This window comes from Winogradskyella sp. PC D3.3, from assembly GCF_054366245.1.
Window position 1 is genome coordinate 2,442,501 of record NZ_CM135962.1, and the last position, 57,671, is coordinate 2,500,171.

The 57,671-nt window shown below is 33.1% G+C and carries 54 protein-coding genes and 2 rRNA genes (2 of these 56 cut by a window edge); 27 read left to right on the forward strand and 29 right to left on the reverse strand.

Translation table 11 applies throughout. The features are described from left to right. Both ACXGSQ_RS10725 and rrf read left to right on the forward strand, forming a co-directional pair. Positions 1-1,679, forward strand: a 23S ribosomal RNA gene (locus ACXGSQ_RS10725) (it extends 1,146 nt beyond the left edge of the window). 139 nt (positions 1,680-1,818) lie between these two features. Then, positions 1,819-1,928: ribosomal RNA gene (rrf, locus tag ACXGSQ_RS10730) — 5S ribosomal RNA — on the forward strand. Positions 1,929-2,313: 385 nt separating this feature from the next. Here the strand turns inward: rrf and ACXGSQ_RS10735 are convergent. From ACXGSQ_RS10735 to ACXGSQ_RS10790, 12 genes are all read right to left on the reverse strand, one after another. Next, positions 2,314-2,553, reverse strand: a complete 240-nt coding sequence (locus ACXGSQ_RS10735; protein WP_458626180.1) for a DUF6095 family protein — start codon at positions 2,551-2,553, stop codon at positions 2,314-2,316. Continuing rightward, entirely contained in the window at positions 2,537-3,352 is an 816-nt protein-coding gene (gene murQ, locus ACXGSQ_RS10740) for an N-acetylmuramic acid 6-phosphate etherase (RefSeq protein ID WP_458626181.1), read from the reverse strand. The genes ACXGSQ_RS10735 and murQ overlap by 17 nt, the downstream gene beginning before the upstream one ends. 208 nt (positions 3,353-3,560) lie before the next feature. Further along, a complete protein-coding gene (locus ACXGSQ_RS10745; protein ID WP_458626182.1) occupies positions 3,561-4,376 on the reverse strand; it encodes a DUF4249 domain-containing protein in 816 nt (271 codons plus the stop codon). 3 nt (positions 4,377-4,379) lie between these two features. Next, a complete protein-coding gene (locus ACXGSQ_RS10750) occupies positions 4,380-6,755 on the reverse strand; it encodes a TonB-dependent receptor (protein ID WP_458626183.1) in 2,376 nt (791 codons plus the stop codon). 148 nt (positions 6,756-6,903) lie between these two features. Further along, complete coding sequence (locus tag ACXGSQ_RS10755; protein WP_458626184.1) at positions 6,904-9,126, reverse strand: NADP-dependent isocitrate dehydrogenase; 2,223 nt, start codon at positions 9,124-9,126, stop codon at positions 6,904-6,906. A 145-nt stretch (positions 9,127-9,271) separates the two neighbouring features. Continuing rightward, positions 9,272-9,847, reverse strand: coding sequence for a pentapeptide repeat-containing protein (locus ACXGSQ_RS10760; protein ID WP_458626185.1), 576 nt, complete (start codon positions 9,845-9,847; stop codon positions 9,272-9,274). Between the two features lie 793 nt (positions 9,848-10,640). Further along, entirely contained in the window at positions 10,641-10,988 is a 348-nt protein-coding gene (gene rplS / locus ACXGSQ_RS10765; RefSeq protein WP_458626186.1) for a 50S ribosomal protein L19, read from the reverse strand. 162 nt (positions 10,989-11,150) lie between these two features. Then, positions 11,151-11,465: a hypothetical protein gene (locus ACXGSQ_RS10770; RefSeq protein ID WP_458626187.1), complete on the reverse strand. Its 315-nt coding sequence runs from the start codon at positions 11,463-11,465 to the stop codon at positions 11,151-11,153. Positions 11,466-11,476: 11 nt separating this feature from the next. Beyond that, on the reverse strand, positions 11,477-12,154 hold the full coding sequence (trmD, locus tag ACXGSQ_RS10775) for a tRNA (guanosine(37)-N1)-methyltransferase TrmD (RefSeq protein ID WP_458626188.1): 678 nt from the start codon (positions 12,152-12,154) through the stop codon (positions 11,477-11,479). A 200-nt stretch (positions 12,155-12,354) separates the two neighbouring features. Continuing rightward, the gene (locus ACXGSQ_RS10780) at positions 12,355-12,963 is read right to left on the reverse strand and encodes a tRNA (guanine-N1)-methyltransferase (protein WP_458626189.1); all 609 of its coding nucleotides are present in this window, start codon (positions 12,961-12,963) and stop codon (positions 12,355-12,357) included. A 263-nt stretch (positions 12,964-13,226) separates the two neighbouring features. Continuing rightward, positions 13,227-14,675 carry a glyceraldehyde-3-phosphate dehydrogenase gene (locus ACXGSQ_RS10785; protein WP_458626190.1) on the reverse strand — a complete coding sequence of 483 codons (1,449 nt, stop codon included), beginning with the start codon at positions 14,673-14,675 and terminating at the stop codon, positions 13,227-13,229. 139 nt (positions 14,676-14,814) lie between these two features. Further along, entirely contained in the window at positions 14,815-16,227 is a 1,413-nt protein-coding gene (locus tag ACXGSQ_RS10790; RefSeq protein ID WP_458626191.1) for a trypsin-like peptidase domain-containing protein, read from the reverse strand. Positions 16,228-16,398: 171 nt separating this feature from the next. Here ACXGSQ_RS10790 and dapF point away from each other — a divergent pair, with 171 nt between their 5' ends. The 5 genes from dapF to ACXGSQ_RS10815 all read left to right on the forward strand — a co-directional run bounded on the left by dapF (position 16,399) and on the right by ACXGSQ_RS10815 (position 20,426). Continuing rightward, positions 16,399-17,178, forward strand: a complete 780-nt coding sequence (gene dapF / locus ACXGSQ_RS10795) for a diaminopimelate epimerase (protein ID WP_458629349.1) — start codon at positions 16,399-16,401, stop codon at positions 17,176-17,178. Next, the gene (locus tag ACXGSQ_RS10800; protein WP_458626192.1) at positions 17,172-17,696 is read left to right on the forward strand and encodes a GNAT family N-acetyltransferase; all 525 of its coding nucleotides are present in this window, start codon (positions 17,172-17,174) and stop codon (positions 17,694-17,696) included. The genes dapF and ACXGSQ_RS10800 overlap by 7 nt, the downstream gene beginning before the upstream one ends. A gap of 2 nt (positions 17,697-17,698) precedes the next feature. Then, a complete protein-coding gene (mltG, locus tag ACXGSQ_RS10805; protein ID WP_458626193.1) occupies positions 17,699-18,742 on the forward strand; it encodes an endolytic transglycosylase MltG in 1,044 nt (347 codons plus the stop codon). A gap of 3 nt (positions 18,743-18,745) precedes the next feature. After that, the gene (locus ACXGSQ_RS10810; RefSeq protein ID WP_458626194.1) at positions 18,746-19,651 is read left to right on the forward strand and encodes a DUF2279 domain-containing protein; all 906 of its coding nucleotides are present in this window, start codon (positions 18,746-18,748) and stop codon (positions 19,649-19,651) included. A gap of 118 nt (positions 19,652-19,769) precedes the next feature. Beyond that, positions 19,770-20,426, forward strand: a complete 657-nt coding sequence (locus ACXGSQ_RS10815) for a peptidoglycan-binding protein LysM (protein WP_458626195.1) — start codon at positions 19,770-19,772, stop codon at positions 20,424-20,426. A 6-nt stretch (positions 20,427-20,432) separates the two neighbouring features. On the opposite strand, the gene ACXGSQ_RS10820 is transcribed toward ACXGSQ_RS10815, so the two are convergent. The 4 genes from ACXGSQ_RS10820 to dnaA all read right to left on the reverse strand — a co-directional run bounded on the left by ACXGSQ_RS10820 (position 20,433) and on the right by dnaA (position 24,525). Then, the gene (locus ACXGSQ_RS10820) at positions 20,433-21,149 is read right to left on the reverse strand and encodes an SAM-dependent methyltransferase (RefSeq protein ID WP_458626196.1); all 717 of its coding nucleotides are present in this window, start codon (positions 21,147-21,149) and stop codon (positions 20,433-20,435) included. Next, complete coding sequence (locus ACXGSQ_RS10825; protein WP_458626197.1) at positions 21,149-22,564, reverse strand: PQQ-dependent sugar dehydrogenase; 1,416 nt, start codon at positions 22,562-22,564, stop codon at positions 21,149-21,151. The genes ACXGSQ_RS10820 and ACXGSQ_RS10825 overlap by 1 nt, the downstream gene beginning before the upstream one ends. Positions 22,565-22,629: 65 nt before the next feature. Next, the gene (locus ACXGSQ_RS10830) at positions 22,630-23,085 is read right to left on the reverse strand and encodes a low molecular weight protein-tyrosine-phosphatase (RefSeq protein WP_458626198.1); all 456 of its coding nucleotides are present in this window, start codon (positions 23,083-23,085) and stop codon (positions 22,630-22,632) included. Positions 23,086-23,097: 12 nt separating this feature from the next. After that, on the reverse strand, positions 23,098-24,525 hold the full coding sequence (gene dnaA, locus ACXGSQ_RS10835) for a chromosomal replication initiator protein DnaA (protein WP_115812007.1): 1,428 nt from the start codon (positions 24,523-24,525) through the stop codon (positions 23,098-23,100). Positions 24,526-24,726: 201 nt separating this feature from the next. On the opposite strand from dnaA, the gene ACXGSQ_RS10840 reads away from it, so the two are divergent. Beyond that, positions 24,727-25,134 carry an acyl-CoA thioesterase gene (locus ACXGSQ_RS10840; protein ID WP_458626199.1) on the forward strand — a complete coding sequence of 136 codons (408 nt, stop codon included), beginning with the start codon at positions 24,727-24,729 and terminating at the stop codon, positions 25,132-25,134. On the opposite strand, the gene ACXGSQ_RS10845 is transcribed toward ACXGSQ_RS10840, so the two are convergent. From ACXGSQ_RS10845 to ACXGSQ_RS10865, 5 genes are read right to left on the reverse strand one after another with little or no spacing between them, the layout of a single operon-like run. Continuing rightward, a complete protein-coding gene (locus tag ACXGSQ_RS10845) occupies positions 25,129-25,734 on the reverse strand; it encodes an IMPACT family protein (protein ID WP_458626200.1) in 606 nt (201 codons plus the stop codon). The two genes, ACXGSQ_RS10840 and ACXGSQ_RS10845, sit on opposite strands and share 6 nt — an antisense overlap. Beyond that, positions 25,734-26,585, reverse strand: coding sequence for an EamA family transporter (locus ACXGSQ_RS10850; protein WP_458626201.1), 852 nt, complete (start codon positions 26,583-26,585; stop codon positions 25,734-25,736). Before ACXGSQ_RS10850 ends, ACXGSQ_RS10845 begins: the two co-directional genes overlap by 1 nt. Then, positions 26,582-27,193, reverse strand: coding sequence for an HAD-IA family hydrolase (locus ACXGSQ_RS10855; RefSeq protein ID WP_458626202.1), 612 nt, complete (start codon positions 27,191-27,193; stop codon positions 26,582-26,584). The genes ACXGSQ_RS10850 and ACXGSQ_RS10855 overlap by 4 nt, the downstream gene beginning before the upstream one ends. Positions 27,194-27,229: 36 nt before the next feature. After that, positions 27,230-28,240: a bifunctional diaminohydroxyphosphoribosylaminopyrimidine deaminase/5-amino-6-(5-phosphoribosylamino)uracil reductase RibD gene (gene ribD / locus ACXGSQ_RS10860; RefSeq protein ID WP_458626203.1), complete on the reverse strand. Its 1,011-nt coding sequence runs from the start codon at positions 28,238-28,240 to the stop codon at positions 27,230-27,232. After that, a complete protein-coding gene (locus tag ACXGSQ_RS10865) occupies positions 28,241-28,699 on the reverse strand; it encodes an LEA type 2 family protein (protein WP_458626204.1) in 459 nt (152 codons plus the stop codon). It abuts the gene before it with no gap. 49 nt (positions 28,700-28,748) lie between these two features. On the opposite strand from ACXGSQ_RS10865, the gene ACXGSQ_RS10870 reads away from it, so the two are divergent. The 5 genes from ACXGSQ_RS10870 (at position 28,749) to ACXGSQ_RS10890 (ending at position 33,629) form a co-directional block, all read left to right on the forward strand. Then, a complete protein-coding gene (locus ACXGSQ_RS10870) occupies positions 28,749-29,240 on the forward strand; it encodes a GNAT family N-acetyltransferase (RefSeq protein ID WP_458626205.1) in 492 nt (163 codons plus the stop codon). 3 nt (positions 29,241-29,243) lie between these two features. After that, complete coding sequence (gene prmC / locus ACXGSQ_RS10875; RefSeq protein ID WP_458626206.1) at positions 29,244-30,116, forward strand: peptide chain release factor N(5)-glutamine methyltransferase; 873 nt, start codon at positions 29,244-29,246, stop codon at positions 30,114-30,116. A 1-nt stretch (position 30,117) separates the two neighbouring features. Continuing rightward, positions 30,118-30,789: a hypothetical protein gene (locus tag ACXGSQ_RS10880; RefSeq protein ID WP_458626207.1), complete on the forward strand. Its 672-nt coding sequence runs from the start codon at positions 30,118-30,120 to the stop codon at positions 30,787-30,789. A gap of 2 nt (positions 30,790-30,791) precedes the next feature. Further along, a complete protein-coding gene (gene ligA, locus ACXGSQ_RS10885; RefSeq protein WP_458626208.1) occupies positions 30,792-32,786 on the forward strand; it encodes an NAD-dependent DNA ligase LigA in 1,995 nt (664 codons plus the stop codon). 102 nt (positions 32,787-32,888) lie between these two features. Beyond that, positions 32,889-33,629 (forward strand): hypothetical protein, encoded by a 741-nt coding sequence (locus ACXGSQ_RS10890; RefSeq protein ID WP_458626209.1) that lies wholly within the window; start codon positions 32,889-32,891, stop codon positions 33,627-33,629. 30 nt (positions 33,630-33,659) lie between these two features. Here the strand turns inward: ACXGSQ_RS10890 and ACXGSQ_RS10895 are convergent, their stop codons facing one another. After that, entirely contained in the window at positions 33,660-34,574 is a 915-nt protein-coding gene (locus ACXGSQ_RS10895) for a bifunctional metallophosphatase/5'-nucleotidase (RefSeq protein WP_458626210.1), read from the reverse strand. Between the two features lie 3 nt (positions 34,575-34,577). Then, complete coding sequence (locus ACXGSQ_RS10900; RefSeq protein ID WP_458626211.1) at positions 34,578-35,303, reverse strand: 5'-nucleotidase C-terminal domain-containing protein; 726 nt, start codon at positions 35,301-35,303, stop codon at positions 34,578-34,580. A 104-nt stretch (positions 35,304-35,407) separates the two neighbouring features. On the opposite strand from ACXGSQ_RS10900, the gene ACXGSQ_RS10905 reads away from it, so the two are divergent. From ACXGSQ_RS10905 to ACXGSQ_RS10970, 14 genes are all read left to right on the forward strand, one after another. Then, on the forward strand, positions 35,408-35,926 hold the full coding sequence (locus ACXGSQ_RS10905; protein WP_458626212.1) for a DUF6913 domain-containing protein: 519 nt from the start codon (positions 35,408-35,410) through the stop codon (positions 35,924-35,926). Beyond that, positions 35,926-36,810, forward strand: a complete 885-nt coding sequence (gene dapA, locus ACXGSQ_RS10910; protein ID WP_458626213.1) for a 4-hydroxy-tetrahydrodipicolinate synthase — start codon at positions 35,926-35,928, stop codon at positions 36,808-36,810. The genes ACXGSQ_RS10905 and dapA overlap by 1 nt, the downstream gene beginning before the upstream one ends. A gap of 108 nt (positions 36,811-36,918) precedes the next feature. After that, positions 36,919-37,719: an outer membrane protein assembly factor BamD gene (locus ACXGSQ_RS10915; protein WP_458626214.1), complete on the forward strand. Its 801-nt coding sequence runs from the start codon at positions 36,919-36,921 to the stop codon at positions 37,717-37,719. 11 nt (positions 37,720-37,730) lie between these two features. Next, positions 37,731-38,057: a DNA-directed RNA polymerase subunit omega gene (locus ACXGSQ_RS10920; protein WP_458626215.1), complete on the forward strand. Its 327-nt coding sequence runs from the start codon at positions 37,731-37,733 to the stop codon at positions 38,055-38,057. 14 nt (positions 38,058-38,071) lie between these two features. Continuing rightward, positions 38,072-39,283, forward strand: a complete 1,212-nt coding sequence (gene coaBC / locus ACXGSQ_RS10925; RefSeq protein WP_458626216.1) for a bifunctional phosphopantothenoylcysteine decarboxylase/phosphopantothenate--cysteine ligase CoaBC — start codon at positions 38,072-38,074, stop codon at positions 39,281-39,283. Next, positions 39,276-40,163, forward strand: a complete 888-nt coding sequence (gene porD / locus ACXGSQ_RS10930; RefSeq protein WP_458626217.1) for a type IX secretion system protein PorD — start codon at positions 39,276-39,278, stop codon at positions 40,161-40,163. The genes coaBC and porD overlap by 8 nt, the downstream gene beginning before the upstream one ends. Positions 40,164-40,294: 131 nt before the next feature. Then, positions 40,295-41,947 carry a DNA repair protein RecN gene (recN, locus tag ACXGSQ_RS10935; protein ID WP_458626218.1) on the forward strand — a complete coding sequence of 551 codons (1,653 nt, stop codon included), beginning with the start codon at positions 40,295-40,297 and terminating at the stop codon, positions 41,945-41,947. A 78-nt stretch (positions 41,948-42,025) separates the two neighbouring features. Further along, a complete protein-coding gene (locus ACXGSQ_RS10940) occupies positions 42,026-42,844 on the forward strand; it encodes an enoyl-ACP reductase FabI (RefSeq protein WP_458626219.1) in 819 nt (272 codons plus the stop codon). 214 nt (positions 42,845-43,058) lie between these two features. Beyond that, a complete protein-coding gene (locus ACXGSQ_RS10945) occupies positions 43,059-45,680 on the forward strand; it encodes a T9SS type A sorting domain-containing protein (protein ID WP_458626220.1) in 2,622 nt (873 codons plus the stop codon). A gap of 173 nt (positions 45,681-45,853) precedes the next feature. After that, positions 45,854-46,855: a glycosyltransferase family 2 protein gene (locus ACXGSQ_RS10950; protein WP_458626221.1), complete on the forward strand. Its 1,002-nt coding sequence runs from the start codon at positions 45,854-45,856 to the stop codon at positions 46,853-46,855. 23 nt (positions 46,856-46,878) lie between these two features. After that, positions 46,879-47,823, forward strand: a complete 945-nt coding sequence (locus ACXGSQ_RS10955; protein WP_458626222.1) for a YbbR-like domain-containing protein — start codon at positions 46,879-46,881, stop codon at positions 47,821-47,823. A gap of 1 nt (position 47,824) precedes the next feature. Beyond that, positions 47,825-48,412 carry a dephospho-CoA kinase gene (gene coaE, locus ACXGSQ_RS10960; RefSeq protein ID WP_458626223.1) on the forward strand — a complete coding sequence of 196 codons (588 nt, stop codon included), beginning with the start codon at positions 47,825-47,827 and terminating at the stop codon, positions 48,410-48,412. A 72-nt stretch (positions 48,413-48,484) separates the two neighbouring features. Continuing rightward, positions 48,485-50,053, forward strand: coding sequence for a sensor histidine kinase (locus tag ACXGSQ_RS10965; protein ID WP_458626224.1), 1,569 nt, complete (start codon positions 48,485-48,487; stop codon positions 50,051-50,053). Positions 50,054-50,062: 9 nt separating this feature from the next. Then, positions 50,063-50,770, forward strand: a complete 708-nt coding sequence (locus tag ACXGSQ_RS10970) for a response regulator transcription factor (protein WP_458626225.1) — start codon at positions 50,063-50,065, stop codon at positions 50,768-50,770. Positions 50,771-50,870: 100 nt separating this feature from the next. On the opposite strand, the gene miaA is transcribed toward ACXGSQ_RS10970, so the two are convergent. From miaA to ACXGSQ_RS11000, 6 genes are all read right to left on the reverse strand, one after another. After that, positions 50,871-51,788 carry a tRNA (adenosine(37)-N6)-dimethylallyltransferase MiaA gene (miaA, locus tag ACXGSQ_RS10975; protein WP_458626226.1) on the reverse strand — a complete coding sequence of 306 codons (918 nt, stop codon included), beginning with the start codon at positions 51,786-51,788 and terminating at the stop codon, positions 50,871-50,873. A gap of 15 nt (positions 51,789-51,803) precedes the next feature. After that, complete coding sequence (locus ACXGSQ_RS10980) at positions 51,804-52,700, reverse strand: ion transporter (RefSeq protein WP_458626227.1); 897 nt, start codon at positions 52,698-52,700, stop codon at positions 51,804-51,806. Between the two features lie 24 nt (positions 52,701-52,724). Next, positions 52,725-54,665, reverse strand: a complete 1,941-nt coding sequence (locus ACXGSQ_RS10985) for a DUF3857 domain-containing protein (protein WP_458626228.1) — start codon at positions 54,663-54,665, stop codon at positions 52,725-52,727. A 5-nt stretch (positions 54,666-54,670) separates the two neighbouring features. After that, complete coding sequence (locus ACXGSQ_RS10990; RefSeq protein ID WP_458629350.1) at positions 54,671-56,035, reverse strand: exonuclease domain-containing protein; 1,365 nt, start codon at positions 56,033-56,035, stop codon at positions 54,671-54,673. A 99-nt stretch (positions 56,036-56,134) separates the two neighbouring features. Beyond that, a complete protein-coding gene (locus ACXGSQ_RS10995) occupies positions 56,135-56,794 on the reverse strand; it encodes a YggS family pyridoxal phosphate-dependent enzyme (RefSeq protein ID WP_458626229.1) in 660 nt (219 codons plus the stop codon). A 68-nt stretch (positions 56,795-56,862) separates the two neighbouring features. Further along, positions 56,863-57,671: the 3' portion of a DUF1015 domain-containing protein gene (locus ACXGSQ_RS11000; RefSeq protein WP_458626230.1), read on the reverse strand. The gene runs 430 nt beyond the window's last position; only the last 809 of its 1,239 coding nucleotides appear in the window; its start codon lies off the right edge, out of view; its stop codon occupies positions 56,863-56,865.

A 57,671-nucleotide genomic window follows, 5' to 3' on the forward strand; every position in this document is an offset into this window, starting at 1 on the left:
CGGCATGGATAATAATCGGGCATAAACATATTACCGAAGCTATGGACTTGTAAAAGTGGTAGGGGAGCATTGTAGTGTCGTCGAAGGTGTGCTGTGAGGCATGCTGGAGAAGCTACAAAAGAAAATGTAGGCATAAGTAACGATAATGCGGGCGAGAAACCCGCACACCGAAAGACTAAGGTTTCCTCAGCTATGCTAATCAGCTGAGGGTTAGTCGGGACCTAACGCGAACCCGAAAGGGGTAGTGGATGGACAACAGGTTAATATTCCTGTACCTGCTCACGTTAAAAGTGACGGAGGCGAAAAGTTAGTGCGTACTGACGGAATAGTACGTTGAAGCGAGTGGTAACACCGCGATAGTACACTGAGACTACGGTCAAGGTGATAATCTAGCAAATCGACTTCCAAGAAAAGCGAGTGAAGCAGCCCGTACCCTAAACCGACACAGGTAGTTGGGATGAGAATTCTAAGGTGCTCGAGAGATTCATGGCTAAGGAACTAGGCAAAATGGACGCGTAACTTCGGGAGAAGCGTCGCCCCCCTCTGGGGGGGCCGCAGTGAAAGAGTCCAGGCGACTGTTTATCAAAAACACAGGGCTCTGCTAAATCGAAAGATGATGTATAGGGCCTGACACCTGCCCGGTGCTGGAAGGTTAAGTGGAGGGTTTAGAAGTTTACTTCGAAGATCTCAAATGAAGCCCCAGTAAACGGCGGCCGTAACTATAACGGTCCTAAGGTAGCGAAATTCCTTGTCGGGTAAGTTCCGACCTGCACGAATGGTGTAACGATCTGGACACTGTCTCAGCCATGAGCTCGGTGAAATTGTAGTATCGGTGAAGATGCCGATTACCCGCAGTGGGACGAAAAGACCCCGTGAACCTTTACTATAGCTTAGTATTGGCTTTGGATAAGTAATGTGTAGGATAGGTGGGAGACTTTGAAGTGGCGTCGCTAGGCGTTGTGGAGTCATTGTTGAAATACCACCCTTTGCTTATCTAGAGTCTAACCTCTAACCAGGGACAGTGCTTGGTGGGTAGTTTGACTGGGGTGGTCGCCTCCAAAAGAGTAACGGAGGCTTCTAAAGGTTCCCTCAGCACGCTTGGTAACCGTGCGTAGAGTGCAATGGCATAAGGGAGCTTGACTGAGAGACATACAGGTCGATCAGGTACGAAAGTAGAGCATAGTGATCCGGTGGTTCCGTATGGAAGGGCCATCGCTCAAAGGATAAAAGGTACTCCGGGGATAACAGGCTGATCTCCCCCAAGAGCTCATATCGACGGGGGGGTTTGGCACCTCGATGTCGGCTCGTCACATCCTGGGGCTGGAGAAGGTCCCAAGGGTTGGGCTGTTCGCCCATTAAAGTGGCACGCGAGCTGGGTTCAGAACGTCGTGAGACAGTTCGGTCTCTATCTACTGTGGGCGTTAGAAATTTGAGTGGATCTGACTCTAGTACGAGAGGACCGAGTTGGACGAACCTCTGGTGTACCTGTTGTTCCGCCAGGAGCATTGCAGGGTAGCTACGTTCGGAAGGGATAAGCGCTGAAAGCATATAAGCGCGAAACCCACCACAAGATGAGATTTCTTTTAAGGGTCGTGGAAGATGACCACGTTGATAGGCTATAGGTGTAAAGGCAGTAATGTCATAGCCAAGTAGTACTAATAACCCATAGGCTTATTGTCACTTCGACTTCGCTCGAAGGCCAGCAATGGCTAACGAGCGAGTCTGTTTTTTTATTAAAGTATACGTTACGATACATATCATGTGATTTTTTCAATATGTCAACAATATTAGTGTTGATTATTTATAACAACCAAAATTTAAGGTGGTTATAGCGACGGGGCTCACCTCTTACCATTCCGAACAGAGTAGTTAAGCCCGTTTGCGCCGATGGTACTGCTTTACTGTGGAAGAGTAGGTCGCCGCCTTTTTTTACCGATATCAATCGGTATTTATAAAACCCTTACTAGATAACTAGTAAGGGTTTTTTCGTTTATGCTCTTTTTTATAAGTTTTACTGATACTTTAAATAGAACATCCCATCTATAAATGGGATGTTTATGGTAAATAAGTTCAATAGGGTTATAAATTTCTTCAGAAGCACTGGCATCCCTCTTTTCTGAGACTTATCTTCTTCATATTATAGCATCGGCTAGGTGAAACGCTAAAGTTTTTTACTGAAATTAGGCTTCTAGGAAGTAGTAAAGAAATCTACTTATTGATTTTTGTACCTTAAAAGAGAAGAGGCTTTGTTCGTCCAGGAATAAAGGATCTAGAGAATAGCTTTAACAAATCCCTTCAAAAAAAGAAGATGTGCTACTTTTTCTTCTTAAATATACTGTCTAAAATTGTATTAATCCCCAGAAATAAAAATACTATAGCTCCGATACAGAGTATAAATGCGATAATTAAAAGCGGAATATACAGTGGCTTTTCACTATTGTCTAACGCCAAATGTAATAATGTTGGTCCTGTAAACATAAAGGCTAAACTTAAGAGTAATCGCTTAAGGCCTTTTGCTAAAATGTCTTTGTCTGTACTATGATCTTCTTCCATGAGTAATACTTTCTCTAACGTTCTTATGCTGACTTAATAAAATTGAAGCTTCTGCTTCAGAGACATTAAGTTCTGTCATAATCATTTTTATAGCTCTATTGACTAACTTATTATTACTAAGTTGCATATCTACCATTTTATTACCTTTTACTTTTCCTAATTGAATCATAGAGGTAGTGGTAATCATGTTAAGTACAAGTTTTTGAGCCGTTCCTGCTTTCATTCTTGAGCTTCCTGTTAAAAATTCGGGACCAACAATAACTTCGATGGGGAATTTAGCCGTTAAGGCTAATGGGCTATTATGATTACAAGTTATACAACCAGTGATAATATGATGTTCATTACATTTTTCTAATGCACTTATAACATATGGAGTTGTACCAGAGGCGGCAATGCCTATTACGACATCGTTGGTTGAAATTTTGTAAGCTTCTAAATCTTTCCAACCTTGAGTGGTAGAATCCTCTGCGTTTTCTACAGCTTTTCTAATGGCATTATCTCCACCCGCAATGATACCAACAACGAGATCATGAGATACACCAAAAGTAGGCGGACATTCTGAGGCATCAAGAATACCTAATCGTCCACTTGTTCCTGCTCCCATATAAAATAACCGACCTCCAGCATTCATTTTATTTACGACTTGAGAAATTAAAGATTCTATCTGTGGTAAAGCCTTTTCTACTGCTAAAGGAACTGTTTTGTCTTCCTTATTAATGGACGTTATAATCTCGTTGATAGTCATATTTTCGAGATTATTATAATTTGAGTCTTGTTCTGTCGTTTTAATAAAAGTCATGGTATAAAGGTAAGAAATTATTTTGGCGGATGTGTTACATTAATAGACGTTAGGGTATCCTTTTAACAGAAATAAATTAATTATAATTCTGATTTAATTCTTATGCTAAATAGATTTATAGACTGTAATTTGTTATTAATTAGAAGTTTTGTAAACGATGTATTGAATTGACAAGTTCTCTAAAATAATGAGAATGCCAGATTAAATTTTACTCCACCGTATAAATTATTTCATCGACTTCTGATAATCTGAAATATCCAAAAGGAAAATTATCTGGATTTGTTGTATTAATACAGTTTCCACGAATTGTTGCGGGCTGAGTTTCAAAAGGTCCACCTCCTGTATCACTTCCTTGCTGTAGAAGAATAAACATAAAATCGTAAAATTGACTTGATATACCGTAATTTCTTATGGTGACTATATCACCAGACTCTAAATCTTCTTCTGTGTAAAATCCAAAAATCTGATTTCCATCGGTAAAGGTATCGTCATAAACATTTAAAGTCGGGACAACAGGAATATTACTTATAAACTCGAAAAAATAATAATTATCAATACCCATAGGATCTGTATAATAGGCCTTAAGTTCTATGTCTTCGCCAGAAAATCCACCTTCATTATTTTGTTCAATATAATCTATGGGCACAACTGGCATTAAAGATTCTGTCGCTGTGTAAATTTCGTCGTCATAATTTATCATTAAGGTATATTCTTCATCTATAACAGGAATAAAGGAATTAGTGCGATATATCCCTGTGTTTTCTATTTCAACAAAATTAAATATGTTGCCATTGGTATCTAAAATTTTAACTATAGCCCCATTGGCAGGAGGAATCGTATCTTCAAAAAAAGGAGTTGTTAATGATAGTTTTACACGTTGTGCATTTCCAGGAGTATTTTTGAAATAATTAATAGAAGCTTCAATTACTAATTTTGGTTCTGCTGTATTGAGATCAACATCAATAACGTCTTCGCAATTTAAGAATAAGGTTAAAACCAAACTTATATAAACTAATCTTTTCATGATTTAAAATTTAAAATTATAAGAGAATGAAGGAACAATACCAAAAATAGACAATCGTGTTGCTTCATTGGTTCCTGTGTTCCTGTTTTCGCTAAATGAAATGCTAGCTGCATTTTTTCGGTTATAAACATTATAGATTCCAAAGACCCATTCTCCTTTGAATTTTTTAGTGCTTTCTGGATTTGGATTATAATTCACTGCTAAATCTAAGCGATGGTATGATGGCAGTCTACTTGAATTTCGAGCTTCATAATTTGGAATTATAATGTCATTATATTGATACTGTCCATTAGGAAATGTTGTGGGCTGGCCTGTTTGAAAAATAATATTAGAACTAAACGACCATTTTTTGTTAAGTTCATAACTTCCTGTAAGTGATATATCGTGTGTTTTATCATATGGTGTATTGTACCATTGTCCATTATTAATCCCTGTTTCCGTTGCTGTTCTTCCAGGTGTTCTTTGTTCCGATTTTGAAAGTGTATATGCTAACCATCCGGTAAATTTGCCCTCATTTTTTCTAATGAGAATCTCTAAACCGTAGGCTCTACCTTCGCCATTTAATATAACTTGTTCGATCGCATTATTAGCGATTAAATCGGCACCATCTATGTAATCTATTCTGTTTTTTATGGTTTTATAGAAACTTTCAACTTCTAAAGAGAACATATCATTGTTAAACATTTTGAAATACCCAACAGCTACTTGATCTAATAATTGTGGTTTGATATATTTACCACTTGGTGTCCAAACATCTAAAGGAGTAGGTGAGCTCGTATTAGATAACAAATGTAAATATTGACTCATACGATTGTAACTTGCTTTTACAGACGAATTGTCGTTTAACTGATATGCCATAGCTAAACGGGGTTCAAGATTTGCAAACGATTCTATAACATCACTTTTACTAAATGTATCTGTACCTATTGGATCTGCTTTTTCATAAATACCAATGGCTTCATTAAAGGTTAAAGGGTTATTATTTTCATATCTATTTAATTCATCTTGACCAAGTCTATGAAACATACTTAAACGTGCTCCATAACTAACAGTGAATTTATTACTTAATTTGTGTTCTGCATCAATGTAAACTGCATTTTCAAAAGCATATTTGTCTATGAGTTTAAAAGGATTAATCCCCGAATTTTCATCTGTAGGACTTATATCTCCAGGATTAAATTTGTAATACATACTGTTTAAACCGTAATCTAGTTTAAAATTGTTGCTTATGTAATGTTTAAAATCATATTTAAGATTAAAGTTTTTTATACCAGAAACCCAATCAAAGCCAACAAAACCAAGTTGTAAGCCATAATAATAGTCTGAATATATAAGAGATAAGTTGGAGAAAATTTTGTCGGAATACAGATGATTCCATCTAAAGTTAACTACAGAATTCCCAAATGAATTCTCGAAGCTATCCGAAATTTTAAAAACATCACGTCCAAAATAACCTGATAAGTAAATATTGTTGTTAGTATTGATGTTATAGCTCAGTTTAGTGTTGAGATCATAGAAATAAGCAATATTATCGATATCAAAAAGCGGTAAGAAAAGGTGAGCATAACTACTACGGCCTCCAATTAAAAATGATCCTTTATCTTTTTTTATAGGACCTTCAGCCAATAAACGACTTGAGATTAGACCAATACCTCCATTCATATGAAAGGATTTACTATTCCCTTCTTTTTGGTAAATATCTAAAACAGAGGATACACGACCACCGTATTTTGCGGGAATTCCACCTTTATATAATTTTAAATCTTTTATGGCGTCCGGGTTAAAGACTGAGAAGAAACCAAATAAGTGAGAGGAATTAAATATCGTTGCTTCATCTAACAAGATGAGATTCTGATCTGCTGCACCACCTCTAACATTAAATCCCGAAGAACCTTCACCAGCATTGGTTACACCAGGGAGTAAAGTAATAGATTTAATCACATCAACTTCTCCTAAAACTACGGGCATATTTTTTATCGTTTTTATAGATAAAGCGTTAACACTCATTTGAGGCTTTTTTATATTTAATTTTTCTAAGTTTTCGGTAATTACAACTTCATCTAAACTTTCAGCAGCTTCTTCTAGTTGATAGTTTTTGGTTAGATTAGCATTGAGTTCAAGTGTTTCAGTAATCGTTTTAAATCCTAAATAACTAATTTGTATGTCATACGTTCCGGATGGAAGTGTAATGGAGTAGAAGCCATATTCGTTGGTAACAGTTCCAGTTTGTTGATCTGGAATAATAATATTAACACCAATTAAGGTTTCATTGCTTTGATTATCTGTTACAGTTCCGCTTAAGGTAAAATTATCTTGAGCATGAAGACCTAAAGGACAGCATAAAAAAAGAAGAAGTAATCTTTTAAGAATTAATATCATAATTTATGAGAGCTATAGTTTGATGGCTGGTGCGTTGTATTCTAAACGATTAAATTAAGAGTTTGTTACAACACACTAAAAATAAATGAAAAGAATAAAAAAAGCTTCCCGAGGGAAGCTTTTTTAACAGAAGATTAATCCAATGTTGTTATGAATTTAATATTGAATTTAAAGCTTTACTCGGACGCATAGCTTCTGAAATTAATGCTTCATTAGGAAGATAATAACCATCAACATCTACAGGTTCGCCTTGACAATCAATAAGCTCTTTTACAATAGTGTCTTCCATAGAAGAAAGGCTATCGTATAGTGTTTTAAATTGCGCTTTTAACTCGGCGTCTTTATCTTGGTTAGCTAATGCTTCTGCCCAGTATAATGCTAAGTAGAAATGACTTCCTCTATTATCGAGTTCGTTTACTTTTCGAGATGGTCCTTTTTTATTTTCTAATAATTTATCTGAAGCATCATCTAAAGTTTCACCTAAAATTCTAGCTTTTTCATTATTATTAGTGATACCAAAATGCTCTAGAGAAACGGCTAATGCCAAAAATTCACCTAAAGAATCCCAACGTAAATGATTTTCAGAAAGGAATTGTTGAACATGTTTAGGAGCAGATCCTCCAGCTCCAGTTTCAAATAAACCTCCACCATTCATTAATGGAACAATAGATAACATTTTAGCACTTGTACCTACTTCTAAAATAGGGAATAGATCTGTTAAGTAATCTCGTAGTACATTTCCTGTTACAGAAATGGTGTCTTTTCCTTCTTTAAGACGTTTTAATGTAAAGTTAGTGGCGTCAACTAATGAAAGAATTCTTATATCTAATCCTGTAGTATCGTGATCTAAAAGGTATTTGTTTACCTTTTTAATTAATTCAGCATCATGTGCTCTTTTTTTGTCTAACCAAAAAACTGCAGGTGTTTGAGATGCTCTTGCTCTAGTGACTGCGAGTTTTACCCAGTCTTGAATTGGTGCATCTTTAGCTTGACACATTCTCCAGATATCACCAGCTTCAACTTTATGACTTAATAATACATTTCCAGCGGCATCGATAACGTCAACTTTACCTTTAGAAGCAATTTCAAAAGTTTTATCATGAGAACCATATTCTTCAGCTTTTTGCGCCATTAGTCCTACATTAGGTACAGTTCCCATGGTTGTAGGATCGAAAGCCCCATTCTTTTTACAAAAATCGATAGTTGCGCTATAAACACCAGCATAACTACTATCTGGTATAACGGCCTTTGTATCTTGTAATTTTCCTTCGGCATTCCACATTTGGCCAGAAGTTCTAATCATTGCAGGCATAGACGCATCAATAATGACATCACTCGGTACATGAAGATTTGTAATTCCTCTATCAGAATTTACCATAGCAACATCTGCACCATGAGTTAATTCATAACGAATATCTGCTCTGATTTCATCGCGTTTTTCTTCAGGAAGTTCGCTTAATTTTTCTAATAAGTTTCCAAAACCATTGTTTACATCAACACCAATCTTATCGAATGTTTTACCATGTTTATCAAACAAATCTTTGAAGAATATACGGACCGCATGACCAAAAATGATTGGATCGGAAACTTTCATCATTGTTGCTTTCATGTGTAAAGAAAACAAGACACTTTTATCTAAAGCATCCTCTACTTGTTCTTCTAAAAACTCTAGTAATGCTTTTTTGCTCATTATCGTTGCATCGATAATTTCGTCTTTAAGGATATCTAGACCTTCTTTTAAGTAAGTCTTATTTCCTTTTACATCGGTATGAACAATTTTTATAGTTGTTGCTTCTGGAAGTGTTATGGATTTTTCGTTGTGAGCGAAATCTCCTTTAGCCATAGTTGACACATGTGTTTTTGAATCAGAAGACCATGCACCCATGCTATGAGGGTTCTTTTTTGCGTAATTCTTAACGGCTTTAGGGGCACGTCTGTCTGAATTCCCTTCTCTTAATATAGGGTTCACTGCACTACCTTTAATTTTATCATAACGTGATTTAATTTCCTTTTCGGCATCATCTTTTGGTTCATCAGGATAGTTAGGAATCTTAAAGCCCTTAGATTGTAATTCTTCAATTGCAGCCATAAGTTGTGGAACGGAAGCACTGATATTTGGTAACTTTATAATATTAGCTTCTGGTTTTTTTACCAATTCTGCTAATTCAGCTATGGCATCGGTTACTTTTTGGTCGTCTGATAAAAAGTCTGGAAATGCCGCTAAAATTCTAGCCGCTAATGATATATCTTTTGTTTCTATAACAATACCTGAAGACTTCGTAAATGCTTCAACAATCGGTAAAAATGAACGCGTTGCTAAAGCTGGTGCTTCATCCGTTTTTGTATAAACAATCTTTGCTGTTTTTGTCATATCTTTTGTAAATAAAATGAATAAAATTGTGCTCGAAATTGAGCTGTGCAAATATACGAAAACGTTTGATTTTTATAGGTATAAGATTACTACTAAACCGCGTGAAATTTTAAGAAATTGACAAATTAATACTTAAAATATTTATTTAATCTTTTATCTTAATATTAAAGCTCTCTAATAAACCTGAAACGTTTTCTTTTGAAAAAGAAGCTTGTTTAATTTGATTTAAGTTAGGATTAATATTAAGGTTATAGGCTGAAGTAAAATTGGAATGTGTAAGGTTGGTGCGGTCAAAAGTAGACTGATGTAAATCACAATCATTAAAGACGCAATATTTTGCTTCTGTTTCAGTGAAATCAACTTGATGCATTATGCAATTGGAGAAGGTGGTGCGATTGATTTTTAATTGATAGAAACTACTCAAATTTAGGGTGCTGTTTATAAATTTAAACGACAGTAAAAACGTATTACAATTTTGAAATAAAACCCCAAGAATTTTACAGTTTTTAAAGGTGACTCCGTCAAATGTAGTATGCATTACATTGGTGTTGCTAAAATTACAATCTATAAAATCACACTCAGAAAAGACATTTTGTGAAAGGTCTGAATTTTCAAAATTACAATTGCTAAATGTACAGTTGGCATATTCAGCTTTGGTTAGCGCATTTATGGTGTAATCTTGAACTTTAAATTCTTGTTGTTCTGTTAAGGGTAGATTCATATGACAAGAATACGAAAGAAATCATTATTAGTAAATAGAAATTTAAAGAATCCCATTAAGATTGAATTTGAGCGTAAGTTTTAGGAATTACAAATTACAAGGATAATTACACGGCTAATCGAACGGATGATATTTAAAACAAAAAGCCATATCACTACAGTTACAACTGCTCTGATATGGCTTTCATGAAAACAGTACTAACAAGACCTATTTAGATTCCACTAACTCAGCTGTATGACAATTGTCATCATCTTTTTCGGTTCTAGTGCTTCCTGTTTCAAAATCGAAACATTTCATATCTTTCAAAATGTATTGACTTGATATTACTTTGTCTCTTAGGTTTGTTTTTCTTGATGTTTTTCCTATAATCTTCAGATAACTAAATATTAAGTTTAAAACATTGCTCTTTTTTTTGCGTTCGCTCTCGCTTTCACAACTTATTCTGAGCTTTTCACTTTAAGTATTTAACCAACTAAGTGGGGTGAAAATTAAAGTTTCATGATTGTTTTACAAATACTTACTATTGCAAGTTCTTATACAATCTCAAAAAACAACCTCATTACTTAAAGAACGGATCTTTAATAACAATTTAACATTAATTTAGACTAAAATTCAAAAAATAACTTTATTTATTGTTAATTGTTTTACTAAATTAAGTAAATAATTTAATTATTTCTAATTATTTAACATTTTAAATGTCAACAACTTATAAACTCAGTTTATCAACAATTGTTAACAACAAAAAAAGCCTTCTCTATAAGAAGGCTTTTGATTTGTAATATATAAGTTGGAATTATCTTCTAACTTCTTTGATTCTTGCTTTTTTACCAGTAAGACCTCTAAAGTAGAAAATTCTTGCTCTACGTACTTTACCACGTTTGTTAACTTCTATTTTTTGCAAAGCAGGTAAGTTAATCGGAAAGATACGTTCTACGCCAATTGTTCCTGACATTTTACGGATGGTAAACGTTTCAGAAGATCCACTTCCTTTACGTTGTAATACAACACCTCTAAAAAACTGAGTACGTACTTTTTCGCCTTCTCTAATTTCGTAGTATACTGTGATGGTATCACCAGCGCTAAATTCTGGAAAGTCTTTACGGGTTACAAATTCGTCTTGTACAAATTTTACTAAATCCATTTTATTTTATTTATAATAGTTAATTCAAAGCAACATTCACGATTCTCGCCAGAGGTTGGTCTAAATTGGTTTGCAAAAGTACTACTTTTTTGTTTATTTGCAATGCTTTGTTATTTTATTTTTTAGTCTTCCGTTAGAAGTTGTCTTGAGCTTATTTTGTAATTATTTTTTTGAAAATTCCGATACTACTAAAATGATTAAACCAACTGAGAATATTAAATAAGATACATTTTGAATTATAATTGAAACCCCTTGTGTTAATAATAAGGTGTCTACACTTTCGGCACTCGCAAAAACACGGATGAACAAACTAGCAACAGAAGTTAGTATAACTAGTATACTACCAATTAATATTAACCAAGTCGCTAGGGTACGCTTTTTTATAAAGAGAATTATGCTAGCAATTAATACTATAAAAGTTGATAATGCACTAATAATTTGACCAATATAAAGCAGAATTTCTGTAGAACTATTCATAAGTAACGTGCTTAGTCTTCAAGTAAATCTGGTCTTCTCTCCTTAGTTCTTTGATAAGCTTGGTCTTCTCTCCATTTTTCTATTTCCTTAAAGTTACCGCTAAATAATACTTCAGGAACTTTCATGCCGTCATATTCTCTAGGCTTAGTATAAATAGGAGGTGCTAATAAATTATCTTGAAAAGAATCGGTTAGGGCAGAGGTTTCATTACCTAAAACTCCAGGAATTAATCGGATTACAGCGTCGCATAATACAGCTGCACCTAATTCGCCACCTGACAATACATAATCTCCAATAGATATTTCACGAGTGATAAATTTATCGCGGACGCGTTGATCCACTCCTTTATAATGTCCACATAAAATAATGATATTTTCTTTTAAAGAGGTTTGGTTAGCTATGCTTTGGTTAAGTTGTTCACCATCAGGAGTCATATAGATGATTTCGTCGTAATTTCGCTCTTGCTGTAATTTAGAAATACACTTATCAATAGGTGCTATGGACATTACCATTCCTGCGCCTCCTCCAAACTGTGTGTCGTCTACAGATTTATAGCCACCTGTAGCATAATCTCTTAAATTATGAAAGTGGACTTCTACTAAACCGGCTTCAATGGCACGTTTTAAAATAGAGGCTTCAAATGGACTTTTTAAAAGTTCGGGTAATACAGTTATAATATCTATACGCATAGTTTCAATCTATAAGTTTACAAAGATATGTTTAATTGATGTATTTTTTAGATAGTCTTTTGCAGATGTTTATGCGACTTGTTTATATGGTTTGAAGGAATGGGGTTTCGATTTTAAAAAAGATTCAAACTAGGACATAAAAAAAATCCGTAATTTAATTACGGATTTATATGTTTAAGAGGTCGAAATTGAAAGTCTAATTATGACTTCTGCTTGTTTAATTCGTCTTGCAATTGACGTCTTACTTTTTGTTCACGCTCTAAAGCATTACGTCTGTGTTCTTCAAACTCAGTTTCAACTTCGTCTAATTTTAGTTTCGCTTCGCGAGTTGCAGAATTACTACCTTTAAATTTGTATATAAAGAATAATAATAAAGCTAAAAGGCCTCCGATAATACTCCACATTAAGACTTTGTAACTTGCTTTATTGGTTTGCATTCCAAATAATGAGATGTTATCTTTTTCATCATTAGTAGCATTCAAGGTTGATTCGGTGTTAGAGAGCTTGCTTTTTAAGTTTTCTATCTCATCAGCTTGCTTTTTAACAATCGCTTGTGTCGCTACTAAATCTTTATGAACGGCTTTAAGAGAATCTAGAGTATGTGCTTTTAGTGCATAAAGCCATGTCTTTTTTACCGTTTTATAATCTTGCCAACTATTAGAGCGTCTAATTACAAATTCAAATTGATTATCTATTGTACCACTATTAAGAGATAATTTATCTTCGTCGTCGGTAGTGGTTTGTGCGGTTATTGTTTGTAAACTAAATGTAACTAAAAGAATTACAGTAACTTTTGTTAAGAATTTCATCTTAGAGGTAATTTTGGTTGAGTTAGATTAATAGGTTGCCAAGATAATAATTTTATAAGGATATCATAAACAAATTATCAAACAAATAGCCTTGCAAATATGAAGGGCATTTTATATACGGTATAAAATATAGTTTAGATGTTGAATCTATAGTCTATTCTTGGTTTTAAGGTGATAACGTGATTAATTCACTATAAATCATCACGCTAATAATCAAAAAAAATCTTGCCTTAAGACAAGATTTTTTTTCTTTTCAGAATGATCTAATAATAAGCATAACGTCTTACTTTAGAAATATATTTAGCTAAACGAATTACCTGGTGGCTATAGCCATATTCGTTATCGTACCATATATATAGTATGGCGTTTTTCCCATCCGTTCTAACAATGGTTGCTTTGCTATCATAAATAGCAGGAGCAGAGCTACCAATAATATCACTAGAGACTAATTCGTCACTCATTTCATATTTAATTTGTTCTACCAAATCTCCTTCGAGTGCATATTTTTTCATAATAGTGTTTATGCTTTCTACAGAAGTCTCTTTTTCTAATTCTAAGTTAAGAATAGCTAAAGAGCCATTAGGAACAGGTACTCTAATAGCATTAGAAGTCAGCTTTCCTTCTAAAGCAGGAATGGCTTTACTCACAGCTTGGCCAGCTCCAGTTTCTGTAATCACCATATTTAGTCCAGCAGCACGGCCACGTCTGTATTTGCTATGAAAATTATCAACTAAATTCTGATCATTTGTATAAGCGTGTATCGTTTCTAAATGTCCCGTTTTTATACCAAAAGAATCTTCTATAGCTTTTAAAACCGGTGTAATGGCATTGGTTGTACATGACGCTGCTGAGAATATTTTAACTTTATCTGGGTTGTGCTCTGTGTGATTAACTCCATGTACAATATTAGGTATACCTTTTCCTGGTGCCGTTAATAAAACTTTATCAACACCTTTAGCTTTTAAATGTCTGCTTAAGGCAGCTTGATCTCTAAAAGCTCCGGTATTATCAATGACTAATGCGTTATTAATTCCGTATGCTGTATAATCGATATCTTCTGGTGCATTTGCAGAAATAATTTTTACGGTGGTACCATTAATTATTAAAGCTGCATTTTTGACATCTGTCGTTACCATACCAGAGAAATCACCATGTACAGAATCGTTTCGTAACAATGAAGCACGCTTTTCTAAAACGGTTTCATTAATATCTCCTCGTGTAACAATGGCTCTTAATCTTAGTTGAGTCCCTTTTCCTGTTCGCGTCATTAATTCACGCGCTACCAAACGGCCAATTCTACCAAAGCCATAAAGTACCACGTCTTTTGGTTCTATGCTTTTATTATCTTTAGCATTGCCTAATTTCGAAGCAACAAAAGCTGTAGCATTGCCATATTTTTGATCTTCTAAATGAAATTCGTAAGTTAATTTACCAATATCTAATTTGGCAGGCGGTAAGTTTAGTGTGCTAATAGCTTGCGCAATTTCAACAGAATCGAAAATAGAAATAGGTTTCTGAACAAATTCTCCTGCATACTCGTGCAAGTTTAGAATTTCGCTCACATTTCTATCTATTAACTGATTTCTGAATAATACCAGTTCAATAGATTTGTCGTACCATAAGTCACTGACAATTTTAATAAATTCAACAGTTGCTCTGCGACGATCGGCTTGAAACGCTAACTCTTTTTCGTAAGTATCGTTAAATCCCATGTTTTCTTGGTTTAAGTGATTTAGATTTTGCGCAAAAGTAATATATTTCAAACGTTTTCGTAACACCTTTTGTCGAAAATAAAAACCCTTCAAGGAAATCATCTTTGAAGGGTAATTTGAATACTAAATTTATGATTTTTTACCTGAAATGATAGACGACTTTTTCGCCTTCTTTATTGATAACTTCAATTTGAAGCGGTTCATTAACAGCTCTTGTTTTTATGGCGTTTTGAGCATCGTCTACAGAATATAATTTTTTACCATTAATTTTTGTAATAATGCTACCTTCTTCAACTCCATTTTTATTCCAAGAGGATTTATAATTTTCATCGAGCTTTTTAATTTTTACACCATAATCCGTCTTATAGCGTTTTAATTCTTTTTCTGAAGCATTTTTTATAAGACCAATCGTTTGTAATGCAAAGATTGATGGTTTTAATAAGGTCACAGGAAGTGTTTCTACACTACCATCTCTCAATAGTGTTACATTAACCACATCATCAGGACTCTTTGTTTTTAAATAACCCGACAAATCTGAGAATTTATTTATTTCTACATTATCTATTTTTTTAATGATGTCTCCAGATTGAATACCTGCTTTTTCTGCACCAGTATCTTCCTGTACTTCGCTAACGTAAAAACCTTCAGTAGCATTAACTCCTAATTCTTTAGCGGCTCTGCTATTTAAAGCTCCACCTGTAACACCAAGGATACCGTTTTGAACATTACCATATTCCATTATATCATTAACAATTTTACGAACAATATTACTTGGTACAGCAAAAGAATATCCAATATATGAACCTGTTTGTGATGAAATGGCGGTGTTAATACCTACAAGATCACCATTAGTGTTAACCAAAGCTCCACCCGAATTCCCAGGATTTACGGCGGCATCGGTTTGTATAAACGATTGCATATTCTGGCCAGATAAATCTCTAGATTTTGCACTAATAATACCAGCTGTAACTGTAGAGTTAAGGTTAAATGGATTGCCAACGGCTAAAACCCATTCTCCAATTTTTGCACTGTCAGAATCACCAAATGCCATAAATGGTAAATCTTCATCTGCTTCAATTTTTAATAAGGCAATATCAGTGTTTTCATCTGTACCAATTAATTCAGCCATGTAAGATTTGTTGTTATTTAAAGTAATGCTGATTTCGTTAGCATTTTTAATGACGTGGTTATTGGTAACAATGTAACCTGTAGGGGAAATAATGACACCACTACCAGTACCAACTTGGGCACGTTGAGAACTGCGACCATAAAAATAATCGCGCACACTTAATGGGGTATTGACTATTGCTGTGTTTTTTACGTGGACAACAGAATGTATAGATTTATCAGCGGCTTCAACAAAATTAGGCACTAATGCCGTGTTATTATTTAAGGTATTTACAGTATTACTTGTTGGAACCAACATGGGAAACTCAGACGACTGCTCAACGGCTATAGATGGGGTTTCATTCTCAACAAAAAGTTTGTAACCACCCAAAGTCAATAGGCCACCTAATGCAGAAACAAACACCAATGTTATTATCTTCTTCATAATTTTCAGATTTAAGTTTAACTATTTAATTATTATGTTATGTTGAACTAACGATTAAAATTAGAAATTTATTGATTTCGTTTTTGATTTTAACGACTATTTAACGTCAAATTTAACGTCCTATTAACACCACAAAATACAGTCTAATATTCTTATATTTGTAGCTTATTAATAACTATGACATTTTATAAATATCAAGGAACAGGCAACGATTTTGTGATTGTAGATAATCGTTTACAGTTCATAGACAAAAACGATACCAAACGCATTGCAACCATATGTGACAGACGTTTTGGCATAGGTGCTGACGGTTTTATACTGTTGGAAAATGATGAAAATGTAGATTTCAAAATGGTCTATTACAATGCCGATGGTAACGAAAGTACTATGTGTGGTAATGGTGGGCGTTGTATTGTGGCTTTTGCAAAATTTTTAAATATTATTGATAACGAAACTGAATTTATTGCTATTGATGGACTTCATAAAGCTAAAATTGAAGAGGGTTTAGTTCACCTTCAAATGCAAGATGTTTATGAAATTGAATCTTTTGAAAATCATATCTTTTTAGATACAGGGTCGCCACATCATGTTGAGCTTGTTTCAGAATTGAAGAATTTTGATGTAAAATCAAATGGATCAAAAATTAGATATGCTGAACCTTATAATGAAGCTGGAAGTAATGTGAACTTTGTAGAACAACTATCTATTGATAATTTTGCAGTGCGAACCTACGAACGTGGAGTAGAAGATGAAACTTTATCTTGTGGTACAGGTGTAACAGCGGTTGCATTAGCTATGCATAAAAGTGGTAAAACAAAATCAGATAAAATTAGTTTGGAAACACAAGGAGGTGAACTAAAGGTAACCTTTAATTTTAATGATAAGGGGTATAATAATATTTGGCTTATAGGACCTGCTCAACAAGTTTTTAAAGGAGAAATTGAATGGTAAATATCAAAGGAGATCATATCTATTTAAGAGCTTTAGAACCCGAAGATCTAGACTTTGTGTATCGAATTGAAAATGATACATCGCTTTGGGAATTAAGTGATACCCAAACTCCTTATTCAAGATTTTTAATAAAACAATATCTTGAAAATGCCCAACAAGACATTTATGAGGCTAAACAGTTACGATTAGCTATTTGCAATTCTATTGATGTTACTATAGGTTTGATTGATGTGTTTGAATTTGACGTTAAAAATAAACGTGCAGGTATCGGAATCCTTATTGTTGATGAAGAAAACAGAAATCAAGGCTATGGTAAAGAGGCTTTAGGGCTATTAGTAGATTATTGTTTTCAAACGTTGCATTTGCATCAGGTTTATGCCAATATTTCCGAAAGCAATGCTGCCAGTTTAAAGTTATTTAAAGGTAACGGCTTTGAAATTATAGGATTAAAAAAAGATTGGAGTTTTGATGGTGAAATCTACACCAACGAATATATTTTACAACGAATTAACGCTTAATTATGTATATTAAAAAAATGCTGTGGGCAGTCGCTCTTATCGGCTTAATCATCTTTGGTGGAATGGCCTACTATATTTATGGAACGATGTTTTCGCCCAATACTAATTTTGAAAATGAAACGGCCTACATTTACGTGCCTACAAATGCTAATTATGCTGAAGTAAGATCTCAATTAGAACCACTTTTAGATAATATTGATTCTTTTGACGCTTTAGCAAAACAGAAAAAATATACGACTAATATTAAAGCTGGTCGGTTTGCTATTTCTAAAGGCATGAATAATAATGATATTATCAATTCTATTCGAAGTAAAAACCTTCCTATAAAAATAGCATTTAATAATCAACATAGTATTAACGATTTAGCAGGACGAATTAGTATGCAGATTGAAGCTGATAGTTTAAGCTTAGCAAAAGTCATGATGGATGAGGAATTTTTATCTAATAATGGATTTTCAAAAGCGACAGCTTTAGGTATGTATTTACCAAATAGCTATGAATTTTTCTGGAATACTTCTGCGGAAACGTTTAGAGATAGAATGTTAGTTGAATATAATCGGTTTTGGACAGATGCAAGAAAAGCAAAAGCTAAAAAATTAAATTTAACTCCCAATGAAGTTATTACCTTAGCATCTATTGTACATGAAGAGTCTAAACAAGCTGATGAGCAACCAAGAGTGGCTGGTGTGTATTTAAATAGATTGCGAATAGGAATGCCATTACAAGCGGATCCTACTTTAAAGTTTGCAGCGTATCAATTACCACAATATCAAAACACAGTGATTAGACGGGTTTTGAATATTCATAAAGACATTAAATCACCTTACAATACCTATCTAAACACAGGTTTACCTCCTGGGCTTATTGCAATGCCAGATTTATCTGCAATAAAGGCCGTTTTAAATCCTGAAACGCATAGTTACCTTTATTTTGCAGCAGATGCTAAACGTATAGGATATCATAAATTTTCTAAAACCTTAGGGCAACATAATAACAATGCTAGAGCATATCATAGGTATTTATCGTCTCAAGGGATTAATAAATAAGATTTGGATCGAATAGTTGTCTATATTATAGGTTTCTTTTTAACAAGTGCTTCGGTTTTTTCGCAATCTAAATTCAATCAATTTTTAAAACCTAGCGATACGCTAAACAAATCACGAAGAAATACCGTTGTGATTGCTGAAGCTGCTTTGGCAACTACTACCTTAGTTGGTCTTAATCAATTATGGTATGCGGATTATCAGCGTTCAAATTTTAAGACATTTAATGATAGTGAAGAGTGGTTACAAATGGATAAATTAGGCCATTTGTTCTCATCATATCAATTAGGCAGGCTAGGGGCAAACACGTTAAAATGGGCAGGTGTTAATCAAAAGGAACAATTGCTTTATGGTTCTACATTAGGTTTAGGATTTTTAACAGCTGTTGAAATTATGGATGGCTTTTCTGAGGAATGGGGATTTTCTTGGGCAGATATGGCAGCTAATGCGGCTGGAACAGGATTGCATGTCGGACAAGAATTATTATGGCAAGAACAACGTATTGTGTTGAAATATTCGTTTCATAGAACACAATTTGCCAAGCAAAGACCAAATAAATTAGGAAATGGGGTGGCTGAAGAATTTCTTAAAGATTATAATGGGCAAACGTATTGGCTAAGTGCTAATATCAATTCCTTTTTAAAAACAGAAACAATTCCTGATTGGTTGAATTTAGCTTTTGGTTACGGAGCTGATGGAATGCTATCAGGTGAAGCCAATAATCCATTGTTTTTAAACCAAAATAGAATACGTCAATATTACTTAAGTTTGGATATCGATTTAAGTCGAATTAAGACAAATTCTCACTTCTTAAAAACCATATTTGACGTTTTTAACGTTATTAAGCTCCCTTTTCCGGCATTAGAATTAAACGGCAATGGTCGGATAAAATGGCACTATATCTACTTTTAAGTTAAAAAATTAACACTTAATCGGTTGATTTTCAATAGTTGAATAATTGTTGTATATTTGCACGCGAATTTTGTACGATAGTTTGGGGAAACTATTTTACTATAAAAAATTAGCTGTTATGATTAAAAATAGCGTTAAGAATATAGTATTACCATTTTCAATTTGTTTACTTATGGCTTTAGCCTTGTATCCAAGTTCATCTCTTAATCCAGAAACATATTCTACTGAAGGATTAGAGCTCAATTATAACATTTCAGAAGATTTGGCTATGGTTACTAAAGACCATACAGTGAAGCATAATGTATTCACTCCATATCTAGGGAAGTCTTTTGAGGGATTCAAAGAAGCTTTAGCTTTTAAGGAATCTAGAGGAGATTATTTTACAGTAAATACTTTAGGATATTTAGGGAAGTATCAATTTGGTGCAGAAACATTAAAAGTTATTGGTATTTATAACCCAAACCAATTCTTATATAACCCTGAATTACAAGAAAAAGCTTTTGTTGCTAATGCAGAGCGTAATAAATGGGTCCTTAGAAACGATATCAAACGTTTTGAAGGAAAACTTATTGGTGGAGTAGAAGTTACCGAGTCTGGTATTTTAGCTGCAGCACACTTAGCAGGTCCTGGAAGTGTGAAAAAGTTTTTACGTAGTTATGGTGTGCAAAATTTATCTGATGCTTATGGCTCTTCTGTAAGGTATTATATGAAAAAGTTTTCTGGCTATGATACTTCAATGATTACTCCGGACAAAAAAGCGCGAGTAACGCTTTAATCTCTATTAATCTTTCTGAATTATAAATATTGTAGGTCTTTTATGTAGATCTTCTTTATTGTGTTTCCAGTCTTTTGCTGACTGAGTTTTTATAAACTCCGTAGGTAGCGTTAAATCACATGCCACACAAACTCTCGTACTAGGATGTAATGTACTAGTTAAGTCTTCGAGCATTTTCATGTTTCGATATGGGGTTTCAATAAAAATTTGAGACTGGTTATGTTCAGAAGATAGACGTTCTAGAGTTTTTAATTTCGACTTTCGCTCACTTTTATCAATTGGTAAATAACCGTTAAACGTAAAACTCTGACCATTCATACCAGAACCCATTAAAGCTAATAAAATTGAAGAAGGACCAACAAGCGGCACGACTTTAATGTCCATTTGATGTGCTAATCCTACAATATCCGCACCAGGATCTGCTATAGCAGGACAACCAGCTTCAGAGAGTAAACCTATTGATATTCCTTCTTGGCAAGGATTTAAAAAGGTATTGCGTTCTTCTTCTGTAGTGTACTTATTTAATACCTGTAGTTTTAAGGACGGTTGTGATTTGTTAGGTGATATACGTTTTATAAAACGACGTGCTGTTTTTTCATTTTCAACAATATAAAAATCAATGTCCTCAACTATTTTTTTTATAGATATAGGTAAAACTTCAAGAGGAGGATTGTCTCCTAATCGCGTCGGTATGAGATATAATTTTCCTTTAGTACTATTCATTAATGTATAACTAATTTATGAGTATTTTGTTTCCCGTTTCCTATTTTGATTTTTAAAATATAAATCCCATTAGAAAATTCGGCTGTATTTATGGTTAGAATGTTTTCTGTAGTACCATCAATGGTCTTTATTTTTTTCCCCTGTATATCGTAAATATAGATTTCTGTTGAAAGCTCAGAATTGGTATTTGTACCAAAATCAATGTTTAGGGTGTTTTTGGATGGATTTGTATATACTGAGCGTACTGATAAAAACGAATCATTGTCGCTTAAAGTTGTGTCTGTGAGTTTGTAGATTTTACCTCCGCTGAGATTTGAAACATAAATTTCACCATTTACATCCTCGCCAAATGCTGACCATTGGCCAGAAAACTGCTGAAAGGTTGTGTTCCATTCCTCATTAATCTCATCGTAAACTAAATACCCAATTTCCTGACTACAATAATCAGAAAAGAAGTACCAACCATTAAAATTAGGATAGTTTACACCTCTGTATCTATAACCTCCAGTAATCGAACATTTCGGTTCTCCATCCCCAAAATGGTTATAACCAGCAACAGGAAAAGTATAGGTGATTGATTCTGAGCATTCTGATGAAACATAGAGACTGTTACCTTCATAGCATTTCCAACCATAGTTGAGTCCTGTTAATGCTTCTTCGGTAGAAGCTCTATTGATTTCTTCATAGGCATTTTGTCCAACGTCTGCAATCCATAGGTCGCCATTTAAGCGGTCGAAAGAAAATTTCCATGGATTTCTAAGGCCGTAAGCCCAAATTTCTTGTCTATTGTCGGTGTCTTGAGCAAATGGATTGTCTATAGGGATACTGTAATTTTGAGTGTCGGTCGTAGAATTAATATCTAATCTTAATATTTTTCCTAATAAGTTTAATTTGTTTTGGGCATTGTTTTCTGGATCGCCAGCAGAACCACCATCCCCAGAAGATATATAGAGATAACCATCTGTTCCAAAAGCTAAGTCGCCACCATTGTGATTATTATAGGGTTGGTTGTAGGTTAATAGCAGTAATTCAGAATTTGGGTCTGCAGTTTCAGGATTAGTCAAATCGGTTGTAAATCTAGAAATTACAGTATCTCCAGAATTATTAATATAGTTGACAAAAAAGTACCCGTTTGCGGTATAATCGGGATGAAAAGCTAAACCTAACAAGCCTCTTTCATTTCCTGTGTTTATAACTTGACTATTTATATCTAAAAAAGGAGAGTCTTGTACAGTACCATTAGAATTAATTATTTTTATCAGACCATCCTGTTCCACCACAAATAATCTGTCATCTCCTGCATGTTTAATACTAACAGGTCTGTCAAAATTAGAAGCAATGAGTTCTAAGTTGAGTTCTTGAGCATACGTTAAAGAAAAGCATGCTATAAGGAATAGAACTATAGTCGGTTTCATAAAATTTTAGTAGTTAAGGTACTAATTTACAAAAAAGACCTTCATCAAAGTTAAAAATGTTTGTATTAGTCTATTAGTGTGTTCGCTATTAGATCGCAGGTCTCGTTAATAAGGTGATAGATATATTCAAATCCATCTTGACCTCCATAATAGGGATCTGGCACGTTTTTATTCTGAATAGACGTATTAATATCAAGAAATAATTGGACTTTTTCAATATCAACATTATGGCGAGCTAAGCTAATAATATCATTATAATTAGATTGATCCATGGCGTAGATATAATCAAACGTATCAAAATCTGAGGCTTTAAATTGCCTTGCACTTTGTGTACTAATATCTAAGCCATTTTGTTTAGCAACAGTAATTGAGCGTATATCAGGAGGGTTTCCTATATGATAGGCAGCAGTACCAGCAGAATCCACATAAAAATGGTCAACAGGAAGTTTAGATTGCATGATGCCATGAGCTAATGGCGATCGGCAAATATTACCTAAGCACACCATTAAAATACGTGTCATATGAAATTGTAATTAAAGGGCTAATTTTTTAGACAAGTCTTCAACATACTTTCTAAATTGCTTATCAGTTGACGATAAATTATCAACGGTTTTACAGGCATGTAATACAGTAGCATGGTCACGTTGTCCTATCTGAGATCCAATACTTGCTAGTGATGCTTTTGTGTATTTTTTAGCAAAGAACATGGCTAACTGACGCGCTTGTACAATATGACGTTTACGTGTTTTAGATTGAAGTGTGTTTACATCCATTTGAAAATAATCTGAAACTACTTTTTGAATGTAATCAATAGAAACTTCACGTTTAGTGTTTTTAACAAATTTCTCTACAATATCTTTTGCAAGATTGATTGTAATTTCTTTTTTGTTGAAAGATGACTGTGCTATTAATGAAATGATTGCGCCTTCAAGCTCTCTAACATTAGTTTTAATATGTTTTGCAACGTATTCTATAATGTCTTCTGGCATTTCAACACCATCTCTGTAAAGTTTGTTCTTTAAAATTGAAACTCTAGTTTCAAAATCAGGTGTTTGTAACTCGGCAGAAAGTCCCCATTTAAAACGCGATAATAAGCGTTGTTCAATATCTTGCATATCTACGGGAGCTTTGTCACTTGTTAAGATAACTTGCTTACCATTTTGATGCAAATGGTTAAAAATATGAAAGAAGACATCTTGCGTACCTGTTTTACCAGATAAGAATTGAACATCATCTATTATAAGCACATCTATAATTTGGTAGAAGTGAATAAAATCATTTCTATTATTCTTTTTTACAGAATCGATATATTGTTGGGTGAATTTTTCCGCAGAAATATATAAGACTGTTTTTTCAGGATATTTATCTTTTATATCCACACCAATAGCATGAGCTAAATGTGTTTTGCCTAAACCAACACCACCAAAAATTAATAGTGGGTTAAAAGATGTTCCTCCTGGTTTGTTAGCAACTGCAATACCTGCATTTCTTGCCAAACGGTTAGAATCTCCTTCTAAGAAATTTTCAAAACTATAACTTGGATTAAGTTGTGATTCAATTTTTACATTTCTAATTCCAGGAATTATAAATGGATTTCTAAGCTCAGGACTTTTATTATTAAAAGGCACATCGACATCTTGCGATTTTAAAGCCGATCTGTTTGCGCTTGGGATTTTTTCTGTAAAAGGTTGTTTGTTGCCATAAGTGTTTTCCATTTTAATAACGTACACTAATTTAGCATCTTCACCCAACTCTTTTGTAAGGGAAACCTTTAATATTTTAACATAGTGCTCTTCTAACCATTCGTAGAAAAATTTACTAGGCACTTGAATACTTAATGCGTTACCAGAAAGTTTGACAGCATCTATAGGTTCAAACCAAGTTTTATAGGCTTGTGGTTGTATATTATCTTTTATAAAAGCGAGACAATTACTCCATACAGATTGCGCTGTGATCTCCATTCGTTAAGTTAGGTTTTTCGTTGTTAGTTATTTTAGCAAAAAAAAAGAGAATTGGAATTCTCTTGTTGTTTTTCAACAGGACAAATATGTGAACAAAATTCTTAATAAAAAAATCAAATAACATTGAATGTTTAGATTTTTTTTCTCATGTTTAAAACTTTAGAAAATTACAAAATTTTTTCTTAATTAAATCATTTATGTATGAATTATAATGAAACTAATATTAGAGTACGCTATGGAGAGACTGACCAGATGGGAGTTGTGTATCATGGTAACTATGCCGCTTATTTTGAAGTAGGTAGAACAGAGTGGTTACGCGAGTTTGGGCTTAGTTATAGCGGAATGGAGGCTGCGGGTATTATGCTTCCTGTGGTTTCTTTAGCTATAAATTACAAAAATTCAGCACGTTATGATGATGTGCTTAAAGTAAAAACAACACTCAAAAAAATGCCCACAGCTTCTATAGAATTTGAATACGAATTACGAAATGAATCTGACGTTTTATTAGCTACTGGTAATACAATTTTAGCATTTATTGACATGGAAAAGAATAGACCTACACGATGCCCAAAATATCTTTTAGATAAACTGCGGAATTATTCGTTATAATTCTTTGATTGCAACTCCGAAAAATTGATTAAATAGTTCAAAAATCTTGGAACTGTGGTTTTTTCTGACAGATATTTCTAACAAACAATCGAGCTCTAGAGTTTGATTTATAATTTCGACGTCGTTTTCTTTTAAAATGCGCATCACTTTGCTCATGTTTTTATATTCAAAATTGAGTTGAAAATTTTTATTAATCGTTTGTTCAATAATATTTGAAGCCTCTAAAGCTAATTGGGCAGCTGTTCGGTAAGCGTTTATTAAACCACCAACACCAAGCTTTACACCTCCATAATACCTAATAACCACGATTAAGATATTGGTGACTTCATAAGATTGTATTTGTCCGTAAATTGGTTGCCCAGCAGAATTGTTGGGCTCACCATCATCGTTGGCTCTATAGTGAATGGTTTCTGTTCCTATTTGATAGGCGTAACACCAATGTCTTGCGGCATAATGTTCTTTTTTTAAATCTTCGATATGTTGTTTGATCTGCTCTTCATTTATAACAGGAAATGTATAACCATAAAATTTACTGTTTTTGTCTTTAAATAATTCGCCTTTTGCAGATTTTGAAATTGTCTTATATGTATCGTTTTCCATTATGCTAACGTAACTAATAGTATTGAAATTAAAGCTAAGATAATACCAATCCAGTTTTTCTTAGAAATGTCTTCTTTAAATAGTACGAGACCTATCAATGTTGAGAGTGCTAAAATTGCAATATGATTAATAGTGAATAAGGTTGAACTTTCGGTGTTTTCTACTCTTAATGCTAAAAGTAAAAAGTGAATAGAACAATAATTAACAAGACCAAGGGCAATACCAAAGGGGATACTTATTAATTTAAATTTGTTTTTAGATTGAGCAAGGCTTACGAGTAATAGGATAACACCAATGAGGGCTGCCATAGCAAAAATAGTTGCCGAGAATAAAGGAATATTATCGTTTGGAGCAAAATAATTTATTGACGTATCTATAATACCAGATCCTAAAAACAAAATAACAGGTAAATATATAGATTGCGTTAGTACAATATTTCCTTTTTGTTTTACAGAGGTTAAATAAACAGCAACTAAAGCTAATATGATCCCTAATATTTTTTGAGTACCAACACTTTCCTTAAACACCACAATACCAAAGACTACAGGAATGATAACGCTCATTTTACTAGCAACAGAAGCGACGGATAGACCGTTTTTCTGAGCGGTTAAGGCCATAACATTAAATATGGCGATAAATAAGAATCCGAGCATGATAGCAGCGATAAACCAATCCGTTTGAACGATTTCTGAAGGTACAATTCGGCCCTTGTAAAGTAAAAAGCCTAAGAGGAATGCTGTAAAATAATTAACAACAATACCTTGTAGGATATTAACTTCATATTTTTTGAAGAGTTTAAATACTACAAAAATAGCAGTAGAAGAAAGGATGCTGATGAGTAAATAGATCAAAAGAGCGCTTTTTTAGTTTCAAAAAGTGTTACCACATCTTCTTTAGTTTCGTCTATATTCCATATGTGGAATCCCATGTTAGCAGCAGTATCTGTATTGTCTTTAGTATCGTCAATAAAAAGACATTCATTAGCTATGAGTTTGTTTTCGTTTAAAACAAATTCAAAAATAGCATTATTAGGCTTTCTAAGATGAATTTCTTGTGACAAGTAAAAGACATCAAAACAAGCTTTAAACTCTTCATAAAATGAAACATTCTGTTTTATAAAATCAATATGCATATCATTGGTATTACTCAACAATATAAGTTTGTATTCTTTTTGATTTGCTAAATTTTTAATGAATTCTAATCGGTGTTCAGGAAACTCTTTAATTATAAAATTCCAAGCATCAATAAGTTGTATTTCAGTAATGTGTGGAAACTTTGTTTTGTAAAACGCAATAAATTCAGAAGTGGAAATTTTTCCAACTTCGTATAATTCATTGGTTCTAATCATATCGTTTTCAAAAGTTTCTAAATTGAAGACGTCTAAAGCATTTTTCATAGCACCTTGTTTGTCAAGGTTGATAAATACATCTCCAAAATCGAAAATTAATGTTTTAATCATGCTGTATATAATATTGTGTAGAGCTTATGTTACGTCTTAAAACGAATGTGGTCTCATTATTTTTAGTTGGTCTTTTAAAATATGATGTTCCTGAATGGTTTGTCCTTTAAGTTTAGGTGCTTTTGTGCCGTTCATAAATTCAGAATTGCCTATAAAAATACGTGCTTCATCCCAAAGGTGTTCATCTATAAATGTTTGTAGTGTTGTTGCTCCCCCTTCAATAATAACAGAGTTAATATTTTGCTGATGTAACAATTTTGCAATTTGAGTGGCTATCGGTTTATCAAAATCAATAATTTTATTGGTAAGTCGTATAGTTTTAGCGTCTTCATTAAAAATGTTGTAGTCTGAGTTTAATTTTGAAGTTTTGTCCAAAACCACTCTAATTGGGTTTTTGCCCGACCAATCCCTAACTGTTAAACTCGGATTGTCTTCTATAACCGTATTGGTTCCGACTAATATGGCTTGTTCTTCTGCGCGCCATTTATGCACGAGTTGACGCGAGTATGTGTTCGTAATCCATACTGGTTTTTTTTCGTCTTTTTGGATAGGAGCAATAAAACCATCGGCAGTTTCGGCCCATTTCAATATAATATAAGGACGCTTTTTGTTGTGAAATGTAAAAAATCGCTTGTGATGAATTTTGCATTCATTTTCTAAAACACCAACAGTCACATTACAGCCAGAAGCTTTTAATTTGGCTATACCTTTTCCTGCAACTTCGGGGTTGTCATCAACACATCCAATGACTACATTAGGGATATGATGCGATATAATTAAGTCGCTACAAGGAGGTGTTTTTCCATAATGACTGCAAGGTTCTAGCGTAACGTAGATCGTGCTTTTTGATAAAAGCGTTTTATCTTTTACCGAGTTTATAGCGTTAACCTCTGCATGATTACAGCCGTATTCGCTTGTAAAGCCTTCTCCAATGATATGGTCATTATAAACAATAACAGCACCAACCATCGGATTTGGTCTGGTGGTTCCTAATCCGTTTTTAGCAATTTGTAAACAGCGTTTTATGTAGATTTCGTGTGGTTTCAATTACAATTTTATTTTTACATCTTGGATTTCATCTATAGCGTATGTTGACGAATACCCCATAATCTTATATTTAATTTCGCCCTTAATATGCACTTTTAACTTTTGTAAAAGTAAACTGCCTAATAGGCTTCCGAGATTTTTGTCATTTGTAAAACTATCGGTTTCAACCTTAATAGTCAACGGAATGGTAAATTTCTCTCGTTTAGGGACATCAAATTCTTCTGAAACTACTGATGCTAATTCTAATTCATTAATATAGACTTTTAGATCGTCTGTTTTTAAAGTTCCACCAACATCATTTTTATTTAGAAACAAAGCTTCTGCTCTAATTGTTATGTTTTTAGAATTGGAGTCGACAACCTCAAAATCCTCTAGTCTAACAAACTCTGGTTTTTTTGTAAAAGAGCAGTTGAAAAGTAATGTAAAAATTAAGGAAAACATTAAGAGTCTTTTAAACATAAAATTGTTTTTATATGTATTTTTGGTTTTGTCTAAAAAAGAGAATTTAGTGCGTAAAGATACTATTGTTATTCGAGAAATTGAAGCCAAGGACAATCCTAAAATTGCTAGAGCAATTCGGAGTGTTTTAATAGAAATGGGAGTGCCAAAAGTAGGTACAGCTTATGAAGATGCGGCCTTAGATTGTATGACAGAAACGTACAGTCAGCCTAAGAAAGCGTATTTTGTAGTTGAACGTGGTAACGACATCATTGGAGGTGCAGGAATTTCGCCTTTAGATCATTACGAAGGTAATGTGTGCGAATTACAAAAGATGTATTTTATGCAAGAAGCCAGAGGCAAAGGTTTAGGAAGCGAAATGATGAATACATGTTTAGATTTTGCTAAGCAATCTGGTTTTGATCAATGCTATTTAGAAACCTTACCATATATGGAGGATGCACGTAAATTATATAAAAAAGTGGGGTTTAAGTCTATTGATAAACCAATGGGAGATACAGGGCATTACTCATGTACCGTTTGGATGCTTAAAGATTTGTAAATAATGGTTTTAAAAGAACTTCAACATATATTTCATATTGAATTAGATGCTATTTACGGTAAGCATGAAGTCGATAGTTTTTTCTATTTATGCACAGAACATTATTTGAATGTGCCAAGAATACAGTTGACTTTAGAACCAGAATTAGCAATCACTAAATCTGAAACGGATACGTTTTTTAAAGTTTTAGAAGATTTAAAACAGCAAAAACCTATTCAGTATATCTTAGGTGAAACTGAATTCTTCGGATTACCATTTAAGGTGAATAAAAATGTATTGATTCCGAGACCAGAAACAGAAGAGTTAGTGGATCTAATTAGTCGTTCTGTGATGTCGCTTGTAGTTGATAAGCCTGTGAAAATCTTAGATATTGGAACAGGATCGGGATGTATAGCGATTGCTCTAGCTAAAAACTTGCCTAATGCCAAAGTTTATGCTTTGGATGTGAGTAAAGAAGCGTTAAAGGTTGCTAAACAAAATGCAGAAATCAATAAGGTTGACATCAATTTTATTGAGGCTAGTATTTTAGATGATACTTATCATTCCGCATTTGAAGCGGAATCTAATTTTGATATCATTGTTTCCAATCCGCCATATGTAAGAAACTTAGAAAAAGAAGAAATTAAGCCTAACGTTTTAGATAATGAACCGCATTTGGCTCTGTTTGTAGAAGATGATAATCCATTGTTATTTTACAAAGCGATTACCAATTTTGCGATTAAAAAGTTAAAAGATAAAGGGAGCTTATATTTTGAAATTAACCAATATCTTGGAGAAGAAACGCAGCAGTTATTAATAGATGCCAATTTTGAAGCGATTGAATTGCTGAAAGATTTGAATGGGAATGATAGAATGTTGAAAGCTGAGAAAGGATAATATGAGAGTTTTAGTGTCCTTAATCGTTTTTATAATTTGCTTTTCTTGTAAAGAGAAAAAAGAAGAGATTATTGATATAGAAAATAATATTGTAATAGATACGTATCAAACTTTAAATAAAGAAGACGAAAAACAAAAATTAAAACTCCAAGAATTAAAAGAGCGATTTTATCATGTAAAACTTTATGATGATGAAAAATCAAGAGATACAATTGTAGGTTTCGATTTTTTGGAAAGTGATACTAATGTAGATTACACTTTCGATTATGAGCCATTTATTAAAAGATTATATTCTGATTCTATTCGTTTATATACTAAAAATATAGAAATTGTTTTTCATAAATCTAAGTTCGAAAAAAATAAAGCCAAACTTACTTACGATAGTGATAGCTTAAATATTACTCAAATTGATAATCATGATGTTATAGGGGCAGAGGGTATTCCGAATAGCTATATTTCAAAAATGTATTTAGATTTAAGTAATACCCATGTTGAAATTGATAAACGTTATTTTGAAGACCTATACGAACCAAATTTCGATTTAACTGAGGCGTATTATTACGATAAAGAAATTATTATAACAATGGCAAACAGTGATGGCTATTTAGGCTATAATGTCACTTTTTTTATTGATGAAGAATTAAACATAAAGCGAATAATTTACATTCCCTAGAAATGAATACAAAACAAAAAATAGAATCCCTTAGAGAAGAGCTGCGTCAGCACAATTACAATTACTATATCTTAGATGATGCCACCATTAGTGATTATGAGTTTGACATAAAACTAAAAGAACTTCAGGCGTTAGAAGACGCAAATCCTGAATTTTTTGATGCCAATTCGCCAACGCAACGGGTTGGAGGTGCTGTAACTAAGAATTTTAAAACGACGGTTCATGATTCTAGAATGTATTCGTTAGATAATTCGTATTCCAAAGAAGATTTGTTGGATTGGGAAACCCGAGTAAAAAAGATGGTCGATGGTGAGGTAAACTATACTTGTGAGTTAAAATACGATGGTGCCTCTATAAGTTTAACTTATGAAAATGGTCAATTATTAAGAGCTGTAACTCGTGGAGATGGAGTACAAGGAGATGAAGTGACTGCAAATGTAAAAACAATACATACGGTTCCACTTCAATTAAAAGGCGATTATCCCGAGCGTTTTGATATCAGAGGAGAAATAGTCTTACCAATTGAAGGATTCCTAAAAATGAATGAAGAACGCGTTGAAAATGATGAGGAACCATACAAAAACCCCAGAAATACAGCGTCGGGAAGTTTAAAGCTGCAAGACAGTGCTGAAGTGGCAAAACGTCCTTTAGAATGTTTGTTATATAGTATAGTAGGGAATAATCTCAATATTACGTCGCAATTTGAAGGTCTAGAAAAAGCGAGATCATGGGGATTTAAAGTGCCGCAAGAGGCTAAATTGGTAAATTCCATTGATGACGTTTTAGAGTACATTAATTATTGGGATGAAAACAGATATAATTTACCTTACGAGATTGATGGAGTAGTGGTTAAGGTGAATAATTTATACCAACAAGACGAATTAGGCTTTACGGCCAAAGCGCCACGTTGGGCAATGGCTTATAAATTTAAAGCCGAACAAGTGTCTACACGACTCAACGAAATTACCTACCAGGTTGGTCGTACCGGAGCTATTACACCTGTAGCCAATTTAGAACCTGTGCAATTAGCAGGTACGATTGTAAAGCGGGCTTCTCTTCATAATGCCGATCAAATTGAAAAGTTAGATATAAGAGAAGGTGATGTAGTGTTTGTAGAAAAAGGAGGTGAAATTATTCCAAAGATTATAGCTGTAGATTTATCTAAACGTCCAGAAAATTCGGTGCCTACAACGTATATTTCAAAATGTCCAGAATGTGATACGGAACTTGTTAGGCTAGAAGGTGAGGCTAAACATTATTGTCCTAATTATAAAGCTTGTCCTCCTCAAGTCATTGGACGAATTCAGCATTACATTTCTAGAAAAGCAATGGATATTGATGGTTTGGGTGGTGAAACGGTTGCTTTATTAGTTAAAGAGGGGTTGATTCATAATTATTCTGATTTATACGAATTAACTGTAGAACAAGTGATGCCGCTTGAACGTATGGCACAAAAAAGCGCAGAGAATTTGGTAAAAGGGATTGAGCTGTCTAAACAAATTCCATTTGAACGGGTGTTGTTTGCGTTAGGTATCCGTTATGTTGGTGAAACAGTTGCTAAGAAATTAGCCAAACATTATAAGTCTATAGACGCTTTAATGTTTGCTTCAACATTAGATTTAGTGACGGTTGATGAAATAGGTGAGCGGATTGCCCAAAGCGTGGTAGAATTTTTCTCTTCTGAAGAAAATAGAATTATTATAGAGCGTTTAAGGGCTTTTGGAGTACAATTAGAAATCTCTGCAGAGAAATTAGCTGGTCAAACCGAAAAACTAAAAGGACAAACATTCGTTGTCTCAGGTGTTTTTGAAACAATCTCTCGTAATGACTTGAAAAAACTAATAGAAGATAATGGAGGTAAAGTGTCTTCATCTATTTCATCTAAAACCACTTACGTGGTAGCTGGAGATAAAATGGGACCAAGTAAACGTACAAAGGCAGAAAGTTTAGATATTCAAATACTTACAGAAGACGCTTTTTTAGACCTTTTGAAATAAATTCCTACGTAAAACATGTTATTTAATCGATTAAATGTGGTATTTTAACGTTTACATGTTAAAAAAAAGGTTATATTTGCTTCATTAATAAGGGATTAATTAATGTTAGCGAATAAAATTTTAAAAGTAGTATTGTTGCTCTTGGGCGGTATTTATGTTTTACTTCAAGGTTTTGCTTTAGAAGTCGAAGGGGATGCTGTGGCTTCAATAGCATTTGTTTTACTTACTGGGCTTTATTTTTGTTTTACCAAACATAAATCAAAATTGTTCTTATCGTTTTTGGTGGTTTTTACCATAGCGCAAGTAATCAGTTTTATGGGATGGTATGCTCCAATACTAGAAAATGGGGAAATGGATTACTCTTATTTTGTACCCAATATTTTGCTTATAGTGGCTTATTTGTTATTAATTATAAAGATAGGATTTCAGCTGAATATGAAAAAGGTCTTCTTGGAGTTAACGGTTCCTATTATAATATTAGTGATACTAGATGTTTTTTGTGTTTCATTAATATCGAGTACAACAGAAGGAGTTTTTAATTATTATGAAGATGCTTTAGAACTTATCTATAATGCTGTGGTGATGGCGTTATTATCATTTGCACTTATTAACTACTTGTATCGAAACAACAATAAGTCAATGTTGTTTTTAATAGGCTCTATTTTTATAGTGTTTTCTGAGATTATTCAATTGGCTTATTTCTATATTTTAAGTAATGATAATAGTTTAGGTTATGTTTATTCCTTTTTCTTAGTGGTTGCATTTGTCTTTTACTATATGCAATCGCAACACGTGGTCAGTGATCCAACTCCGGCATATACAGACGATCCGATGGAAGCCTAATTTGTAAAAGTGTTTACATAGAAAAGCTTATTAAACAATTATTGATGTTCCTTCGGCGGCAACAGTCTTTCCTGGTTCAAAATAAAAATCGATTTTACCAAGATATAAACCAAAGCAACCTACTTGATTTACTAATACGTTTTTACCAACACTGTTTTTTTCTATGGTTGGTTTTGGCAAAAAGGTATGGGTATGTCCTCCGATGATTAAATCGATGTCCTTTGTAGCTCTTGCTAATGTTATGTCACTTACTTTGTCCGGACTATTTTTATAGTAGTACCCGATATGAGACAAGCAAATCACCAAATCACAAGATTGTTCTTCTTTTAAGATACGAGACATGTCTTGCGCGATCTCAATAGGGTTGTGGTAAACTGTTTCTTTATACATCTCTTTATTCACTAAGCCATCAAGTTCAATACCTAAGCCAAATATGCCAATTTTAATACCGTCCTTAATAATAATTTTATAAGGTTTTACATGCGTATCCATTACGGTGTTTGTAAAATCGTAGTTTGCTGAAACAAATTCAAAATCAGCATGTGGAATTTGAGCATATAGGCCATCGATACCATTATCAAAATCATGATTCCCAATAGTAGCGACATCATATTTTAGCATGCTCATTAGTTTAAACTCTAACTCTCCTCCGTAATAATTAAAGTAAGGAGTACCTTGAAAGATGTCTCCGGCATCTAATAATAACGTATTAGGGTTTTCCATTCTAATAGATTCAACCAAAGTTGCACGTCTTGCAACACCTCCTTTATTAGCATTTCTTCCATCTTCTGGACCAAAAGGGTCAATATGACTATGCACATCATTGGTGTGCAGGATTGTGATTTTTTTCGTTTTAGACGGACTAAAAGATTGTAAGCTTAGACCACCAACACCTGCTAAAACTGTTGCGGCTGTAGATTTTTGAATAAAGTGTCTTCTCTTCATGATTTAATCTTCTAATTTTATAAAACGTTGATCTTGTTTAGGGTTTAAAGTATCTTTCTTTTTAAAGTTATCGATTAAGACATCTCTAATTTTATAATTTAACACGTATAAACCTTCGTTAGGGTGAAAAAACGTCATGCCATCACCACCATTGTAGAGGTAATCGTTAGTTGCTACATAGTAAGTTTTATTGATATCTATAGGTTTACCATGAATCGTGGCAGATTTAACTGCCGAATTATGATCTAAAGTTAATTGTAGTTGATGCGAAACGGGATGTGCGCGTTTAGCTTCAGAAAGGTACTCCATCATGTCATTAATTTGCGTCCCTTTAATACCAACAACAACAACCGAATTTTCAAAAGGCATAATCTCATAGGCTGTTCTTATGGTGATATTTCCTTTAGAAATAATAGAACGTATACCGCCATGATTAAGTAATACAAAGTCAATATTCTTTTCTGTTCGTTGATTAAATACAGGGTTACATTCACTATAAACGGCATCTGCCATTAAATTCCCTATAGCTGTATTGAATTCTCCGTCAGACTTCGTGTAGGTTTTTGGGGCATAAGAGATGATACTATCCATGTTTTTATTCACATGCATCCTATATGGAGCTATAAAATCCTCAATAGCTTGGTCGGGTTTTAAACTGTCATTAATTTCAATTCGTTTACCTTCAATTTTTGAAAGTTTTGTTGAAGCACACGAAAAAATGAGCAACAATAAACAGAGTTTTAAAATATGTTTAATAGTCATTGAATAACTTATAAGAAGTTTATAATAAAATGTAAGTGCTTTTATTAAATTTGCACAAAGGCTAAAGGTAAATGATTTTAAAAACATTTAAGGAAAAATCTAATCGAAAATATGTCAATAATTTATTGGCTACACGTCAGTCTACCGTTAATAATGATAAGGTAAAGACTGTTGCAGTGTTACTTAATACAAGCGAATTTCATGAATTTGAAGTGTTTAGAGTGTATTTTAAAGAACTAGGGTTAACTTCGCCGAAGCATAAAATTGTAGCCTTTACCTTAGATGATAAATTAGAACACAACAATTGGAATGTCCATTTTAGTCCAAAAGATTTTGGTTGGAAAGGAAAAATTAAAAATTTAGATTTAGACGCGTTTATTAATGAGCCTTTTGATATGCTGATTTGCTTTTATAAGAATGACGTTTTGCAATTAAAGATGATGACAGCGGCATCTAAAGCTAAATTTAAAGTAGGGATATCTAGAGATGACGAGCGCTTGTACGATTTAATAATTGATGTAGGGATTCAGGATATCAATATTTTTAAGCAAGAATTAAAAAAATACTTAAATATTTTAAATAAATTATAATGACCAAATTTATAGGAACAGGTGTTGCTTTAATCACACCTTTTAACGCAGATCTAAGTATCGATTTTGATGCATTAGAGCGTTTGGTAGAATATAACATTGCTAACGGTACAGACTACTTAGTTATCAGTGGAACAACAGGAGAGAGTGTAACCGTTACCCCTGAAGAAAAAAAGGAATTAATTACGTTTATAGCTAAAATTAATAATGGCAGATTACCTTTAGTATTAGGTATTGGTGGAAATAATACAGCAAGTGTTGTTAATGAAATTAAAGCCACTGATTTTTCTGCAATTGACGGTGTTTTATCGGTGTCACCATATTACAGTAAACCAACTCAAGAAGGTATTTACCAACATTTTAAAGCCATTTCTGCCGTATCACCAAAACCGATTATTTTATATAATGTTCCTGGTAGAACGTCATCAAATATGTCACCTGAGACAACATTAAGGTTGGCCAATGACTTTGAGAATATTGTAGCGGTTAAGGAAGCCGGAAATAATGTGCACCAATATTTGGAATTGTTAAGAAACAAGCCGAAAGGATTTTTAGTCCTATCTGGTGATGATGATTTAGCTTTAGGTGTCGCTTTAGCTGGTGGTTCTGGTGTTATTTCTGTGATAGGACAAGCGTTACCAAAGGAATTTTCTGAAATGATAAGACTAGGCATTGCGCGCAAAGCAAAAGAGGCTTATGATATTCATTTTAAGCTAATGCCAATTACCGGACTCATATTTTCTGAAAACAATCCTGCTGGTATTAAAGCGGTTTTAAGTGCTTTAAATATATCAAAATCACACGTGCGTTTACCACTTGTTGAAGCTACAGATAAATTGAAAGCAAGCATAAAATCAGAACTAAAAATTCTAGGAAAAAGTTAAACTTTATATAAATAGATATCTAACCTAGTTACAACCCTTAATTTAGCGGATAATAATTGTTTTTTAAATCCGTTAATAATGCTTACTTTTGCATTCTGTTTAAAATTTATGAAGAGAGGACTTTACATACTACTTATCAGTGTACTATTTATTTCTTGTAGTGACTTTCAGAAAACACTAAAATCTGAAGATACTGCATCGAAATTTGAGATGGCTACTGAACTTTACGATGCTGGAAAATGGAATAAATCTTTTAGATTGTTGGATCAAATCCTTCAAAAATATAGAGGAAAACCGCAAGCAGAAAAAATAACATTTATGCATGCTATGTGTTCTTATCAACTAAAGGATTATTACATCGCTAGTTTTCACTTTGATAAATTTACAGATATTTATCCGCAAAGTGAAAAAGCGGAAGAGGCCGCATTTTTAGCCGCTAAAGGGTATTATTTCAATTCTCCGGTGTATTCTAAAGAACAAAAAGAAACGATTGAAGCCATTGAAAAATTACAACTTTTTGTAAATCAATATCCTGAGTCTCAGTATTTAGGTGAAGCTAACGAATTAGTTAAAGAATTAGATTTTAAATTACAGAAGAAAGCATTTGAAATTGCTAAGCAGTATAATTTAATACGAGAATATAAAGCTTCAATAAAAGCGTTTAATAATTTTTTATTAGAGTTCCCAGGAGCTACTTTAAGAAGTGAAGCGTTTTATTATAGATTTGATTCGGCTTATAATTTGGCAATTTTAAGTATCGATTATTTGAAAGAAGAACGATTAAAAGATGCTATAGGATATTATACAGCCCTAAAGAAAGCGTATCCAAATTCAGAATACATGGAGGATGCGACTAGAATGAACGAAGAATTACAACAACAATTAAATACGTTTACTACTAAAAGTTAAACATTATAACGATGGATTTAAAAAAGACAGATGCACCAGTAAGTACAATTACTTACAACAGAAACGAAATTGATGCGGCAACAGATAATATCTATGAAGCAATTTCTGTTATTTCTAGACGTGCTGAGCAGATTAATACAGACATCAGACGCGAATTAATAGACAAACTAGAAGAGTTTGCTACTTATAATGATAGTCTTGAGGAGATTTTTGAAAACAAAGAACAAATAGAAGTATCTAAGTTTTACGAAAAATTACCAAAGCCTCATGCTTTAGCTGTTAAAGAATGGTTAGATAATAAGATTTATCATAGAAATACTGAGGATCCTCAGTCATAAATTATAAGCCTTAGATGTCTATTCTAAAGGATAAGAATATTTTATTAGGCATTACTGCTGGTATTGCCGCATATAAATCTGCTAGTTTAGTCAGATTATTCATAAAAGCAGGCGCTAACGTTAAAGTCGTTATGACGCCTGCTTCTAAAGAATTTATTACTCCTCTTACGCTTTCCACATTATCAAAAAATCCGGTGTATTCTTCCTTTGTAGATGAAGATGAGGATAACCAAGTATGGAATAACCATGTCGATTTAGGACTATGGGCAGATCTCTTTGTAATTGCTCCGGCTACGGCCAATACCATGGCTAAAATGGCAAATGGTGTTTGTGATAATATATTGTTAGCAACCTATCTTTCTGCAAAATGCCCCGTGTATTTTGCGCCCGCGATGGATTTAGATATGTATAAACATAAATCTACAAAAGCATCCTTTAATAAATTAGCTTCTTACGGAAATCATATGATTCCGGCTGGTACTGGTGAACTTGCTAGTGGTTTGGTTGGAGAAGGTCGTATGGCAGAACCAGAAACGATTGTTAGTTATATTGAGAACCTAATTTTAGATCAATTGCCTTTAAGAGGGAAGCGTGTTTTAATTACTGCTGGTCCCACTTATGAGGCCATCGATCCGGTGCGTTTTATAGGTAATCATTCTAGTGGGAAAATGGGATTTGAAATAGCCATAGCAGCATCAAACTTAGGAGCTGAGGTTGTTTTGGTTACTGGTCCAACACATCAAAAACTAAGGCATAACTTCGTAACTGTAATTCCTGTCGTTAGTGCAGAAGACATGTATAATGAAGTACATAAACATTTCAACACTTCAGATATTGCTATTCTTTCAGCTGCTGTGGCAGATTATAGACCAAAGAATGTGGCCACTCAGAAAATAAAAAAGAAAGAAACAACGTTTACTATTGAGTTAGAAAAGACGAAGGATATTTTAAAATCTCTAGGTGCGATTAAAAAAGAACAATTTTTAGTCGGTTTTGCTTTAGAAACGAATAACGAATTAGAGCATGCCAAAGGAAAGCTAAAGGCTAAGAATTTAGATGTAATTGTACTAAATTCTTTACAAGACAAAGGTGCTGGTTTTGGAGTGTCAACAAATAAAGTTACATTTATAACGTCTTCTAACGACATTATTGAAAATGAACTAAAATCAAAGGCAGACGTTGCTCAAGATTTAATGCAACTTATATTAAAACAAACTCATGCGTAACCTATTTTTTTTATTCGCTTTTTTATGGACTTCTGTAATGGTTTCTCAAGAGTTAAACTGTACAGTAAATGTGATAGCGCAGCAAACAGGAAACGAAAATGATGTTATTTATAAAACGCTAGAGAAACAGCTATCTGAGTTTATTAATAATACAGAGTGGACAAGAAAGAGGTTTGAAACCCAAGAGCGTATTAATTGTAGCATGGTTATTAATATAACGGAACAAAGTAATAACTTGTTTTCTGCGTCATTACAAGTGTCTTCGTCTAGACCAATTTATAATTCTACCTATAGTTCTCCAGTTTATAACTACAACGATAAGAACTTTAATTTTGAATATCTAGAATTTCAGAATCTGGTGTTTAATGAAAATCAGTTTGAATCTAACTTAATTTCAGTACTGTCATTTCATGTGTATATGATTTTAGGAATGGATGCTGATACGTTTGAACTTAATGGGGGGAATCCATATTTTGAACAAGCTCAAACGATTGCAAGCTATTCGCAAAAGCTTAATGGTCAGGGGTGGAAATTAGAAGACGGCTTACAGTCGCGTTTTGCATTGATTAATAATTTAATGTCTCCATCATATAAAGATATGAGATTGGCTATGTACAAATATCATATAGAGGGTTTAGATATTATGTATGAAGATGTCAAAAAAGGTAAATCTCAGATAATAGCTGTATTAGATGATTTACAGAACGTACATAGAGCACGACCAAATTCTTATTTAATGCGTGTGTTTTTTGATGCCAAAGCAGATGAAATTCTAGATATTTTATCTGGTGGGCCAAGTGTTAATATCACTAATGCTATGGATATCTTAAATAGAATAGCTCCAATGCACTCTCAAAAGTGGCGGAATATTCAGTATTAAGTTGACCTATCTTTAATTTTTGGTACTATTGGGATTAACCAAAACCCTTTGAGTCTTCAAATATATTTCCAATGTAATTTCTCATTACTTAGCCTTAAAAACTTAATTTTGTAATATAAAATTATAAGCGCTTGTTAACAACACTTCACATAAAAAATTACGCACTCATTGATGAGTTAAACGTATCATTTAATAATGGTTTAACTATTATTACAGGAGAAACGGGAGCAGGTAAGTCCATTTTATTAGGTGGTCTTTCTTTAGTATTAGGAAAACGTGCAGACCTTAGTCAGGTGAAAAATACTGATGAAAAATGTGTAATAGAGGCCACTTTTGATATTGCCAATTATGATTTAAAATCGCTATTTAAGTCATTAGACTTAGATTACGATGTACAAACAATTATTAGACGAGAGATTTTGCCGTCTGGAAAATCTAGAGCCTTTATTAATGATACACCTGTTACTTTAGAAAGTTTAGTTGGGTTAAGTAGTTCTCTTATAGATATTCATTCACAGCACCAAACACAACAGTTAACACAAGATGATTATCAGTTTAAGGTAATCGATGCTTTAGCCGAAAACAAATCGAATTTAGACGCATTTTCTAAAGCTTTATTGAGCTTTAAAACACTTCAAAAATCTTTAGAAGAATTAAAACAGTCTAAAGCCGAATTGATAAAAGAGTATGATTATAATCTGTTTTTATTTAAAGAGCTAAATGAAATTAATTTAGAGAAAATAAAAATTGAAGATTTAGAGGCGCAGTACGAAGAACTTAATAATGTTGAAATCATAGGAGAGAAGTTAGGTAGTACTAAGTTAATCTTAAATGCAGAAGACCTTGGAGTGATTGATCAGATTAATTCGGTAAAACAAGAATTGTCTAGAATTGCCAATTTTGGTGCGCCTTATGAATCTTTAAAAGAACGTATTATCAGTGTTGGGATTGAGTTAGATGATGTACTTATTGAGATTGATAAGCTTGAAGACAATTTAATTACAGATCCTCAAGAGTTAGATCGTATTAATAGCAAACTTCAAATTGTAAATAATTTATTCCAAAAACATGCTGTTTCAGAAATAGAAGATTTAATAGGAATAAAAAACGATTTAAAATTAAAAATTGATAATACTGAGAGTTTAGATCAATCGATAATTGATAAAGAACAAGAGATTTTAAAAGCCAAAGAGAAATTAAATCAAATAGCTTTAAAAATTTCTAAGAATAGAAAAAAAGTAATTCCTGTTTTTGTATCAAAGTTAGAAGCTATTCTTTCAGACTTAGGTATGCCAAATGCCAAATTCAAAGTTGAATTAGAGCCAACGAATCATTTTTTTAAAAATGGAAAAGATAGCTTACAATTTTTATTTATGGCTAATAAAGGGTCTAGTTACAACGAACTTAAAAAAGCGGCTTCTGGTGGTGAATTGTCGCGTATCATGTTAGCGATTAAATCTGTGTTAGCAGAATACATTCAGCTACCATCTATTATGTTTGATGAAATAGATACTGGTGTTTCTGGTGAAATTTCAAACAAAATGGGAGAGATAATGAAACAAATGAGTCATAGAATGCAAGTCTTTACGATTACACACTTACCTCAAATTGCAGCTAAAGGAAATTCACATTTTAAAGTCTTTAAAACGGATATTGAGGATATTACGCATACGCAACTTAAAAAACTAAATGAAGAAGAACGTGTCGTTGAAATTGCTCAAATGTTGGGTGGTTTAACCATTACAGATTCTGCAATGGCACATGCTAGACAGTTATTAAATTAAAATCTAAAATACTAAGTTTAAAGTTGTATTAACTTTGAGCGCTATACAATTCAATAAAACCAACATAACACTGTAAACATGTCATATAATTTACTAAAAGGAAAGAGAGGAATCATATTTGGAGCTTTAGATGAAAATTCTATTGCTTGGAAAACAGCTGAGCGCGTACATGAAGAAGGAGGAACATTTGTGTTAACCAATTCGCCAGTTTCTATACGTATGGGGCAAATAGACGAACTAGCTAAAAAAACAGGGGCACAGATTATTCCTGCTGATGCCACATCAGAAGAAGATTTACAAAATTTAGTAGCACAGTCTATGGAAATTTTGGGAGGTAAAATTGATTTCGTTCTACATTCTATTGGGATGTCTATCAATGTGAGAAAAGGAAAACATTATACGGATCAAAATTACGCTTGGACACAAAAAGGAACAGATGTTTCTGCGATGTCCTTTCATAAAGTAATGCAAACACTTTATAAAGCTGATGCGATGAATGAATGGGGAAGTATTGTGGCCTTAACCTATATGGCAGCACAACGTGTTTTTCCAGACTATAATGATATGGCAGACAATAAAGCCTATTTAGAAAGTGTAGCACGTAGTTTTGGTTATTTCTTTGGTAGAGATAAAAAAGTAAGAGTAAATACAATTTCACAATCACCAACACCTACAACTGCAGGTAGTGGCGTTAAAGGCTTTGATGGGTTTATAGCTTATGCAGAAAAAATGTCTCCTTTAGGCAATGCTACAGCGATGGACTGTGCTAATTATACTGTAACGTTATTTAGTGATTTAACAAAGCGAGTAACATTGCAAAATTTATACAATGACGGAGGCTTTAGTAATATGGGGGTAAGTGATGAAGTCATGGAAACGTTTGTAAAGAACCAGTAATCTAATAAAAACTTATTCTGAAAGCCATTATACAATTTGTATAATGGCTTTTTTTTGGTTAGTCTCGAAAAAATATTGTGAACTACCTTAGAACTATAGCGCCTTATGTTTTATGTCGATATTTTATACATTTTAACGATTTGAAAGTTAAACTGAAGTTTATTATGAATAATTAACATATTTTTAAAGAATTACTAACTTAAATATTAATTTTATGAAGAAAATTACATTATTCATGGCGATTTTATTTACATCGCTTTCTTTTTCTCAAGTTACCATAGGTACCAGTAACGACGGTGGACTTTTTGAATCACCTCCAGTAACAGCTTATTATGGTTATTCTTATGGTCAATCTATTTATTTGGCTTCGGAAATAAACTCTACGGGTGATATCACATCGATGGATTTTCAGCTTATAGCAGGAGCCGATATGTCATCTGCAGATGAAATGGTAGATGTTTGGATTGGACATACTACTAAATCTTCATTCGAGTCTACAACTGATTGGGTAGATGTTTCAACTTTAACACAAGTATTAACTAGTGGAACCGTTACTGTAGCAGCAGATGTTTTAACAGTAACATTTAGTACTCCATTTACCTATAATGGAACAGATAACTTAATCATTGCTTTTGATGCAAATGAAGCAGGATATGGAGGTGGATCTGATCGTGTTTCTGTAACAGATGGCCCTACATCTAATTTGTCATTAGTTTATAGAACAGATACAGCTTTAAATAATCCAGACCCATTAGCACCACCAACAGGGGTTTTATTTCAGTCTAGAGGTAATGTTACTTTTAATGGAATAAGTCCGTTATGTGCACCAGCAGCGGCTACTGCTTCAATAGTTGAAGATTGTGATAACGCTCAATTCTCAATATTAGTAGATGTAACTGATTTAGGCGACTCTACTAATCTTGAAATCACTAACGATGCCGGTGTTGCTTCTACAACAGTAACTGCAACAGGTGAAGTAACTGTTGGGCCATTTCCAGTGGGAACGCCAGTAGTATTAACACTTGAAAGTGAAAATAATGATTTATGTGATGTTGCTTTAGATACAATATTAGATTTCTGCCCAACTGCAGCTAATACATTAGATTATTATAACTTACAATGGCCTGCTACATTAACCTTTCCTGAAAATGAAACAACAGAGCAAATGGTTTATGCTCAAGCTTACGAAGCTGGCTTAACAGATGTAGCTGTTGGAGAAGCAGCAGCAGGTATAGAAGCTTGGATTGGCTATAGCACTACGGATACAGATCCTTCTACTGAAGATTGGACATGGGTGGTTGCTCCATTTATATCAGAAGAAGGTTTTAACGGTAACAATGATCAGTTTCAATTAAACATGCAGAGTCTAGGTTTAGCTGAAGGTACGTATTATTATGCAAGTCGTTTTTCGTTAAATGATGGACCATATATGTATGGTGGTATTTTAACTGATGGTTCTAACGGTGGAGCTTGGGATGGCACAACTAATGTTTCTGGAGTATTAACGGTTACAGAACGTTTGCCAGTTCCTGGAGATGATTGTTCAAACCCTATTGTTATAAGCACTTTACCGTATAACACTACTGATGACACTGTAAATTATACCAATTTTTTTGGTAATGGTGATAGTTCTTGTAATGATAATTATTTAAGTGGAAATGACGTTGTGTATACATATACACCAAGCGCAGATGCTAATATTAATTTGAATTTAACAGAATTAACCGATACGTGGTCTGCTATTCATTTATTAGATGGCTGTCCTACAGATGAAGCAGCAACTTGTGTTGGTTTTGTCGGTTCTTCTGGTAATACTGATAGAGGTATTGAAGCTGTAGATGTTGTTGGTGGAACTACTTATTATATTGTGATTTCTACATTTGCATCGCCATACTCTGTAGGTTATACCTTAGATATTACAGAAAACACTTGTACTAATGCTACAGCTACATATACTGTGGTTAGTGATTGTGACACTAGTGGTGGTTTTAATATCGAAGTAGATATTACAGATATGGGAACAGCTACAGAAGTTTCTGTAACTGACGATCAAGGTAATGCTGCTCAATCAGCAACAGGAGCAACAATGTTAACATTTGGTCCTTATGTAAATGCTACGGATGTGGTAATTACGATATCGGATATGAATGATGCAAATTGTGTACAAACAAGTGATACTTTAACGCAAGTAGCATGTCCGCCAGCGAATGATGATTGTGCAGGTGCAGAAGCTCTTACAATTGGTGCTACTGTTGCAGGAAGCACAGTAGGTGCTACTGGTGCAGCTTCTTCATCTTGTGATGGTACGATAGGTAATGATGTTTGGTATACAGTTACTGGTGATGGAGGTGAGATAACAATTACTGTAGACGCAGCTACTGTTGATCAACAAATTGGTGTTTTTGAAAGTGTTGATTGTGCAGGAATAATATTGGGATCTTGTCTTGAGAGTGCGGATGGTTTCACTAATCCTTCATCAGTAACATTTACTTCAACTGCAGGAACTAATTATTATATCCAAGTTGGAGCTTGGTCTAGTACTTCTGGTGATTCAACTTTTGCTATTACTGTAGAAACAACATTATCTACAAATAATTTTGAAACTGAAGCAGCGTTCTCTTATTATCCAAACCCAGTTAAAAATACGTTAACATTAAATGCTCAAAATACCATAGAGCATGTGGCAATGTACAATATGCTAGGTCAAGAAGTATTAAGAGCGACTCCTAATGCTGTGGATAGTGATTTAGATATGTCTAACTTGCAAACAGGGACTTACTTTGTAAAAGTAACTATTGCAAATGTGACTAAAACAATACGAGTGATTAAGCAATAAGCATTATACGCTTTATTGAATACAGAAAAGCCGCTAATTTTAGCGGCTTTTTTTTGTTTTAAAAGCAAATGTTTCAAAACCCTGTTTTTCGTTTTTGTGCTATGGTATAAACCTTCAATTAAAGCTAGAGTAACTGTTAAATGTTGCGATTGGTTTATTTATCTTTGTTGCCTATGAAAACTATTGATTTTTCTTTTGTTATTCCTGTTTACAACAGACCAAACGAGATTAAAGAACTGCTAGAAAGCTTTTCAAACTTTGAAGGGCAATATGATTATGAAATTGTAATTGTTGAAGATGGTTCCGAGGAAACAGCAGAGGCGGTTGTGATACCATTTAAAAATCAATTGAATATTTCTTATTATTTTAAATCTAATACTGGGCCAGGTGATTCTAGAAATTATGGGATGCAAAAAGCAAAAGGCAACTATTTTATTATTTTAGATTCAGATGTGTTACTACCTCCTAATTATTTAAATGAAGTTAAACAGTTTTTGACAACCTCATACTATGATTGCTTTGGTGGACCAGATGCGGCGCATAGCTCGTTTTCAAATCTTCAGAAAGCTATTAATTTTGCGATGACCGCTTTTATTACCACAGGAGGTATACGAGGTGGAAAACAAAAGGTCGAAGACTATCAGCCACGAAGTTTTAATATGGGAATATCTAAAAAGGCATTTTTAGCATCAGGTGGATTTGGTAAAATTCATCCAGGTGAAGATCCCGATTTATCACTACGTTTACAGCAATTAGGCTTTAAAACAACACTAATTCAAAATGCGATTGTGTATCATAAACGACGTATTTCTTGGTCTAAATTTTATAAGCAAGTCCATAAATTTGGAATGGTAAGACCTATTCTTAATCAATGGCATCCCAGCTCTAAGAGCATGGTTTATTGGTTTCCAACACTCTTTAGTTTTGGTTTTATCACGTCAATAATACTGGCGTTTTTTAAAATTAATTTACCACTCTATTTTTATGGATTATATTATGCTATAGCTTTTGTATTGGCGTTAACAGCTAATCAAAGTATAAGTGTAGCGTTTCAAGCCTTGTTAGCCATAAGTATTCAGTTTTTTGGATATGGTTTAGGGTTTTTGAAATCGACATTTAGTTTAGTTATATTAGGTAAAAAGCCTAAAGAAGCATTTCCACAATTATTTTTTTAATTTAAATGAACACTAAGAAAAACTTGAACATATTAGACCATTTAAAAAAGAAGAAGGTTAAACAGTTTAGCCTATTTTTTGTGGTAGCCTTTGTCTTTTTAATTTTTTCGAAATTATCTAATGACTATAAGCAAACCATAAAATTAAAAATTAATTTAGTTAATGTAGATGACGAAATTTTATTAATTAATGATTCTACAAACTATATTCAAGCTTATGTAGAAGCTAAAGGATTTGCGTTGATGCCATTTATATTTAACAATTCTAAAGTTTTAGACATCGATGCTAAAAGTGATGTTACGATAAAATCAGATAATTATATATTCGATGTAGCAAAGCACAAGTATCTTATAGAGAGTCAACTAGGTAACGCGTACGATTTAATTTCTATAATGCCAGATACACTTTTAATAGCGTATTCTAAAAGAGCCTCTAAGACCGTTCCAATAACGTTTAATAAAGCCATTAATTTTGCGGTAGGCTATGACTTAAAAGGGGAATATAATTTTGATATAGATAGTGTTAAAGTTGTAGGTTCTGAGGAGGAAGTGAATAAAATTAAAGCATTAACGACGCAAAAGTTAGTATTAAATGATGTAAAAAATGATATTGAAAGTGTGGTTTCATTAGACGTTTCAGCGTATCATAATATCGATATCTTTCCTAAGACGATTATGGTAACGGGTAAAGTTGCTCGTTTTACAGAAGGGATAATAGAAGTACCTATTGTAATCACGAATCAGCCAGAGAATGTCGTTATTAATTACTTTCCTAAAACGGTTACACTTTCGTATTATGTAGATTTAGAAAATTATAATGCCGTAAAAGCGTTAGATTTTAAAGTAGAATGTGATTATGCTAAATTAGAAGAAAACCAAACATTTTTAATACCAAATGTGGTTAAGAAACCAGCTTTTGTAAAGCATATTAACATTAAGCAAAAACAAATAGATTTTATTGAATTGTAATATGGTAGTAGGATTAACAGGAGGAATAGGCAGTGGGAAATCCACTATTTTAGAGTGTTTTAAATCTTATGGAGTACCTGTGTATATCGCTGATGACGAAGCAAAAGCTTTAATGAATCGTTCCAAAGTAATTAAACGGAAGCTCATCCAATTGTTTGGCGAAAAAGCGTATATAGACAATCAGTTAAACAGGCCTTATTTAGCTTCGAAAATTTTTAATGATAAGGCATTATTATCTAAAATGAATGCTATTGTACATCCCAAAGTGGCAAGGCATTTTAAACACTGGCTTGAGAAACAAAAGGCTAAATATGTTATAAAGGAAGTGGCTATTATTTTTGAAAATAACCTGCAAGACCAATATGATTATATTATAACTGTTGTTGCAGACGAAGATTTAAGAATTCAACGTGTGATGCAGCGCGACCATACTTCCATGGAAAAAGTAAAGGCTATTATTAAGAATCAATGGCCTGATGCAGACAAGATTAGTAAATCAGACTTTGTTATCGTTAATAACAATCTACAAGATGCTAAAGAACAAGTACTTAAAATACATCAAACCTTACTTGCAAAATTAGACGCCTAATTATTAACTTTCATTTGTTAACGTTAGGTTAAACCTAATTTATACTAAATGTTAAAATGTTAAATTTGGCTAATGAGCAGAAAACTATTTGTGTTATTGATAGTTTTAATGAGTTTATCACTCATTGGAATTATTTTTGTGCAATCATTTTTTATTAATAACAGTTTAGAAAATGAAGATAAAAACTTTACGTTTAGTGTTAAACGATCTTTAAGTTATGTATCTAAGGCGATTGAAGAATATGAGTTTAGAAATTATTTCGAAAAAATCCGTCCATATTTAAACAAAGATAATCAGATGGATTCTTCCATTATTAAGCAATTGCTTATAGCGGAAGACGATGATATTAATGATAAAACGATAGTACATCGCAATACGGTTTTAGAAGAACGTTTTAAGGTTCCTTCGTTATTTAACGAAATTGATGCCGATAGTTTTAGTATCAGTAAGTTGTATAGTGAGCGTGTAACTGAGACTTATAATATTACCACCATTGATGGTGTAAAACGTATAGATCCAGAAACACGAATTAGAGAATATTCATCATTAGGTGCTTTTGATAAGCACGTTTATGAAGATTCGTTTAAAGATCTGTTAAAAGATAAATTAGTTTATGATCGGGTTACTGCAAAACAAATAGAAAATTTTTTAAGACGCGAATTGCAAGATGAAGGTGTTAATCTAGATTTTGAATTTGCTATTTACGATGATGATTTAGCAACCAAAGTGCAGTCTCAAAATTTTGAAATGTCACCAAATGCGCATGGTGTTAAGATATTTTTAGATAATAATAATGAAAGTACTTATAATCTCTGGATTGATTTCCCAGAAAGAAAGAAGTATCTAATTTCATCAATATTTTGGATGATTATACTTTCAATAATATTTACAGGTATTATCATTATTGCGTATGCAAGTGCTATTTATCAATTAATTAGACAACGACAAATATCGCAGATAAAGACGGATTTTATAAACAATATGACGCATGAGTTTAAAACGCCAATAGCAACAATTAATTTGGCTTTAGACTCTATTAAGAACCCTAAAATAATTAATGACCAAGAAAAGGTATTACGTTATTTAGGAATGATAAAAGAAGAGAATAAACGTATGCATGCCCAAGTAGAAAATGTATTACGTATTTCTAAGTTAGATAAAAATGAACTAAATATAAGTAAGGAACGCTTAGATTTACACGACTTAGTAGAAGATGCTATTACACATGTAGAGTTAATCGTTGAAGATCGAAAAGGATATGTTAAAACACATTTTAATGCGGACCATACTTCAATTTTAGCAAACGATACGCATTTTACAAACGTCATCGTTAATATTTTGGATAACGCTATTAAATATTCAGATGAGGCACCAAAAATAGATGTGTATACTGAAAATGTAGGAAATAATATTATTGTAAAAATAGCAGACCAAGGTAATGGGATGTCTAAGGCTGTTACTAAACGCGTGTTTGAGAAATTTTATAGAGAACACACCGGTAATGTACACAATGTTAAAGGGCATGGTTTAGGTTTAGCATATGTTAAAAAGATTGTAGAAGACCATCATGGTCACATATCAGTAGAAAGTGAAAAGGGAAAAGGCAGTACTTTTATTATAAAGATGCCGTTAATATCATAAAAACGAATTATGGAAGAACAAAACAAAAAAATTCTTTTGGTAGAAGACGATCCAAATTTTGGAACTGTTTTAAAAGATTATTTAATGATGAACGATTACGACGTTGTCCATGCTAAAAATGGGATGGAAGGTTTTGAGAAGTTCAAAAAGGACGACTACGATCTTTGTATTTTAGATGTTATGATGCCTTATAAAGACGGTTTTACGTTAGCAAAAGAAATTAGAGAAAAAAATGAAGATGTACCTATTATATTCTTAACGGCTAAAGCCATGAAAGAAGATGTGCTTAAAGGGTACAAAGTAGGAGCCGACGATTATCTTAACAAACCATTTGATAGTGAAGTTTTGTTAATGAAAATAAAAGCTATAATGCAACGTAAGGCTAAAGATACCGTAGCAGATAGCAAACAATTTGAATTTAAGATTGGTCGTTTTGATTTAAACTCCAAATTGCGTTTCCTTAAATTTGATGGTGGTGAACCGTCAAAATTATCTCCAAAAGAAAATGAATTATTACGTCTTTTGGCCTTACATGAAAATGATTTAATGCCAAGAGAATTAGCGTTAACAAAAATATGGCGAGACGATAATTACTTTACCTCTCGAAGTATGGATGTATATATTGCTAAATTGCGTAAATATTTAAAACCAGATCCGAATGTGGAAATTTTGAATATTCATGGTGAAGGCTTTAGATTAGTTATTAATAACAAATAAGCATTATATTTTATAGAAAAAAATCCAGAGCATTGCGCTGGATTTTTTTTTGATATCAACTTAAGGTGCTTTAATAATTATAAACCATAATATATAAGGCTTACATCTTATAAGTGTTTATATGGTTGATGATGTCTTCGATATTAGTTTCGTAATCAAACCAAGTTATAGTATTATCTTTTCTAAACCATGTCAGTTGGCGTTTCGCAAAACGTCGCGTATTTTTTTTGATTTCAGAAATAGCAAATTCTAAAGTAGATTCCCCTTCAAAATAGGCAAATAACTCTTTATAACCAACCGTATTTAAAGCATTAAGGTCTTTATAAGGCAATAGTGATTGAGCTTCGTCTAAAAGCCCATTTTCAATCATTAAATCCACACGCTGATTAATTCTATCGTAGATTATTGAGCGATCTGCATTTAATCCAATTGTAATCGTTTTAAATGTTCGCGTTTTTTCAGGATTAGTGAGAAAAGAAGAGTAAGGTTTGCCAGTGCCTATACAAATCTCTAAAGCTCTAATGACACGTTGAGGATTATCTATTGTAATGGTATTATAGGTTTCAGGGTCTAAGGATTGAAGCTGCTCTTGTAAGGGAATTAAGCCCTCTTTTTCATGTTGAAGATTAAGTGACGTTCTTATATCACTAGCAACTTCAGGAAAGTAATCTAAGCCTTTAGTCACAGCTTTAACATACAATCCAGAGCCTCCAACCAATACGGCAATAGGATGGTGTTGATGTAAATCTTGAATTTTTGAAATCGCTTCCCGTTCAAATTCCCCTACACTATAAGGCTGATGAATGGATTTATGCTGAATAAAATGATGTGGCGCTGCATTTAATTCTTCCTCAGAAGGTACAGCAGTACCAATAGCCATATCTTTAAAGAATTGACGAGAATCTGCTGATACAATTTCAGAATTAAAATGTTGAGCTAATTTTATACTTAAAGCGGTTTTACCAATAGCAGTAGGACCAACAATAGTAATTACAAAGTTTGATGGGGTTTTAGACATTACACAATATGTAATTTAATGATGGAGTGGCTGACCACAATTGTAACAAAAATCAGCATTATCTCTGTGATTTGAAACATTACAGTTATCACAGTGTTGTGAGTTGAGATGAATAGTTATATTATCATTCTCTTGCTTAAGGGCTGTAGTTTTATTTTGCTCTAAAGCTTCGTTTTCTTTATTAGCCTTTTGGCTAGTTTTGACATATTCTGCAGATACAATTCCAGTAGGTACAGCGATAATTCCGTAACCAAGTATCATTATAAATGTGGTGATGAGTTGGCCTAGAGCCGTTTGTGGTGCAATATCACCAAAACCAACAGTCGTAAGTGTAACCACACACCAATACACACTTTTTGGAATATTATCAAAACCGTTCGCTTCTCCTTCAACTAAATACATAATAGTACCAAAAATCACCGAAGAAATCATTACAGCAAATAAAAACACCATAATTTTTACACGACTTGCAATTATTGAATCTTTAAGTTGGTTTGAAGCCCCTAAGTATCGTGCTAATTTTAAGATTCTAAAAACTCTGAGTAATCGTAATGCTCTTAGTGTAACTAATGCTTGTGCTCCTCCAAACATGAATGTTAAATACATTGGTATGGTTGATAAAAAATCAATTACACCAAAAAAACTAAAGATATATTTGAAAGGTTTTTTTACAGTGATAATTCTTAAAATATATTCAATAGAAAATAATATAGTTACTATCCATTCGCCAATATATAAGAGTTTATGGTATTCTCTGTCAATACTAACCACGCTCTCTAGCATTACTAAAACAATACTGAGTAGTATAAATACTAACAATAAAATATCAAAAAGCTTCCCCGATGGGGTGTCTGCTTCATAGATAACTTCGTGAAGTACCGATTTCCAAGTTGGTTTCTTATTCGATTCCATATTCTAAATGTACGAAAAGTTAAATTATTGTTTTTCTAAAGCAATAACAGTGTTGTTTTGAAGCTCTACCACTTTAGCCATAAATGTTTTTAAATAGGGATAATATTCAGGTGCATAGATCGGTAAATTAAATTTAACTTTAAAATAAAGTAATAATACTTGATCCTTTAAATCAATATTAAATAATAGGCTACCAGAATTGTTGGGCAATACATAATTGAAGGCTTTCGGAAGTTCTATTATTTTTAAAGCGTCGTTAAGATTAATTTTCATGCTATAAATATAAATCTCTTTATAACCAAAATCGATAGGATAGGTTCGTTCTTGAAGCTTAAAAGGGTTGTCTTCAAAGAATTTTATAATAAAAGGATTTAAGTAAATTTTATTCCTAATGAATTCAGGTTCAATCGCTATTTCTAAATCTTCATTAAATGTTGAATCCGATTCGTCTGAAATGTTGTATTTTTCAATAATAATGTCTGGATGATTATTAATTTTAGCCTCTAAATAATTTGAAGAATTCTCTTTATATTGTTCTTTTGGCTCGTGTGCATGGTAACCTGTGTAGGTACTATTGATATTTCCAACAAATTGGTCGTCTACAAATGAAGTTAAGTCCACGCGATGTGCTCTTGTAGAAAAGCCGTTAATAGCGATATCTTCCCATTGACTGCCATTATCAAAATCGATGAGTCTTCCGTACTGATTTAAGGCTCTAAAAGGTAATTCGCCAAATGATAAGTAAGGCTCTGTAGCATCTAAATAATAAGGCTTACCATCTATTATTGTTTTTAAAATAACATAATTAAAATCTGAAAGTACAGGATAAACTTTCGTTGCTAAACCATTACCTCTTGTAGACATTAAAATAGGATAAACTTCAATGTCTTCATTATATAACAGGTTTTCTAACAATAAATTTATTTCAAATGCACTACCTACGTTTTCTTTTAATAGTGTTTTGATAGAAACGTCATAACGTTCTGATTTTCCATTCCATTTGTAATTATCAAGAACATAATTATAAATGGTTTTCGCTTTTTTGAGTTGATCTGTAATTGCGGTAATTGAATCTGGTAGGCTATTTTTAACGAGACTTTTTTTACTTATTTGTCTCCCAAAATCGGCATCTGTTTTAAGTTCGTGGTCAGCATCTTTCCAGGTCTTAGTAATTTTATCGATTCTACCATCAAATGTGTTGTACACACTCAATTCGTATTCTAGTCTAGATGTATAATTTAAAGATGTTGTTGTAAAATCTTCAGCTTTGTAAGCTGGTATATTTTTCATTATATACTTTGAAACACTGCAATCTGAGGCCGCGCCATTTCCAAGACGAAGGCACTCCTTTTTTAGACTAACATCATGTGTGTCAAAAGGAATTCCTCCAACTAACTTTATATGGTATTCATAATTAGCGGGTATACTTGTATTGTATTCGCTGTACAAAACGGGGTCTCGATCTTGAAAATACCATGGTTGATATTTTGCCATAAATTGAGATTGTGTTTCGTAGCTTATGGTTATGACGCTACCGTCTTTTACATTAGGTAATACAAATCGAACAAGGGTGTAATTCTCGTTGTCTTCTTTAAAAATGGCATTTTCGGTTAAATGAGTCTTTACAATCTCTCCATTCTCAAGGTTATAAGTTGTGCCTTTTATAGCTTTAATTTTTTCTTTGGATGATTTCCCTTTGTAGAGTTTTACCTCAAATTCACCTCTATCAATACCATCAGGTCTTAAGACCTTAATCTTTTGCTTATTTTCTACTGTAAGCCAAAATGTTTTAGAATCTACAAAAGCGTTACCATAATCATAAATAACTAATGCGCTGGCGGTTGAATCCTTTGCATAAGTGTTAAGTTCTAAATCGCTTTTAGAAACTGACATTGCCATATTATAATCTTGCGAAAAGGACATAAAAGTAGCAAAAAGTGCCACAATTGTTAATTTATTGGTCATGTGTATTAGTTTAAATCAACAATTTTCAGCCTTTTATGCCGTCTCATATAGCTCTGAATAATATGTTGGGTATCCCTGTTGTTTTCCATTGGTGTAATAAGGGATTTTAAAATAGCTCTATTATTGATTTGATGGTTTAAATCAAAAAAGCCCATTCCTTTAAAAATACCATTTTCTATTAAAAACACGCTTTTTTCTTCAATATCACGACCTTTATCAATAATAAGCATATTTTTATTGGCATAACTATACGTTTCTATTAATGAATTTACCCGCTCATTATAAGCTTCAACAGGCTCTTCATTAATACAAGCTCCCAAACATTCCTTTACTTCATATTTAAAACAACTTGTGGTTGTGGTGTATAATCCGGTTAATTTTTGACATAGATTATAAGTCTCAACGGCTTTAAACAAAAAGTGCTTACCGCTTGTTCGTGTACTAAAGGTTGTAATAGGAGTTTCTTTTCGGTTAGATTTGTCTATAAACAGATTGATATAACCATTTTTATCTGTAGAACTGTATAACGCATGGGTAAAAATAGTTCGTCGTAATGCTCTATTAAAAATTGGTTTGTTTGCTTTTATCTCAGCACTTTCCTTTAGTAGTGCCGCTAATTCACTTCCTGTTTTTTCAAATGTAACGGTATGAACTAACTTTTGAATTTTCTTAGACTTAGAATTAGTTCCTGTAAAATGCTGAATAATTCGTTTTCGGATATTGTTACTTTTTCCAATGTAAATAATTTCACCTTTGGCATTGTGCATATAGTATACACCTGTATCAGAAGGTAATTCTTCTATAATATCTTTAAGATTAGGAGCTATATTCGATTTTTTTTCAACCTTAATGGCATCCTTTACAATGACCTTATCTAAATCTTTGTTAAGTAACATCTTAAATAGCTTTACGGTGGCCATAGCATCTCCATTAGCTCTATGTCTGTCACTCATTGGAATCCCTAAAGCACGTGTTAGTTTGCCTAAACTATAAGATTCCATATCAGGAATAAGTTGTTGAGATAACTCAACAGTACAAAGTGTTTTTCTTTTAAAAGGAAAGCCTAAACGTTTAAATTCTGTTTTAAGAATTCTATAATCAAAGGAAGAGTTATGAGCCACAATGATACAATCTTCTGTAATTTCTACAATGCGTTTGGCTACTTCATAAAATTTTGGAGCATTTTTTAGCATGTTAGAGTTAATACCAGTGAGGTTTACAACAAAAGGTTGAATTTCGCGCTCTGGATTAACAAGTGAAATAAATTGATCAGTTACTTTGTGACCGTCAAATTGGTAAATAGCAATTTCAGTAATGCCTTCTTCATTGAATTTTCCTCCTGTGGTTTCTATGTCTAGTATTGCGTAAATAGTAATATGTTATTTATTGTAAGTCATTAATAACTGTAAAAATGAATCGGTATCCTTGTAAGACTACCGCATTATTTATGATTTGAAATGACCGTTATATTAATTATAATTGCGAGCTCCAAAGATACTACTTCCAACGCGAACCATTGTACTTCCACAATCAATTGCGAGTTGGTAATCTCCACTCATTCCCATACTTATAGTTGTGAGTTCTGTGTTTAGTGTTTTAAGCGCTGTAAATGTATGCTTTAAGAATTTGAATTCGTTTTCAACTTGGGTCATATTATCTGTGAATGTAGCCATTCCCATAACACCTACAACTCTAATATTCTTTAATTCAGAAAATTCATCGGACTGTAAAAGGATAGAAGCGTCTGTGGCTGACATTCCGAATTTACTATCTTCTTCGGCAATTTTAATTTGAAGTAAACAATCTATAACTCTATCATGCTTTTTGGCTTGCTTGTTAATTTCATTTAATAACTTGAAGCTTTCTACTCCATGAATTAAACTTACAAATTCAGCCATGTATTTTACTTTATTGCGCTGAACGTGCCCAATCATATGCCATTCAATATCTTTTGGCATTTGTTCATGCTTTTCAGCCATTTCTTGGATTTTATTTTCTCCAAAAATACGTTGTCCAGCATCATAGGCTTCCATTAAATCACTAACCGGTTTCGTTTTAGAAACGGCAACAAGCGTAACGTGTTCTGGTAAGGTTGATTTTATATGATTTAAGTTTTCTTTGATGTTCATTTCTTAAAATTTATTGGATAAGCTGTTTACCATTTATGACTTCTAAATAGCGAATAATTAAACATATTTTAATATTCATAAATGGTAATTCCACTTCGTAATTTAGGTAAAATATAAGTGCTTTTTGGAGGCATTGTTAATCCCTCGTCTGCAATTTGCTTCATTTGTTGCACGTTAGAAGGGCACATACCAAAACCAACGGCAAAATCACCATCGTCTACACTACTTTTAATGGTAATCATTTCATGCTGCCCACTAACATACGAAATACGGCTGTCATTTCTTAAATCTTCAATACCTAATATAGGTTGAAGTATGGTTTTATAAAGCAGTTGGGCATCTAATTTATCTAATGAGGTCTTAAACTCGTAACTGGTTTTTCTTAAATAAAGGGAATAAAATTCACCGTCTAAATACATGCTAAAATGATGTGGTTTAGATGGTGAATACGGCATTAAACCGCGGTTTTCTATGCGATATGTCGCATCTAATTTAATTAAAAACTCTTCTTTTGACAACCCGTTTAAGTCTTTTATAAGCCTATTAAATTCGTGAATAATTAAATCGGATTCAGGAATTAAATACGACATAAAGAAATTATACGATTCATCTCCATTGTGATTTGGATTCTTAGCTTTTTCTTCTTTATATAATAGGTAAGAGGACGCCGAACGGTGATGACCATCAGCAATATAAATGGTGTCTAATGTTTTAAATTCTTTTTGAATCGTAGAAACAATATCCTCGCGATCTATTTTCCATAAATAGTGAGTGTCTCTATAAGTCATTGTAAATTCAAATTCAGCATAGCCTTTTTGCGTTTCCTTAATTATAGCATTAATGACAGAATTGTCAGGATAAGTAAGGAGAACAGGCT

Bases quoted from the DNA above. Each gene is read 5' to 3' on its own strand.
- ACXGSQ_RS10735 (WP_458626180.1), bottom strand. From the start codon at position 2,553: ATGGAAGAAGATCATAGTACAGACAAAGACATTTTAGCAAAAGGCCTT.
- murQ (WP_458626181.1), bottom strand. From the start codon at position 3,352: ATGACTTTTATTAAAACGACAGAACAAGACTCAAATTATAATAATCTC.
- ACXGSQ_RS10745 (WP_458626182.1), bottom strand. From the start codon at position 4,376: ATGAAAAGATTAGTTTATATAAGTTTGGTTTTAACCTTATTCTTAAAT.
- ACXGSQ_RS10750 (WP_458626183.1), bottom strand. From the start codon at position 6,755: ATGATATTAATTCTTAAAAGATTACTTCTTCTTTTTTTATGCTGTCCT.
- ACXGSQ_RS10755 (WP_458626184.1), bottom strand. From the start codon at position 9,126: ATGACAAAAACAGCAAAGATTGTTTATACAAAAACGGATGAAGCACCA.
- ACXGSQ_RS10760 (WP_458626185.1), bottom strand. From the start codon at position 9,847: ATGAATCTACCCTTAACAGAACAACAAGAATTTAAAGTTCAAGATTAC.
- rplS (WP_458626186.1), bottom strand. From the start codon at position 10,988: ATGGATTTAGTAAAATTTGTACAAGACGAATTTGTAACCCGTAAAGAC.
- ACXGSQ_RS10770 (WP_458626187.1), bottom strand. From the start codon at position 11,465: ATGAATAGTTCTACAGAAATTCTGCTTTATATTGGTCAAATTATTAGT.
- trmD (WP_458626188.1), bottom strand. From the start codon at position 12,154: ATGCGTATAGATATTATAACTGTATTACCCGAACTTTTAAAAAGTCCA.
- ACXGSQ_RS10780 (WP_458626189.1), bottom strand. From the start codon at position 12,963: ATGAAATTCTTAACAAAAGTTACTGTAATTCTTTTAGTTACATTTAGT.
- ACXGSQ_RS10785 (WP_458626190.1), bottom strand. From the start codon at position 14,675: ATGGGATTTAACGATACTTACGAAAAAGAGTTAGCGTTTCAAGCCGAT.
- ACXGSQ_RS10790 (WP_458626191.1), bottom strand. From the start codon at position 16,227: ATGAAGAAGATAATAACATTGGTGTTTGTTTCTGCATTAGGTGGCCTA.
- ACXGSQ_RS10800 (WP_458626192.1), top strand. From the start codon at position 17,172: ATGGTAAATATCAAAGGAGATCATATCTATTTAAGAGCTTTAGAACCC.
- mltG (WP_458626193.1), top strand. From the start codon at position 17,699: ATGTATATTAAAAAAATGCTGTGGGCAGTCGCTCTTATCGGCTTAATC.
- ACXGSQ_RS10815 (WP_458626195.1), top strand. From the start codon at position 19,770: ATGATTAAAAATAGCGTTAAGAATATAGTATTACCATTTTCAATTTGT.
- ACXGSQ_RS10820 (WP_458626196.1), bottom strand. From the start codon at position 21,149: ATGAATAGTACTAAAGGAAAATTATATCTCATACCGACGCGATTAGGA.
- ACXGSQ_RS10825 (WP_458626197.1), bottom strand. From the start codon at position 22,564: ATGAAACCGACTATAGTTCTATTCCTTATAGCATGCTTTTCTTTAACG.
- ACXGSQ_RS10830 (WP_458626198.1), bottom strand. From the start codon at position 23,085: ATGACACGTATTTTAATGGTGTGCTTAGGTAATATTTGCCGATCGCCA.
- dnaA (WP_115812007.1), bottom strand. From the start codon at position 24,525: ATGGAGATCACAGCGCAATCTGTATGGAGTAATTGTCTCGCTTTTATA.
- ACXGSQ_RS10840 (WP_458626199.1), top strand. From the start codon at position 24,727: ATGAATTATAATGAAACTAATATTAGAGTACGCTATGGAGAGACTGAC.
- ACXGSQ_RS10845 (WP_458626200.1), bottom strand. From the start codon at position 25,734: ATGGAAAACGATACATATAAGACAATTTCAAAATCTGCAAAAGGCGAA.
- ACXGSQ_RS10855 (WP_458626202.1), bottom strand. From the start codon at position 27,193: ATGATTAAAACATTAATTTTCGATTTTGGAGATGTATTTATCAACCTT.
- ACXGSQ_RS10865 (WP_458626204.1), bottom strand. From the start codon at position 28,699: ATGTTTAAAAGACTCTTAATGTTTTCCTTAATTTTTACATTACTTTTC.
- prmC (WP_458626206.1), top strand. From the start codon at position 29,244: ATGGTTTTAAAAGAACTTCAACATATATTTCATATTGAATTAGATGCT.
- ACXGSQ_RS10880 (WP_458626207.1), top strand. From the start codon at position 30,118: ATGAGAGTTTTAGTGTCCTTAATCGTTTTTATAATTTGCTTTTCTTGT.
- ligA (WP_458626208.1), top strand. From the start codon at position 30,792: ATGAATACAAAACAAAAAATAGAATCCCTTAGAGAAGAGCTGCGTCAG.
- ACXGSQ_RS10890 (WP_458626209.1), top strand. From the start codon at position 32,889: ATGTTAGCGAATAAAATTTTAAAAGTAGTATTGTTGCTCTTGGGCGGT.
- ACXGSQ_RS10895 (WP_458626210.1), bottom strand. From the start codon at position 34,574: ATGAAGAGAAGACACTTTATTCAAAAATCTACAGCCGCAACAGTTTTA.
- ACXGSQ_RS10905 (WP_458626212.1), top strand. From the start codon at position 35,408: ATGATTTTAAAAACATTTAAGGAAAAATCTAATCGAAAATATGTCAAT.
- dapA (WP_458626213.1), top strand. From the start codon at position 35,926: ATGACCAAATTTATAGGAACAGGTGTTGCTTTAATCACACCTTTTAAC.
- ACXGSQ_RS10915 (WP_458626214.1), top strand. From the start codon at position 36,919: ATGAAGAGAGGACTTTACATACTACTTATCAGTGTACTATTTATTTCT.
- ACXGSQ_RS10920 (WP_458626215.1), top strand. From the start codon at position 37,731: ATGGATTTAAAAAAGACAGATGCACCAGTAAGTACAATTACTTACAAC.
- coaBC (WP_458626216.1), top strand. From the start codon at position 38,072: ATGTCTATTCTAAAGGATAAGAATATTTTATTAGGCATTACTGCTGGT.
- porD (WP_458626217.1), top strand. From the start codon at position 39,276: ATGCGTAACCTATTTTTTTTATTCGCTTTTTTATGGACTTCTGTAATG.
- ACXGSQ_RS10940 (WP_458626219.1), top strand. From the start codon at position 42,026: ATGTCATATAATTTACTAAAAGGAAAGAGAGGAATCATATTTGGAGCT.
- ACXGSQ_RS10945 (WP_458626220.1), top strand. From the start codon at position 43,059: ATGAAGAAAATTACATTATTCATGGCGATTTTATTTACATCGCTTTCT.
- ACXGSQ_RS10950 (WP_458626221.1), top strand. From the start codon at position 45,854: ATGAAAACTATTGATTTTTCTTTTGTTATTCCTGTTTACAACAGACCA.
- coaE (WP_458626223.1), top strand. From the start codon at position 47,825: ATGGTAGTAGGATTAACAGGAGGAATAGGCAGTGGGAAATCCACTATT.
- ACXGSQ_RS10965 (WP_458626224.1), top strand. From the start codon at position 48,485: ATGAGCAGAAAACTATTTGTGTTATTGATAGTTTTAATGAGTTTATCA.
- ACXGSQ_RS10970 (WP_458626225.1), top strand. From the start codon at position 50,063: ATGGAAGAACAAAACAAAAAAATTCTTTTGGTAGAAGACGATCCAAAT.
- miaA (WP_458626226.1), bottom strand. From the start codon at position 51,788: ATGTCTAAAACCCCATCAAACTTTGTAATTACTATTGTTGGTCCTACT.
- ACXGSQ_RS10980 (WP_458626227.1), bottom strand. From the start codon at position 52,700: ATGGAATCGAATAAGAAACCAACTTGGAAATCGGTACTTCACGAAGTT.
- ACXGSQ_RS10985 (WP_458626228.1), bottom strand. From the start codon at position 54,665: ATGACCAATAAATTAACAATTGTGGCACTTTTTGCTACTTTTATGTCC.
- ACXGSQ_RS10995 (WP_458626229.1), bottom strand. From the start codon at position 56,794: ATGAACATCAAAGAAAACTTAAATCATATAAAATCAACCTTACCAGAA.